Annotated in this window: 54 protein-coding genes (1 of these 54 running past the window's edge); 36 read left to right on the top strand and 18 right to left on the bottom strand. The window is 37.8% G+C overall.

Features of this window, described 5'->3' with window-relative positions:
- Positions 1–245, bottom strand: the beginning of a protein-coding gene (locus KKC46_06890) for a response regulator transcription factor (protein MBU1053540.1). It extends 493 nt beyond the left edge of the window; 245 of the gene's 738 nt are visible here — the first part of the coding sequence; its start codon is at positions 243–245; its stop codon lies beyond the left edge, outside the window.
- A 374-nt stretch (positions 246–619) separates the two neighbouring features.
- Between KKC46_06890 and KKC46_06885 the strand changes: the two genes are divergently transcribed.
- From KKC46_06885 to KKC46_06835, 11 genes are all read left to right on the top strand, one after another.
- Complete coding sequence (locus tag KKC46_06885; protein MBU1053539.1) at positions 620–2143, top strand: efflux transporter outer membrane subunit; 1524 nt, start codon at positions 620–622, stop codon at positions 2141–2143.
- The gene (locus KKC46_06880; protein ID MBU1053538.1) at positions 2140–3465 is read left to right on the top strand and encodes an efflux RND transporter periplasmic adaptor subunit; all 1326 of its coding nucleotides are present in this window, start codon (positions 2140–2142) and stop codon (positions 3463–3465) included. Before KKC46_06885 ends, KKC46_06880 begins: the two co-directional genes overlap by 4 nt.
- A 2-nt stretch (positions 3466–3467) precedes the next feature.
- Positions 3468–4190, top strand: coding sequence for an ABC transporter ATP-binding protein (locus tag KKC46_06875; GenBank protein ID MBU1053537.1), 723 nt, complete (start codon positions 3468–3470; stop codon positions 4188–4190).
- Positions 4190–5401: an ABC transporter permease gene (locus tag KKC46_06870; protein MBU1053536.1), complete on the top strand. Its 1212-nt coding sequence runs from the start codon at positions 4190–4192 to the stop codon at positions 5399–5401. Before KKC46_06875 ends, KKC46_06870 begins: the two co-directional genes overlap by 1 nt.
- A gap of 45 nt (positions 5402–5446) precedes the next feature.
- Positions 5447–5998, top strand: a complete 552-nt coding sequence (locus KKC46_06865; protein ID MBU1053535.1) for a hypothetical protein — start codon at positions 5447–5449, stop codon at positions 5996–5998.
- Positions 5999–6107: 109 nt separating this feature from the next.
- Positions 6108–6308 (top strand): transposase, encoded by a 201-nt coding sequence (locus tag KKC46_06860; protein MBU1053534.1) that lies wholly within the window; start codon positions 6108–6110, stop codon positions 6306–6308.
- Positions 6309–6790: 482 nt separating this feature from the next.
- Positions 6791–6991, top strand: coding sequence for a transposase (locus KKC46_06855; GenBank protein ID MBU1053533.1), 201 nt, complete (start codon positions 6791–6793; stop codon positions 6989–6991).
- A 603-nt stretch (positions 6992–7594) separates the two neighbouring features.
- Positions 7595–8089 carry a hypothetical protein gene (locus KKC46_06850; protein MBU1053532.1) on the top strand — a complete coding sequence of 165 codons (495 nt, stop codon included), beginning with the start codon at positions 7595–7597 and terminating at the stop codon, positions 8087–8089.
- Between the two features lie 159 nt (positions 8090–8248).
- Entirely contained in the window at positions 8249–9802 is a 1554-nt protein-coding gene (locus KKC46_06845) for a PAS domain S-box protein (GenBank protein ID MBU1053531.1), read from the top strand.
- A gap of 251 nt (positions 9803–10053) precedes the next feature.
- Entirely contained in the window at positions 10054–10869 is an 816-nt protein-coding gene (locus KKC46_06840) for a CbbQ/NirQ/NorQ/GpvN family protein (GenBank protein ID MBU1053530.1), read from the top strand.
- Positions 10870–10957: 88 nt separating this feature from the next.
- Positions 10958–11311: a hypothetical protein gene (locus KKC46_06835; protein MBU1053529.1), complete on the top strand. Its 354-nt coding sequence runs from the start codon at positions 10958–10960 to the stop codon at positions 11309–11311.
- 32 nt (positions 11312–11343) lie between these two features.
- Here the strand turns inward: KKC46_06835 and KKC46_06830 are convergent, their stop codons facing one another.
- Positions 11344–12084 carry a hypothetical protein gene (locus tag KKC46_06830; protein MBU1053528.1) on the bottom strand — a complete coding sequence of 247 codons (741 nt, stop codon included), beginning with the start codon at positions 12082–12084 and terminating at the stop codon, positions 11344–11346.
- A gap of 494 nt (positions 12085–12578) precedes the next feature.
- Between KKC46_06830 and KKC46_06825 the strand changes: the two genes are divergently transcribed.
- The gene (locus KKC46_06825) at positions 12579–13391 is read left to right on the top strand and encodes a putative molybdenum carrier protein (protein MBU1053527.1); all 813 of its coding nucleotides are present in this window, start codon (positions 12579–12581) and stop codon (positions 13389–13391) included.
- Between the two features lie 204 nt (positions 13392–13595).
- Here the strand turns inward: KKC46_06825 and KKC46_06820 are convergent, their stop codons facing one another.
- The 3 genes from KKC46_06820 to KKC46_06810 form a co-directional block, all read right to left on the bottom strand.
- Entirely contained in the window at positions 13596–13883 is a 288-nt protein-coding gene (locus KKC46_06820) for a 4Fe-4S binding protein (protein MBU1053526.1), read from the bottom strand.
- 16 nt (positions 13884–13899) lie between these two features.
- Positions 13900–14865 (bottom strand): acetyl-CoA synthase subunit gamma, encoded by a 966-nt coding sequence (locus KKC46_06815; protein MBU1053525.1) that lies wholly within the window; start codon positions 14863–14865, stop codon positions 13900–13902.
- Positions 14866–15130: 265 nt separating this feature from the next.
- The gene (locus KKC46_06810) at positions 15131–15727 is read right to left on the bottom strand and encodes a lipid-binding SYLF domain-containing protein (GenBank protein ID MBU1053524.1); all 597 of its coding nucleotides are present in this window, start codon (positions 15725–15727) and stop codon (positions 15131–15133) included.
- A 308-nt stretch (positions 15728–16035) separates the two neighbouring features.
- Here KKC46_06810 and KKC46_06805 point away from each other — a divergent pair, with 308 nt between their 5' ends.
- Positions 16036–16566: a MaoC family dehydratase N-terminal domain-containing protein gene (locus tag KKC46_06805; protein MBU1053523.1), complete on the top strand. Its 531-nt coding sequence runs from the start codon at positions 16036–16038 to the stop codon at positions 16564–16566.
- A gap of 156 nt (positions 16567–16722) precedes the next feature.
- Here the strand turns inward: KKC46_06805 and KKC46_06800 are convergent, their stop codons facing one another.
- Positions 16723–17190, bottom strand: a complete 468-nt coding sequence (locus tag KKC46_06800) for a superoxide dismutase, Ni (GenBank protein ID MBU1053522.1) — start codon at positions 17188–17190, stop codon at positions 16723–16725.
- A gap of 338 nt (positions 17191–17528) precedes the next feature.
- Between KKC46_06800 and KKC46_06795 the strand changes: the two genes are divergently transcribed.
- The 8 genes from KKC46_06795 (at position 17529) to KKC46_06760 (ending at position 23545) form a co-directional block, all read left to right on the top strand.
- On the top strand, positions 17529–18215 hold the full coding sequence (locus tag KKC46_06795; GenBank protein ID MBU1053521.1) for a cobalamin biosynthesis protein CbiA: 687 nt from the start codon (positions 17529–17531) through the stop codon (positions 18213–18215).
- Positions 18216–18335: 120 nt separating this feature from the next.
- Positions 18336–18554 (top strand): 4Fe-4S binding protein, encoded by a 219-nt coding sequence (locus tag KKC46_06790; GenBank protein MBU1053520.1) that lies wholly within the window; start codon positions 18336–18338, stop codon positions 18552–18554.
- 51 nt (positions 18555–18605) lie between these two features.
- A complete protein-coding gene (vorB, locus tag KKC46_06785) occupies positions 18606–19673 on the top strand; it encodes a 3-methyl-2-oxobutanoate dehydrogenase subunit VorB (protein MBU1053519.1) in 1068 nt (355 codons plus the stop codon).
- Between the two features lie 18 nt (positions 19674–19691).
- Positions 19692–20456 (top strand): 2-oxoglutarate oxidoreductase, encoded by a 765-nt coding sequence (locus KKC46_06780; GenBank protein ID MBU1053518.1) that lies wholly within the window; start codon positions 19692–19694, stop codon positions 20454–20456.
- The gene (locus KKC46_06775) at positions 20446–20985 is read left to right on the top strand and encodes a 2-oxoacid:acceptor oxidoreductase family protein (protein ID MBU1053517.1); all 540 of its coding nucleotides are present in this window, start codon (positions 20446–20448) and stop codon (positions 20983–20985) included. The genes KKC46_06780 and KKC46_06775 overlap by 11 nt, the downstream gene beginning before the upstream one ends.
- A 34-nt stretch (positions 20986–21019) precedes the next feature.
- The gene (locus tag KKC46_06770) at positions 21020–22105 is read left to right on the top strand and encodes a histidinol-phosphate transaminase (protein MBU1053516.1); all 1086 of its coding nucleotides are present in this window, start codon (positions 21020–21022) and stop codon (positions 22103–22105) included.
- Positions 22105–22809 (top strand): (d)CMP kinase, encoded by a 705-nt coding sequence (gene cmk, locus KKC46_06765; GenBank protein MBU1053515.1) that lies wholly within the window; start codon positions 22105–22107, stop codon positions 22807–22809. The genes KKC46_06770 and cmk overlap by 1 nt, the downstream gene beginning before the upstream one ends.
- A 19-nt stretch (positions 22810–22828) precedes the next feature.
- Entirely contained in the window at positions 22829–23545 is a 717-nt protein-coding gene (locus KKC46_06760) for a GAF and ANTAR domain-containing protein (GenBank protein MBU1053514.1), read from the top strand.
- Between the two features lie 14 nt (positions 23546–23559).
- On the opposite strand, the gene KKC46_06755 is transcribed toward KKC46_06760, so the two are convergent.
- Positions 23560–23832 carry a hypothetical protein gene (locus KKC46_06755; protein MBU1053513.1) on the bottom strand — a complete coding sequence of 91 codons (273 nt, stop codon included), beginning with the start codon at positions 23830–23832 and terminating at the stop codon, positions 23560–23562.
- Between the two features lie 481 nt (positions 23833–24313).
- On the opposite strand from KKC46_06755, the gene KKC46_06750 reads away from it, so the two are divergent.
- The 5 genes from KKC46_06750 (at position 24314) to KKC46_06730 (ending at position 32389) form a co-directional block, all read left to right on the top strand.
- Positions 24314–26935, top strand: coding sequence for a 1-acyl-sn-glycerol-3-phosphate acyltransferase (locus KKC46_06750; GenBank protein ID MBU1053512.1), 2622 nt, complete (start codon positions 24314–24316; stop codon positions 26933–26935).
- A 22-nt stretch (positions 26936–26957) separates the two neighbouring features.
- Complete coding sequence (locus KKC46_06745; protein ID MBU1053511.1) at positions 26958–28661, top strand: phosphotransferase; 1704 nt, start codon at positions 26958–26960, stop codon at positions 28659–28661.
- An 87-nt stretch (positions 28662–28748) separates the two neighbouring features.
- The gene (gene dapB, locus KKC46_06740) at positions 28749–29585 is read left to right on the top strand and encodes a dihydrodipicolinate reductase (protein MBU1053510.1); all 837 of its coding nucleotides are present in this window, start codon (positions 28749–28751) and stop codon (positions 29583–29585) included.
- Between the two features lie 113 nt (positions 29586–29698).
- Entirely contained in the window at positions 29699–31981 is a 2283-nt protein-coding gene (locus KKC46_06735) for a tetratricopeptide repeat protein (protein MBU1053509.1), read from the top strand.
- Positions 31982–32026: 45 nt separating this feature from the next.
- On the top strand, positions 32027–32389 hold the full coding sequence (locus KKC46_06730; protein ID MBU1053508.1) for a VanZ family protein: 363 nt from the start codon (positions 32027–32029) through the stop codon (positions 32387–32389).
- A gap of 23 nt (positions 32390–32412) precedes the next feature.
- Here the strand turns inward: KKC46_06730 and KKC46_06725 are convergent, their stop codons facing one another.
- A complete protein-coding gene (locus tag KKC46_06725; GenBank protein ID MBU1053507.1) occupies positions 32413–33732 on the bottom strand; it encodes a diguanylate cyclase in 1320 nt (439 codons plus the stop codon).
- Positions 33733–33924: 192 nt separating this feature from the next.
- Between KKC46_06725 and KKC46_06720 the strand changes: the two genes are divergently transcribed.
- On the top strand, positions 33925–35076 hold the full coding sequence (locus KKC46_06720) for a VanZ family protein (GenBank protein ID MBU1053506.1): 1152 nt from the start codon (positions 33925–33927) through the stop codon (positions 35074–35076).
- Positions 35077–35102: 26 nt separating this feature from the next.
- On the opposite strand, the gene KKC46_06715 is transcribed toward KKC46_06720, so the two are convergent.
- Positions 35103–36068 (bottom strand): D-alanyl-D-alanine carboxypeptidase, encoded by a 966-nt coding sequence (locus KKC46_06715; GenBank protein MBU1053505.1) that lies wholly within the window; start codon positions 36066–36068, stop codon positions 35103–35105.
- A gap of 370 nt (positions 36069–36438) precedes the next feature.
- Here KKC46_06715 and KKC46_06710 point away from each other — a divergent pair, with 370 nt between their 5' ends.
- The 3 genes from KKC46_06710 to acnA all read left to right on the top strand — a co-directional run bounded on the left by KKC46_06710 (position 36439) and on the right by acnA (position 42191).
- Entirely contained in the window at positions 36439–37011 is a 573-nt protein-coding gene (locus KKC46_06710) for an aminodeoxychorismate/anthranilate synthase component II (protein MBU1053504.1), read from the top strand.
- Between the two features lie 12 nt (positions 37012–37023).
- Positions 37024–39249 (top strand): aminodeoxychorismate synthase component I, encoded by a 2226-nt coding sequence (gene pabB / locus KKC46_06705; protein MBU1053503.1) that lies wholly within the window; start codon positions 37024–37026, stop codon positions 39247–39249.
- A 260-nt stretch (positions 39250–39509) separates the two neighbouring features.
- Positions 39510–42191: an aconitate hydratase AcnA gene (gene acnA / locus KKC46_06700; GenBank protein MBU1053502.1), complete on the top strand. Its 2682-nt coding sequence runs from the start codon at positions 39510–39512 to the stop codon at positions 42189–42191.
- On the opposite strand, the gene KKC46_06695 is transcribed toward acnA, so the two are convergent.
- The 3 genes from KKC46_06695 to KKC46_06685 all read right to left on the bottom strand — a co-directional run bounded on the left by KKC46_06695 (position 42186) and on the right by KKC46_06685 (position 44426).
- Positions 42186–43094 carry a TIGR01777 family oxidoreductase gene (locus KKC46_06695; protein MBU1053501.1) on the bottom strand — a complete coding sequence of 303 codons (909 nt, stop codon included), beginning with the start codon at positions 43092–43094 and terminating at the stop codon, positions 42186–42188. The two genes, acnA and KKC46_06695, sit on opposite strands and share 6 nt — an antisense overlap.
- 224 nt (positions 43095–43318) lie before the next feature.
- Positions 43319–43645 (bottom strand): IscA/HesB family protein, encoded by a 327-nt coding sequence (locus tag KKC46_06690; protein ID MBU1053500.1) that lies wholly within the window; start codon positions 43643–43645, stop codon positions 43319–43321.
- 253 nt (positions 43646–43898) lie between these two features.
- Positions 43899–44426 (bottom strand): O-acetyl-ADP-ribose deacetylase, encoded by a 528-nt coding sequence (locus KKC46_06685; protein ID MBU1053499.1) that lies wholly within the window; start codon positions 44424–44426, stop codon positions 43899–43901.
- Positions 44427–44769: 343 nt separating this feature from the next.
- On the opposite strand from KKC46_06685, the gene KKC46_06680 reads away from it, so the two are divergent.
- Positions 44770–46080, top strand: a complete 1311-nt coding sequence (locus tag KKC46_06680; GenBank protein ID MBU1053498.1) for a (Fe-S)-binding protein — start codon at positions 44770–44772, stop codon at positions 46078–46080.
- 100 nt (positions 46081–46180) lie between these two features.
- Here the strand turns inward: KKC46_06680 and KKC46_06675 are convergent, their stop codons facing one another.
- On the bottom strand, positions 46181–46519 hold the full coding sequence (locus KKC46_06675) for a type II toxin-antitoxin system PemK/MazF family toxin (protein MBU1053497.1): 339 nt from the start codon (positions 46517–46519) through the stop codon (positions 46181–46183).
- Positions 46520–47063: 544 nt separating this feature from the next.
- Here KKC46_06675 and KKC46_06670 point away from each other — a divergent pair.
- The gene (locus KKC46_06670) at positions 47064–47444 is read left to right on the top strand and encodes a hypothetical protein (GenBank protein MBU1053496.1); all 381 of its coding nucleotides are present in this window, start codon (positions 47064–47066) and stop codon (positions 47442–47444) included.
- A gap of 7 nt (positions 47445–47451) precedes the next feature.
- Here the strand turns inward: KKC46_06670 and KKC46_06665 are convergent, their stop codons facing one another.
- On the bottom strand, positions 47452–49197 hold the full coding sequence (locus KKC46_06665; GenBank protein ID MBU1053495.1) for a hypothetical protein: 1746 nt from the start codon (positions 49195–49197) through the stop codon (positions 47452–47454).
- Positions 49198–49441: 244 nt separating this feature from the next.
- On the opposite strand from KKC46_06665, the gene KKC46_06660 reads away from it, so the two are divergent.
- Entirely contained in the window at positions 49442–50713 is a 1272-nt protein-coding gene (locus KKC46_06660) for an AmpG family muropeptide MFS transporter (GenBank protein ID MBU1053494.1), read from the top strand.
- 14 nt (positions 50714–50727) lie between these two features.
- Here the strand turns inward: KKC46_06660 and KKC46_06655 are convergent, their stop codons facing one another.
- The 4 genes from KKC46_06655 to KKC46_06640 form a co-directional block, all read right to left on the bottom strand.
- A complete protein-coding gene (locus tag KKC46_06655) occupies positions 50728–52698 on the bottom strand; it encodes a phosphoenolpyruvate carboxykinase (GTP) (protein MBU1053493.1) in 1971 nt (656 codons plus the stop codon).
- Between the two features lie 9 nt (positions 52699–52707).
- A complete protein-coding gene (locus KKC46_06650) occupies positions 52708–53385 on the bottom strand; it encodes an XTP/dITP diphosphatase (GenBank protein MBU1053492.1) in 678 nt (225 codons plus the stop codon).
- A gap of 130 nt (positions 53386–53515) precedes the next feature.
- Positions 53516–54352 (bottom strand): 50S ribosomal protein L11 methyltransferase, encoded by an 837-nt coding sequence (locus tag KKC46_06645; GenBank protein MBU1053491.1) that lies wholly within the window; start codon positions 54350–54352, stop codon positions 53516–53518.
- A gap of 33 nt (positions 54353–54385) precedes the next feature.
- Complete coding sequence (locus KKC46_06640; GenBank protein MBU1053490.1) at positions 54386–55699, bottom strand: integron integrase; 1314 nt, start codon at positions 55697–55699, stop codon at positions 54386–54388.
- 209 nt (positions 55700–55908) lie between these two features.
- Between KKC46_06640 and KKC46_06635 the strand changes: the two genes are divergently transcribed.
- The 3 genes from KKC46_06635 to KKC46_06625 all read left to right on the top strand — a co-directional run bounded on the left by KKC46_06635 (position 55909) and on the right by KKC46_06625 (position 57405).
- On the top strand, positions 55909–56361 hold the full coding sequence (locus KKC46_06635; protein MBU1053489.1) for a DUF3795 domain-containing protein: 453 nt from the start codon (positions 55909–55911) through the stop codon (positions 56359–56361).
- 128 nt (positions 56362–56489) lie between these two features.
- The gene (locus KKC46_06630; protein ID MBU1053488.1) at positions 56490–56651 is read left to right on the top strand and encodes a hypothetical protein; all 162 of its coding nucleotides are present in this window, start codon (positions 56490–56492) and stop codon (positions 56649–56651) included.
- A 232-nt stretch (positions 56652–56883) separates the two neighbouring features.
- Positions 56884–57405 carry a DUF2947 domain-containing protein gene (locus KKC46_06625; protein MBU1053487.1) on the top strand — a complete coding sequence of 174 codons (522 nt, stop codon included), beginning with the start codon at positions 56884–56886 and terminating at the stop codon, positions 57403–57405.
- Positions 57406–57671: the final 266 nt, after the last annotated feature.

Genomic DNA, 57671 nt, shown 5'->3' with positions numbered 1-57671 from the left:
GGTATATCGGATTCCTTCCGCAGTTTTTTTAATACTTCAAAACCGTCCATCTCCGGCATCATGACATCAAGAATCACTACGTGAAAATTACCGGTCAGGGCTTTTGTCAATCCCTCCGTTCCGGTATGTGCCAAAGATAAATCATAGCCCATAGGTTCCAGATAGTCTTTGACCAGCCGGCACAATTTTTTGTCGTCATCTACAATCAGGATCTTAAGCCTGAATGGTAAATTGCCTGAAAGCATCATAATTTTCTCGCAGCAAAACAAATCGGATTTTATTGTTTCCCCAATGTAAAACGATCAGTTTAAATTTAATATAAGTATGATTCATATCATGGAAGCAAGCTGATTTACAAAATCTTTACAATTTCATGTCAAATTAAAATAATTCCTTTACATTTTATGTTTATTTTAAATCAAAAGGATAAATACCGGAAAACCCTAAATCATAAACCAAAACAAGGAGATGTAAAATGAGTTTAAAAAGGATAGCATTTGTCTGGAAATGGAAAAGGCCCCCATCACATGGAACCTTTCATGGAAGAAGACGGTGGTGGTAATTAGCTGAACATGAACAAACAACGGCAATAATATTTATTACGGTTTACCTTTACTTAATGATCAAAACTACCAAAAATAAAAACAAAACTTTTAACAGGATAAAAATCAGCAGGACAAGAGATTATTTGTTTTCCGGGTTTTTTGAGTTGCTATTGGTGCTGTTTATGCTGACAGATCTTTTTGGGTGTGCATCCGTGGGCCCTGATTATGTTCGGCAAGAGTTGGAAGTATCCGGCAAGTGGCATACGGATCTTAAAAACGGCCTTACTGCTAAAAAGGCAGACACCCGGACACTGGCTGAGTGGTGGAATACTTTTAATGATCCTGTCCTTTCGGATCTGATTTTATGCGCAGTCAAGGGCAATCTTGATCTAAAGGAAGCACGGGCAAGGGTGCGCGAAGCGCGTGCCAACAGGGGTATAAGCCGGTCAGCCCTCTTTCCTGTCATTAATTCTTCTGGCAAAGCAACCAAAACCCGCAGCAGCGGAAACAGCGGCTCGGGCACCGAGGGCGAACTTTATGCTCTGGGTTTCGATGCCGGCTGGGAGTTGGATGTCTTTGGCGGTGTCAGGCGTTCAATTGAGGTTGCCGAAGCTGAGCTGCAATCCACCGATGCGGATTTGCGCAATGTTATCATTTCTTTACTGGCTGAAGTTGCTCTTAACTATGTAGATGCCCGCAGCTACCAGACCCGAATGGTGCTAACGGATTCCAACATCAAAACCCAGGAAGAAACTTACAAATTGGTTCAATTACGATTTCAGGCAGGCCTAAGCGATGACCTGGAGCTGCAACAGGCTTGGTACAATCTGGCTAACACCCGTTCTCAGATGCCCACCCTGCGAACAGGTTTCAGGGAGGCAAATAATCGTTTGGCCGTCTTACTGGGTGAACAACCCGGAGCAGTACTTAAGCAACTTGAAGTTACAAAGCCGATTCCGGTTGTGCCGCTTGAAGTGGCTGTAAGCATACCGGCAGATGCTTTACGCCACAGACCGGACGTGTATCAGGCAGAGCGCAACTTAGCTGCGCAGACAGCTAAAATCGGCGTAGCCACGGCAGAGCTTTATCCAAAACTCAGCTTGGCCGGCTCGATCGGCCTTGATGCCTTATCTACCGGAAACCTATTTTCAAAAGGCAGTAGAACTTACAGCATCGGTCCTGAAGTTACCTGGACAATTTTTGATGCCGGTGCTATCCGCCGGAACATAGATATTCAGTCGGCGCTTCAGGAGCAAAAATTATTTCAGTACGAATCTGTGATTCTCACAGCTCTGGAAGAAGTGGAAAATGCCCTTGTTGCGTTTGACCAGGAGCAAGTGTCAAGAGAGTCATTAAAAGAAGCTGCTCAAGCTGCACGAGAGGCTGCCCATCTATCACAGGTCAAGTTCAATGCCGGATTGATGGGGTTTAGCGATGTATTGGAAACTCAGCGTTCCCTGCTTTCTTTTGAGGATCAGTTGGCACAAAGCGAGAATGCCGTTGCCTCCGATTTAATACGTTTATATAAAGCCCTCGGAGGTGGGTGGACATCAAACGCTCTTGGCATTACCAAAGAAGATAAGAAAGAACCGGAATGAAAAAAAAAGAAAACACAGATGCCCAACATAATGATGATATTTCCAAACTTTTGGGGATGGACTCTCCTAAGAAGAGTGCCGGACGATTGAAACGCAGGATTATCCTGATACTTGCAGTACTGTTAATAGCTTTTGTTACGTTCAAATGGAGTAAAAATAATGGATCTCAAAATGTATCCTATAAAACGCAAACAGTACAACGCGGAGATATTACCATTACCGTCAATGCCACCGGGACTCTTGAACCGACCAACCAGGTTGATGTGGGCAGCGAGTTATCCGGGATTATCAAGACCGTTGCGGTCGATTATAATGATCGGGTCAAAGTAGGCCAGGCACTGGCACGGCTTGATACTGCCAAGCTTGAAGCTGCGGTTTTGCAATACAAAGCAGCCCTTGAATCTGCAAATGCAAAGGTAATGCAGGCAAAAGCGACTGTCACTGAAACCGGCAGCAAACTCTCGCAACTTCAAAGAGCATGGCAATTGAGCAATAAAAAGGTGCCTTCACAGTCTGATCTTGATGCCGGAGAGGCAGCATTCGAGCGTGCCAAGGCAGATGAAGCAAGTGCCAGGGCAGCGGTTTCCCAGGCAAGGGCAACGCTTGAAGCCAATCAAACAGACTTATCAAAAGCGGTTATCCGCTCTCCGATCAACGGTATAGTTCTCACTCGTAGTGTGGATCCGGGTCAGACCGTTGCAGCATCACTTCAGGCCCCGGTGCTTTTCACTCTGGCCGAGGACTTGACTCAAATGGAATTACATGTGGATGTTGATGAAGCCGATGTGAGCCAGGTGAAAAAAGGTCAGGGTGCCACGTTTACTGTGGATGCTTACCCGGACCAAACTTTTCCGGCCCTTATCAGTCAGGTTCGTTATGGTGCTACGACCACAGATGGCGTAGTAACCTATGAGACTGTACTGAAGGTGGATAACTCCGAAATATTACTACGGCCCGGTATGACGGCTACTGCGGATATAACTGTCAAGAAGATCGAAAATGCGATTCTGTTGCCGAATGCGGCTTTGCGTTTTACTCCGCCGGTAACGGAATCTGAAAACAGTGAAGATGAATTATCCGGCTCGGGAGGGATTGTCAGCAAGCTGCTTCCAAGACCGCCACACCCGAAATCATCATCGAATCAGATCGCAAGTCAAAAATCCAACAGGAAAGAGCAAAAAGTCTGGATGATAAATGACAGCCGTCTTGTTTCCGTTTCCGTCACAATCGGCGCAACCGATGGAACCATGACGCAGGTGGTATCAGGTGATCTTGAACCGGGAACGGTGCTTGTTGTTGATACAATAAATATAAGTAAATGATTATGGAAAATTCCAACCCGAAAAGCAGTGAGTCCATGATCGAATTGCAGGCAGTATCCAAGGTATATGGAACAGGCAGTGCCGCAATGTATGCCTTAAGGGGTATTTCTCTGCGAATTGATTCAGGAGAGTTTGTAGCTGTGATGGGGCCAAGCGGGTCAGGTAAATCCACCTGTATGAATATATTGGGCTGTCTGGATCTTCCGAGTGCCGGTACTTATTGTTTTAAAGGCATTAAGGTTGAAAAGCTGACCCGTGATCAGCGTGCTGTACTGCGTCGCAGTTATCTGGGATTTGTATTTCAGGGTTTTAATCTTTTAAATCGCACATCGGCCAGGGAAAATGTGGAATTGCCGCTGATCTATCGTGGTATCCCGGTTTCCGTTCGGCGGATGCAAGCATTGGAAGCGCTTGATGCCGTGGGGCTTAAGGGATGGGAATTGCATACTCCGGCTGAGCTGTCCGGAGGGCAACAACAGCGTGTTGCCATTGCCCGCGCAATTGTTACAAAGCCGCAGATATTACTTGCAGATGAGCCGACAGGGAATCTGGATTCGGCTCGCAGCAGAGAAGTTATGGAGCTTCTGACACGCTTTAACCGTGAAAGAGGTATTACCATTATCATGGTAACCCATGAAACGGATATGGCAAGATATGCCGGACGTCAGGTTCATTTTATTGACGGATATATCGACAATGGTCATCAGCAGGGAGAAGAAGCTTAATGTTTTGGGAAACATTTTTTCTGGCATTGAGAGAAATCCGTCGAAATGTTCTGCGCTCATCGCTTACTATCCTTGGTATTGTTATCGGTGTTGCGGCTGTTATCACCATGGTGACCTTAGGAAACGGGGCAACCGCGCAGGTAACCGCCAATATTTCGAGCCTTGGCAGCAATCTGTTGCAGGTAAGACCGGGTCAGGGCCAGCGTGGGCCCGGCGGCACACGATCAACAGCAAAGAATCTGGAAGTTGACGATGCCGAAGTCATCAGCCGTGAGATTTCAGGACTGGCTGCGGTGGCTCCCGTTGGATCACAGGGGGCGCAGGCAATTTACAGTAATTTAAACTGGTCAACCACGATTAACGGCAGTACCAATGCATATCTTCAGGTCAGGAACTGGCGGCTTAAAAAGGGGCGCGAATTTACCGACGGCGAGTTGCGCAGCGGTCGTGCTGTGTGCATCCTTGGAGATACAGTTCGTGAAAAACTCTTCGGCGGTCAAAATTCTCTGGGTGAAGCCATTCGCATGGGAAAATTGACCTGCCGGGTTATTGGAGTGCTTGAAACCAAAGGTCAGTCAAGCTTTGGTTCGGACGAAGACGATCTGGTAATTATTCCGTTACGAACACTTCAGCGACGGATGGCCGGGAATAAAGATATCCAGCAAATTTTAATCTCAGCAAAAAACGGTGTTTCTACTACCAAAGTTAAAGAAGACATCGAGAGGCTGATGCGGGAACGTCGGCGTATAGCGACAGGCAAGGATGATGATTTTCATGTCATGGATATGCAGGAAATTGTCACTATGCTGACAGGCACTACGCAAGTGCTTACAGCATTGTTGGGGGCTGTTGCTGCAGTAAGTCTTTTGGTTGGTGGCATCGGCATCATGAATATCATGCTGGTATCGGTTACCGAACGTACACGTGAAATCGGCACCCGGTTAGCCATTGGTGCTTTGGAACAGGAGGTGCTCATGCAGTTTCTGGTTGAGGCTGTTGTACTTTCCTGTTTTGGCGGAATTACAGGAATCATATTTGGCCTGATCACTGCTCAAATCGGTGCCAGGGTTCTGGGTGTTCCATTTATATTCAATCCCGGCATTGTGTTTCTGGCCTTTTTGTTTTCGGCTGCCGTAGGGATTGTTTTTGGATATTTCCCGGCCCGCAAGGCCGCTCAAATGGATCCAATCGAGGCCTTGCGATACGAATGATGATGCCTGGGGTACAAAAACATAATTATAAGAAAGGAAATCACAATGAATGAAAGAATCAAATCTGCAACCTGTATTTGTAAAAATAGTATTTTAAATCAACTGCCGAAAATGATACTTATTTTTCTGCTCATCTTTCTGTCGGCGTGTTCACATGACAGGATGGGGGAGAGAGGAGGGCCTCCTCCTGATGGGGAAATGATCATGCCGCAGTATACACCGGAAGAACTTATTTCTTCTATGACGGATAGACTCGGCCTGAGTGATGAGCAGCAAGAAAAGGTTCGTCCTATAATGGAAGAGTACTGCAAAAAGCAGAAGGCAATTATTGAAAAGTATAAATGGAAAAACAGAGAAAACTGCTGTATGAAATGTGAATTGCAACGCCTTGGTGATTCAACCGGGGAGCAACTCGCCGCGTTTCTGCCGGAAGAACAGATGATGAAATTTCGGGAAATGATGGTTAAACTGCTGCCTATATCGACGAATGACGAGAGACCTAAAATGGATGAAAAAAGACCAGGCGGCAGAGGAGGTATGGGCGGAGGCATGGGTGGTAGAGGCGGTATGGGTGGGGGTATGCCTCCGGGAATGTAACCCAACAATAAAATATAAGTGGTCATGATTTTAAACCTGAATATTGTAACTCAAATTATACTGAAGTACGCTATGAGATAGAAATGTTTATAGAGGAAGGTCTTTTCTGATGAATAAGCGCAAAACATATACCGGAGACTTTAAGGCTAAAGTTGTACTGGAATTAATTAATAACAAAAAAAATCTTAAAGAATTGGCAGTGCGATATGAACTGCATCCAAATCAAATAAAAAATTGGAAATCTTTATTTCTGAAAGAAGCAGTGAATGTATTTGACGATAAAAGACGAATAAGAAGAGCGGATGGATAATAGCAGAGTTCTCAATTTTATAAGAATATTTTTTTTTAAGTTACTGTTGATAACGGTTTTTAAGATAAATTATGAAAATTAGTATCAGATACCACTTGTTTCTGTCTATTCAGTATATGGAATCGGCTACAAATTTGAAGTATTATAAATATAAAGGCAATTCCTGACAAATCATTATGGAATACCTGTCCCGTTCCAGGCTGATTTATCAGGATTCTTCCGAAGCACGATGCAAGCAATAAGCATTAGAATTAAAATTAGCCTGATATTTCCTTATTTCTTCCATATTTTTAATGTAATAAACTTCCAATTCATTTACTTGTTTATATAGATCGCTATGAAGAGAAAAACATTCACTACATGGAACATTTTTCCTTATAGCGTACTTCGTAAACAAGTCTGTAACTCTCTTTTTTAAAATAATTATCTTATGTTTAAGTTACGTTATGAAATATATATATTTCTACAGGAAAGTTTATTTAATGAATAATCGCAAAACATATACCGGTGACTTTAAGGCTAAAGTGGTTTTAGAATTAATTAATAATAAGAAGAGCCTAAACGACTTGGCTACACAATACGCACTGCATCCCAATCAGATCAAAAACTGGAAATCATTATTCTTAAAAAAAGCTGTGAATATATTTGATGATAAGAGACGGGCAAGAAGGCCGGATAAATAGTTGCAAGTCCGTAATTTGAATTTTTACAATCCTGGTAATTTTTAAAAACAAAAAACCGTCTTTTTGCAAAAGCGTAAAAGGGTTTTTCATATTAAGCCGTTTGAAGTAAACTCAACTTATTTTATTCCGAACCGGGGCATATCGGCTCTCTGCCGGTTGTTTTTGCATATCCGTAAATGTATTCCATTTGAAATGTCATATACTAAAGAGCCAGGTTCAAAACATCCCATTTTGGCCGATCTTAAGCGTTGGGCTCAAATTTCGCACGAAGTGAAGCTTTAGCGCTATCCTCGAAATACTAAATGTATTCCTGTGGTTGAAATTTTCGCCCGCCTTGAGCTTGACCAAACTGAAACGTTTTGAAAGTGGCTCTAAAGAAGAAGTTATATTTTTTTATTCCGCTGCCGAAATTGGTTGTTAAAAGTAACTTATAGAAACCGATATGTTTTAACATGGCCTTATTATTGCTATATCCCCTTTTATGGGTCCAATAATCTATTATTTAAAAGGGGGTGAGTAATAATTTTAATTGTTGAAATAAAGGATTAGGCAATTGGAACAGGAATATTTTTAAAGTATTAATCTAAAAAAAGGAGGTAAAATATGTCAAGTAGTATAAGCGGCATAGACAATTACAGCTATGTGTCTCAGTTTAATGCACAAGCCATGCAGCAGCGTAATGATGACCTGTTTAGCAAGATAGACAGCAATAGTGATTCCGGGATCGATAAGACCGAATTTTCGGACTTTGCCAAGAAGCTTTCGGAGAGCACTGGAAATTCTTTCAATGTCGATGATGTTTTTTCCACATACGATGTTGACAGTGACGGAACATTGAGCAGTGATGAGCTTGGAACTTTTATGAAAGATAATCCACCTCCACCCCCGCCTGCGCAAATGCAAAATGCCATGTCAGCATATGGATCGGATCAGAGCAGCGATCAGATGTCAATATTGATGGATTTTATTAAAAATCTTTCAACAAATGATGGATCGGCATCAGCAAGTGACACAGGTTCGTTAAGTGCGTATCTGTCAAAGCTGGTTGAAAATGTTAACAGCGGGGTAAGTAGTTCGCTTCTTGATGTAACAACATAGAAATCTGAATTATTTGAAGGCAAAGAACCTCATTAAATATAAAATGGGGTTCTTATCTTAAAACCTTTTCTGCTTATCGATTAAAACAATAATAATCATATAAGTTGGCCTGAATAATGCATATAAAAGCTTTATGCAACTATAAACGAACAGGATTTTATGAGCCTACTAGCGAACCACCTTGCAACTGATAATACAAAAATCTCTTTTGATGCACCGGAAGCTATCTATCGTTTTCTTGTGGAAAATTCTCAGGCAGCATTTTATGTTATCCAGGATGGGCTGTTTACTTTTGTAAATAAAAGTTTTTGTGAGCTATCGGGTTATACTTATGATGAGATTATAGACCGGATGGGTCCGACAGATCTGGTGCATCCAAGAGAGCACAAAATCGTTTTGAAAACACTTGAAAAATATCTGAATGAAGAAAAATATAATTGTGAACAAACACTTGATATTATAAGAAAAGACGGTCAGATTATAAGGGTGCAAATTGCAGTAAACTTTTCCATCAACAATGAAAAACCCATGGTTTCAGGTTCAATCATTGATATTTCGAAAGAAAATGATCTTGAATCCCAGCTTCTTCAGGCTCAAAAAATGGAAGCTATAGGAAATCTTGCAGGCGGAATTGCACATGACTTCAACAATATTATTACAATACTGGCAGGTTATGGCAATCTTCTTCAATTGAATATAGATAAATCTGATCCATCAAGACATTATGTGGATCAAATACTACTTGCTTCTCAAAAGGCGGCAAGCTTGACTCAAAAGCTTTTAACGTTCAGCAGACAGCAACCTATTGCCTTAAAACCATTAAACATTAATACTATAATAAATGAAACTAAAAATCTTTTAGAACGCCTCATAACCGAAGATATCAGGTTAACAACTGATCTTTCACCTGAAGACGTTATTATTATGGCAGATCCCACTCAAATTGATCAAATACTCTTTAATCTTATAGTCAATGCAAAAGACGCAATGCCGTCAGGAGGGGATTTGAAGTTATCAACCAGAACTGGTGAACTGGACGAAGAATTTGTAAAAACGCACGGATTTGGCAAACCGGGAAGATATGCAGTTATTGAGGTATCTGATACCGGAACTGGTATAAATAAAGACACTATTGAAAAGATATATAATCCCTTTTTTACCACTAAAGAAGTAGGCAAAGGAACCGGGCTTGGTCTGTCCACTGTTTATGGGATACTTAAACAGCATAAAGGATATATTACTGTCTTCAGTAAACCTGATCAGGGTGCAACCTTTAGTGTATATTTTCCTATAGTCAAAAGTATGACACATGCAATGTTGCCATCGGATATTAGACAGATAAGATCCGGAAAAGAGGTAATTTTAGTCGCTGAAGATGATGATGATGTAAGATATTTTATCATCGATATTCTTAACAGATTTGGCTATAAAGCCATTGGGGCAAAAGACGGAACGGATGCCATCAGCAAGTACCGTGAGAACAAAGATATTTCACTTATAGTTATGGATTCGATAATGCCCCGAAAAAATGGTAAAGAAGTTTGCGATTGTATAAAACAGATACAACCAGATATAAAAATACTGTTTATGAGCGGATATTCTTCTGATATATTAGCCGATAAGGGGCTTTTAGAGCATGAAGTTGAATATATTGAAAAGCCTATATATTATGAAGACTTTATACAAAAAGTAAGAAGTATCCTCGATAAATAGAATAAAATCATACACTGATTTGAGTGTCATCAAAAGCAAAAGCCTTCCTGTCATATTTCTATAAAACATCCGATTTGTATGTTGTAAATTCTGCAATTAAATAATAGATATAAAAAATATCAAGGCATGGCAAAGGAGTCATATGTTCCATACTTAAATGTCTGTTTTTTGACGCCTGCAATTTATTTATATATTGTCAAACCCTTGACAGTTAGAAAATAAAAATATCCCTTTTCAGGAGAAAGTACTTGATGAAAGATAATAACGGATGGGAAGGAGATTCTAATCTAATAGAAAAAGAACCTTATTATATTCCTTGCAAGAATGAAATTGATTTATTTGAGCGGGCCTATGCTACAAAGCTCCCTGTTATGCTGAAAGGTCCTACGGGATGCGGTAAAACAAGGTTTGTCGAATATATGGCGTATCGTTTAAAACGGCCTCTTATAACTGTTGCCTGCCATGAAGACCTTTTTGCAACAGACCTTGTGGGCCGTTTTTTGCTGAAAAATGATGAAACAGTCTGGATGGACGGCCCCTTAACAAAAGCAGTTCGTATGGGAGCAATTTGTTATCTGGATGAAATTGTTGAAGCCAGAAAAGATTCAACTGTTGTTATTCATCCTCTTACTGATTATCGCAGAACTCTTGGAATCGATAAAACAGGAGAAGTAATTGTTGCGCATCCTGATTTCATGCTGGTTGTTTCATATAATCCGGGCTATCAGTCTGTATTAAAAGATATGAAACAAAGCACACGGCAAAGGTTTATAGCGATGGCGTTCGATTATCCGGAAGCTGACAAAGAAGCAAAGATTGTATCTCATGAAGGTGGAGTATCAGATGATATGGCATTAAAGCTTGTCTTTCTTGCCGGTAAAATCAGGACTATGCGTGAGCACGGGTTAACAGAAGGAGCCAGCACCCGACTTTTAATTTATGCGGCAAAGCTTATAAGCTCTGATATTCCGGTTAAAGAAGCCTGTATGTCTGCAATATGTCTTCCGCTTACAGATGATGAAAAGCTTATTGACACTTTAAGCGATTTGATAAGTGATGTTTTTTAATAAATCTCAGTTAAAAATCCTGATAAAAGATAATACGAAAGTGAGTCTACCTTTTTAATTTACAATAAGAGAAATAATTATACATTATATGAATAGAGATGATATTCAGGAACTAAAAGCCGGGCGGACTTTAAATATTTTTGTAGCTGAAAAGATAATGAAAAATAAAGTAGTGCCTGATCCGATCATGGGCGATACTGAGATATTTATTACTGAAACCGGCGAATCCGTGTTTGGCAAGTTAACACAATATTCACAGGATCTTTCAAAGGCGCAGCTGGTTATTTCAAAAATAGCCGGCATGGGATATGCCGAAGCCGGATTATGGGAAAATGAAAAGCGTCCTGAAGTAATTTGCCGGGCAGCTCTTTTGACACTTTTTGATAAAAAAAGTAAAAAGAAGAGGGCTATACAAAAATCAAAATTTACCATCATTAAATAAAATTACCCTCTTACTTAAAAAGCATACTCCTCCTATAAGAAAAATCTTATTGCCGCATAAACCAGGCCTGTTGAAGTTATCAAACCAAGACCAATGACTATGAGGGCAGCCAAAGTCAGCTCCTTAAATTTCTTTTTGAATGCTTCACGATCATTGAGTCTGGGAAATTCAGACTCAGGCACAGCAACACCGAGAAAGTCACAAAGTGGCTTCCAGCCTTGATCAACTGAAAACAGAAGAAGCCGGTCTTCCGGAACACTTGCTTTTACATGGTCAATATGCTGGTGATAGTGGGCAATGGCCTTATCACGATTATTCATGATTCCCTTATGTGAGCGTTGCCAGACAAGCTTTCTAATCATACTGCCAAGCTTGCGCGCGTGAGGAGTGGCAAATTCAAGTACTTTGAACTGCCACATATATACCATCGGATAGATGGTGTTCATGGAGCTTTCATACCATGCCTGGGCACCACCTGGGTGAACAGTAAGCAATACTTTGGCATCAGGGTAGGCAGCCATCAGTTCACGCCACACACAACACGCCGGGTTATCTATCGCGGCTGTATATTTTGAAAATATTTGTTCCCAATCCTGCTGTGTTCCGGGTTCAGCATTTGCTACCTTAAACCAAAAATCCACATGTGATTTATTTTCCTTTTTCTCCAGTACTTCGTACATATGATAACAAGGAAAACCAAGCTGATTAAGCGCTGAATAAATGGATAATGTGCCGGTACGCCCAAATCCTGCGCCAATAATTTGAAGGGCCATGCTTATTATATCCTTTCGAGCCAGTTTCAAAACGCCCCATTTTGGCCGATCTTAAGCGTTGGGCTCAAATTTCAATCCTCGAAATACTAAATGTATTCCTGTGGTTGAAATTTTCGCCCGCCCTGAGCTTGACCAAACTGAAACGTTTTGAAAGTGGCTCTTTCATTTTCAAACCGGTAAAGAGCGCATTTCCCGTTTGAATGCAGCGGGAAGATTCAAACTGAATTTTTAATTAATAATACAGGTAATATTACCGGTGCAAGGACAAAATCTAATAAATGCGGTTATCCTGAGGATATGCATAATTCAAATTGACATTTTTTTATAAAATCATAATATATTTATAAGAATATCAGCACTGAACCTACCAGGAAATGTGCGCGCTGTTGCGAGACCTTTGAAAAATGTTTAATTTATTTATTCTTAAAAATCGGTGAGAGATGCTCTGATGAAAAGATATATAACTACTACTACATTGAATAGTTAAGGAAGAAATGCTTAATAAAATCATATCAGGAGGACAAACAGGTGTTGAAAGGGCTGCACTGGATGTTGCCATAAAGCTTGATTTAGCGCATGGTGGGTGGATTTCTAATGAAGACGGGCCTATTTCAGAAAAATATAAATTAAAAGAAACGGAAAGTCCCGGTTTTAAAATATACACGGAACAAAACGTAATTGACTCGGACGGAATTTTGATAATCTCTCATGGCAAGCTTACCGACGATTTTCAATTAACACAAAAATACGCAAAAGACCAAAAAAAGTCTTGTTTGCATATGGACCTTAATAAAATTAATTCATTTAAAGCAGCAAATGATATTAATATTTGGGTGCAAAACAATGATATTGAGGTCTTGAATGTAACAGGGCCAAGTGCAAACAAAGATCCTGCAATTTATATGATTGTTTCGGACATTTTGGAAGCAGCCATCTATTTAAACATCATGAATACAAACATGTTTGATAATGCTCAGAAAAAACCCGGGAAAAGTGATGGAACAGATTGGATTGGTTTACCGAAAACAGTTGAAGAAGTACTTGATACTTTGATTTCAATAATGCCTTTAAAAGATAAGATAACACTTGCGAATATGACTGATGAGGAATTGGGCAGCTTAAACTCTACACTGGGTTTATTTTTACGAAATAACTATAGATTATGGGGAGCAAATACAGAACTATTGGAATCATGCCGAATTATTTCCGGTGAAAAAAATATTGATACTTACAAAGCTTCATCAGTTATTATTTTTGAATTATGGAAAATATTGCAAAAAACCCATAAGCTTAGAGTAATCAAATGATTATTGGAATATCTGTGATAACCGGAGCGAGTGAAACCTTGATACCGGATTTATATCGTGTTGAAGGGTTTCAGTAATTACAAGTGTTAAAAGCGGCCCTGGAGCAAAACCTGCTGATAATCCCATCACTGACCCGATTGTAAAAAAAATATCATTTCAATTTTAAAAAAGTTTTGTAGTAGTAGTTTGTGCTGCTCATATGTATCAGCAGCACTTATTACGTACACAAAAAATATTTTGTTCATTAATCCATTCTTTAATTATTCCATTTGCGCAACCGACACCGGCATCAACAAAAAGAGCAGTCGAAGGACAATTCCTGGCGCAGGCACCACACTCTATGCAGGCATCGAAACAGGTGATCATAGCTTTTCCTTCTTCTAATGAAAACACCTGGTGTGGACAGACTTCCAAACATCTGCCGCAACCAATACATTTGTTTGTATCAAGCTTAAGTGTTGACACATTACTCAGATAGCTAAAACCTTTCACAGATCCTCCGGATTTTTCACAGAAATTTTCCCGAAAATACAAAGAATACACTCAGTATAACTGCAATTGCCATAGCAGGTACTGCGAACCGTATCTCCTTTTTTACACCCGAACGTGAAGTAAAGGGAGTGCATCCGGTAAAATTCAGCGTGTAAAAGGCGCTTACAGCAGGGATAGCCAGAAAAGCAGCAGCAATGATTAATACATTCCAGTCTTGTCCGTCGGCAAGAAAATAAAAGGCAGCAATCCATGCTAATCCTGTTAGAAATCCCTTGAAGGCAAAGCTCTTTCCGGGAAGCCATGGAAGAAGCAGAGGCGCAACCGCGATACCGGAAAACACAGCGCCAAGATATGCGTAAACTGCCATGAGACCACAGTGAATCCCATTCAACACTGTTGCTATAATAAACAGTGTCGTCACTGCAATGACAGTTACTTTCATTTCCAGTAACAATTCAACAGGGATGAGTACTGCTCGCTCCCGGAACGTGAATGTTTGTTTCTGCATTTGAGCGGTAGTTTTCATGTTGTTTTCCAGATATTGCACAATATCTCCGGCCCGTATTGCCGCATATCTGATGTTAAAGCCGGTTTGCCTTTTTACTTCGTGAGCCGCTACTCCCGGCGCACCCAAAATCGGTAGAATAAGACGGCGGTGAGATACAATTCTGGCCAGATTGGATAAAGCTATACGCTGCACCAGTTCTTGTGTGCTGAAAGATCCTTTTCCGGCAGCACACCAAACATTGATGCCATAGGTTTCAAGGACGAGAAGCCAGACATTATATCCTGTCAGAACACTGCGGACGATGTCATAGGTCATTTTATAGTTAGCGGTTACTATTACCGGATCATCTTCTGTCGGTGTTCCGATTGCATAAAGGCCGGGTGGTACCATATAATTCATACGACCAACACCCCAGCGGGCTTTCCAGGTGCCGAGATGATCGGCAAAGGTAAGCTTTGTGGAAACTTGAGGCACATATCCAGCTCCTGTAGATAGCCATTTGATAAAACCGGGAACTTTCTCGTTTATTTCTCCGCCACCGGCAGAGGTTGGCGGCCCTCAGCAGGTAGGTTTATCGACTGAAGCCCCTTTGGTTGATTCAATTACCGGTGTCAGCTTAAACTGTGTATTATCATGATTTTGCAGAGAAAATCTGTTATTTTTTTCAAGAGGCATACTTAAATCCAATATTTCTTTTATATCTTATTCCCATAACACAGTTTTGAATGAACACTTGCTATTATTTACCCCAAACTGGTGTAAAATTAAACTTTTGTCCGCCAATGGTTGCTTCATACATTAATCCACCTTTGGCGTGAACGAATACAGCCATACCCTTTATATATTTGGTTTTTGCCTGTACTCCGTTACGCGGACCTGCACTTGCGCCGATAGATGCACCCTGGGAACCTGTTTGCATTTGAGCTCCTGCGGTTACGGCAACGGCTGATGCCTGGGCATTTAAGGCAAACTCACCGCTGGTAAATTCATCGTAAGCCCGTTTATCCTGGAAAAATATTATTTCACTAAAAGCCTGGCCACCGGCCTGCCAGCCTACCGACATTTTTACCAGGGATGCTGCTCCGGTTACTTTACCGCCTTTATATACCTTCCCATTGCCGTAAGCCCCGCCCACAAAAAAACCACCTTTTCCGATTACCGGAAAAACGGCATAGCCATATGCACTTTTGAAAAACGGTTGAACTGCTTTGGATTTTTTGAATAATTTGATCGTGCCTGAATAGTTTTCGGCATGCGCAAAACCATTAAAATTCAATGCAAAAATAGCCACGATAATTAAAACACAAAATTTAATATTTCTCCCTTTTTCCTTCATTTTGCTCTCCTTTTCTATGCTGAGCCAAAACCGGCCTGTTTGCTCAAAAATTAACAAGCAGACCTCTGATTTTACTGTTTCAGCCAAATAGATGTTGTGTCCATAGGTTAAACTTTCTATTGCTGAGAAATAGAATGAATAGTAAGAATTATTTTTATAATCAAATATAAGGGATTCGATTGAAAATATCAAGGCGGCTGGTAGTTCTTTATTTATAATGAGGATAAAGCAGAAATAATCAGTTTCGGATAAGTCAGAAGTAAAGACTTTTACATTTTAAAATATTTAGATGGGTAGAGATAATATTTATGATGGTAAAATATTATGAAGATTTCACTATAGGTGTTGAAGAGGCTGTTGGAAGTCATGTTGTGGATAAACAGGAAATTATTGATTACGCAATAAAATGGGACCCGCAGCCGATTCACATTGATGAAGAAAAAGCAAAAAATTCGGATTTTAAAGGTCTTATTGCAGCCGGATCTCATATCTTTGCGATTTCAATTTTAATCATAAACCGTTGGGAATACAAAGTTAAGGCAATTGCCATGCTTGGTATGGATGAAGTAAAGTTTAAACGTGCCGTGTGTCCCGGAGATGTGCTTTCATTAACACATAAATGTATTTATAAACGGGAATCGGAAAATCAAAAGGATCGTGGAATTATAAAAAACAGGATAATCATTAAAAATCAAAGGAATGAAATTGTGCTTACGTATATTGACATTATGCTTATAGCAAAGAGTAATAGAAATGAGCCAGTTTCAAAACGCCCCATTTCGGCCGATCTTAAGCGTTGGGCTCAAATTTCGCAGGAAGTGACACGTAGTGAAGCATAAGCGCTAACCTTTAGTGCTATCCTCGAAATACATAATGTATTCCTGTTGTTGAAATTTTCTCCCGCCTTGAGCTTGACCAAACTGAAACGTTTTTATACTGGCTCTATGATAAAAGCTCTATATTTTATAATCCATCCGGCATGTTATGCTTATACGTTAATTATGCGTGTGTTCAGGATAGTAAGATAAGAGAGCTTGGATGCTTTCCCTTAAGGCTTTTGCATATTTGACATCAGCATTTTGTTTAGCTTTCATTGCAGCAATGATTACCGTATGATGTTTTATTAAACGTTCGGAATAATCTTTTTGATCCGGCTTAATCCTTTGGGTTAAAAAGTAATCACTGATTGTAGAGATGATGTTTTGGGCGTGTTTTTCCTTGTTCATTACCCAGCGAACCAATTGGTTTTGAGATTGCGCATCAGGTTTTCCTGCCAATTCAGCAATTAATTTGGCTGATTTCTCTATGGTATCGGTATCTTCAAGCATCGATTGAACCCTGGCATAATCATTGTAAATTCCACATGGAATCTGACAGTGAGCATACCCTGTTTGGGGTACAATCATACTATAACTGACTGTAATAAAGGTGATTAACAACATTACTTTTTTAAAGGTTTTCATCATCGAATCCTCCGTTGTTTGATTTGAAATAGGGGAATTGACCATAACATTCATAAAACACATAATAATATTTTTACACCGGTATTTATATAAAATCAATTAAGTTCTAAGAAAAAGACAGTTTATAAGCTTATGAGTTTAAAGGCTTGTAAAAGAACAAATTAAATCCAAATGTGGTTACCCTGCCGGTATTTTGAAAATTGCTTGACATAAATATAATTAAAAAATATTTAATAAGTTTACGTTTTAAATATTTGGAAAACTAAACATATAATAGTTTGATTTAAAATAGATTATTATTTTGGTCACCCTTGGTTTTTTTACGGCATTTGGTGAATATGGATATTTTGCTTGAGGGAATTGTTGTAATAGTTGGAAATTACGGTAGCGGTAAAACCGAAATTTCAGTAAATTATGCAGTTGAGAGAAAACTTGCCGGGGTGGATGTAAGCATTGCGGATCTTGATCTTATAAATCCTTATTTTAGAACGCGTGAGGCAAGAAAGCAGCTTATTAAGCTTGGTATAGAAGTTGTTTTGCCACCGGAAAAATATCTTCATGCCGATCTTGCCATATTAGATCCGGCTGTTTCAGGACTAATAAGAAATCCGCGACAGCTTACGATATTGGATGTTGGTGGAGATAAGCCAGGGGGCAGGGTGCTTGCTGCTCTTGGAGATGCTTTTAAAGGCAGGAAATATCGCCTTTTGCAGGTTATAAATCCTTACAGGCCTTTTACCGATACCTTAAAAGGTTGTATTAAAGCAAAAGAAGGGATAGAAAATGTTTCCGGGATGCGCATTAGCGGTATCATAGGCAATGCAAATCTTATTAATGAGACCGGCACTGATACAATATATGAGGGTTATGAATTTGTTTCCATAGTTGCAGATAATACCGGCCTGCCGCTGGAATTTATAACAATTCCTTCTTCGCTTTCCGGCAAAGTGGATATGAAACAATTTTTGTGCCCTGTTTTGACATTAAAAAGGCAGCTTGTTCCGCCCTGGATAAAACCAGAATAAAAACCCGGTTAAAACCGGGTTAAAATCTGGACAAAACTAATTCGCTGTAAATTTGGGGATTCAGTCTGCTTTTAAATTATTTTCTAAAAAAGATGGCTTTTAGTTAGTTAGGGAGTTTAAATGGCTTACAAACATTATATAGATTTAAACATATGCAAGGGATGCGGTTTGTGTGTGGATGTGTGTCCTAAAAAAATTCTTGAAATATCAACAGATGTGAATGAAAAAGGTTATTTTTCAGCTTACCAGGCACGCCATGAGAACTGCGTTTTCTGTTCAACATGTTGTATTATGTGTCCGGATGCAGCCATTAGCATAACGGAAGTAAAGGATGAATAACGGAAACTTCTGATGATAATAATATAGTTTGAAACAAACGGGAGAAAGAACATGGGAAAGATTTTGATGAAGGGAAATGAAGCAATAGGTGAAGCGGCAATCAGAGCAGGTTGCTTGAACTACTTTGCCTATCCCATTACTCCTCAGTCTGAAGTTTCGGAGTACCTTTCATATCGCATGCCTGAAGTTGGTGGCGTATTTTTACAAGGTGAGAGTGAAGTCGCAGTAGGATATATGGTTTTTGGCGCATCTGCTTGCGGCGAAAGGGTATTTACAACTTCATCAAGTCCTGGAATTAGCCTTATGAGCGAAGCGATAAGCTATATTGCAGGCGCCCAGTGCCCTGCGGTATTTGTAAATATCATGAGAGGAGGCCCAGGATTGGGTGGAATTCTTCCATCTCAAGCCGATTACTTTCAGGCAACAAAAGGCGGCGGTCATGGGGATTATAGATTACTTGTTATGGCGCCAGCAAGTGTTCAGGAAGCGGTCGAGATGGTTATGATGGCTTTTCCTCTTGCGGAGAAATACCGAAATCCTGTTATGATTGTAGGTGATGGTCTTATCGGGCAGATGATGGAACCAGTGGAATTTCCCGAACACTTAAAATCAGAACCTACCAATAAAGATTCCTGGGCCACAAACGGGATGGATACAAGAAAGAGTACAAAGAAAAATATTGTAAAGTCCCTTTTTCTTGATCCGGTTGTGCTCAATAATAATAATCTGACCCTTAAAGAAAAGTATAACCGCATGAAACGCGAAGACGTCATGTGGGAATCATACAATACAGATAATGATTACAGGTTGCTTATAGTAAGTTATGGAACAATGAGCAGGGTCTGTAAAACGGCTGTTGATAATATGAAGGAAGAAGGAATCGAGATCGGTTTGATAAGACCCAAAACATTGTTTCCTTTTCCTGAAAAAGCCGTTTTGGAAGCGGCATCTAAAAACAGCTGTAAAATGGCGTTAAGCATTGAGATGAGTATGGGGCAGATGGTTGAAGATGTTGAAAGATGTGTTCAAGGGAAGTGCCCTGTTAAATGGTATGGGAGTTGTGGCGGTGATGTGCCTACGCCTGAAGAAATAATGGATGCGGTAAAGTCGTATCTTTAAAGGAGTAGTAAATAACTAATGGGAAAAACATTTAAAAAACCGGATTGCCTTGCAGATCAGGTTACTCATTATTGTCCGGGCTGCACTCATGGTGTTGCTCACAGGCTTGTAGCGGAAGTAATTGACGAGCTTGGCATAGCTGGAAAAACGGTAGGTATTGCGCCTGTTGGTTGTGCGGTAATGGCTTATAATTATTTTACGTTTGATTTTCAGGAAGCAGCACATGGGCGTGCTCCGGCAATGGCGACCGGGATAAAAAGGGTACGTCCTGATCTTGTGGTTTTTACTTATCAGGGTGATGGCGATCTTGCGAGTATTGGTATGGGTGAAATCATTCATGCTGCAAACAGGGGGGAGAAGTTTACTACTATATTCATAAACAATGCAGTTTACGGGATGACCGGTGGGCAGATGGCTCCCACAACCATGCCTGGTCAGCGTACAACTACTTCACCTTTTGGCCGCAATATTGAAGATGTTGGGATGCCGATTAAAGTTGCCGAATTGCTTTCGGCCCTTCAGACTCCTGCATATATTGCAAGAGAATCGGTTATAAAGCCAAAGTATATTGTAAAAGCCAAAAAAGCTATTAAAACGGCTTTTATGTACCAGCTTGAGCGCAGGTGTTTTAGCTTTGTTGAACTTATCAGCACATGTCCTACAAACTGGGGACTTACACCTGTTGATGCAGTAAAATGGGCTGAGGAAGAACTTCTTCCCTATTATCCTATAGGAGAATATAAAACCCCGCTGCAGGCAAAAGGAGGAGATAATGCAACGTGAAGTAATGTTTGCCGGTTTCGGGGGGCAGGGGATTCTTTTTAGCGCAAAAATTCTGGCAGAAGCTGCTTTGGAAGAGGGCCATGAGGTTGTCTGGATTCCATCATATGGTCCTGAAATGAGAGGTGGTACTGCATATTGCATGGTTGTGATAAGTGATAGGCCGATTGCTTCTCCTATTGTGTCGAATCCTTTGCATTTAGTGGCAATGAACCGGCCTTCGCTTGAAAAATTTGCACCCGCTGTTAAACCGGGCGGAGTGATTATGATAAACAGTTCGCTTATACAAATTGATTCGGGTCGTAAAGATATAGATGAAATCAAGGTTTCAGTATCAGAGATTGCAAAAGATATTGGAAGTATGAAAGCTTCAAATATTGTTGCTTTAGGAGCGTTTGTCGCCCGCAGCAAGATGGTGGATTTTGAGATATTAAAAAAATGTGTCAAAGCTGAATTTGCAAGTAAAGAAAAACTGATACCCCTTAATATGCAGGCCCTTGAAAGCGGCAGGTTGGCGGCTTTGAACCAGTAATTTCCCCCTGGGGAGATTAATAGGAATATTCGATATGAAACTTAAAGCTCCTGAACATATACTTTCCATAAAACCTTATGTTCCGGGAAAGCCCATTGAAGAGCTTGAAAGAGAGTATGGGATATCAGGTTCCATAAAGCTGGCATCAAACGAAAATCCTCTTGGGCCTTCTCCAATGGCTCTTAGTGCTATTGAGAAAGTACTGTCAGGGTTAAACCGGTATCCGGACGGAAGTGGTTGTGAACTTGTGAACAAGCTTTCAAAGCATCTTGAGGTTTCATCTAATAAAATTGTTTTAGGAAACGGCTCCGATGAAATAATAGAAATGCTTACAACCGCGTTTCTAATGCCGGAAGATGAAGTGATAATACCAAAGCCTTCTTTTCTGATGTATGAGATATCGGCTAAGAGTGCTGGCGCAAAGCTTTTGTTTATTCCTTTAAAATCTCTTTCAATCGATCTTGATGCAATTGCAGAAGCGATTACGGACAAAACCCGCTTGATATTTTTGTGTAATCCTAATAATCCAACCGGGACGGTTATTTCAAAAAAGAACTTTGAAAAATTTATCAGAAAAGTTCCGGGTAATGTAATTGTTGTTATGGATGAAGCGTATATAGAATTTATCCGTGACAAAGATTGTGTGCGAGGTTTGGATTATATCGGTTCGGAATTTAATATAGTGACACTTCGTACTTTTTCAAAAATATACGGACTGGCGGGCTTAAGGATAGGTTATGGTGTTATGCCCGAATATATAGCTGGCATTTTAAACAGGATCAGACCCCCTTTTAATGCCAGTTCTCTTGCTCAGGCAGGAGCTGCTGCGGCACTTGGAGACGTGGAGTTTTTTAATAAAACAATAAAGCTCGTTCATGATGAGCTTGAATTTATGTATGATGCTTTAAATAAAATCGGAATCAGTTTTTATCCAACACAGTCGAACTTTTTTTTAATTGATGTTAAAAAGAGCGCAGATGATGTTTTTGAAAGCATGCTAAGACTTGGAGTAATTGTAAGGTCGATGACTTCCTATGGATATCCCGAATACATTAGGGTCAGCATCGGGTTGCATGAAGAAAATATACGTTTTTTAAATGCCCTCAAAAAGGTGCTGTAATGAATAACAATGCCGATACTGTCGCAAAACTTCTTCTCATAACCATAGACGGCCCTGCCGGTGCCGGCAAAACTACGGTGAGTAAGATACTGGCTGAACGCCTCGGGTATAAATATATTGATACAGGTGCTCTTTACAGGGGTGTTGCCTATGAAGCGAAAAAACATAATATCAGCCCTGATGATGATTTAAAGCTTGAAAAGCTTTGTGCGACTCTTAATCTTGAGTTTATAAGAAATGATAAAGGGCTTCGCCTTTTATCCAATCATACTGACATATCAGATGAAATCCGAACGCCTGAGATGTCTATGCTTGCTTCTGCGGTTTCAGCAAGAATGGTAGTAAGAAAATATCTTCTTTTCCTGCAAAAAGAACTTGGTAAAGAAAAGGGGGCTGTTTTTGAAGGACGCGATATGGGCACTGTTGTTTTTCCCTTGGCCGATGTAAAATTCTATCTTGATGCTTCCGTTAAAACAAGAGCTCTCAGGAGATATATGGAATTATCCGGAACAAAAGACTCTATCACATTAGAGGAAATTGAAAGCGATATAAAGCTTCGTGATGAAAACGACAAAAACAGGAAACTCGCTCCTTTAAAACCGGCCGAAGATGCTATTATACTAGATTCAACCGATCTTGATATTGAAGCGGTTGTGAATAAGATGCTTTCTTGCGTTAATAATCCCGGTTGCCCGGATAGATAGTTTATGTAAATTAAATACTATGGAAATTGCTTCTCCCGAAACCCACGATAAATATATAAAGGCTCTTATGGATATAAGCAGAGTAATCACATCTGACTTATATCTTGAAGATATTCTAAAGCTTATAGTAATGGTAACTGCCAAGGTAACAGGCGTTGAAATATGTTCTCTCTGGCTTATAGATGAAAACGAATCTCCTCCTAAAATCCGTCTTAAAGCAACACAGGCACTGGACCCTTACTATGTCAAAGATCGCTCATTAAACATGAACGAAGGTGTGGTAGGTTTTGTAGCAACAAACAAAAAACCGCTGATAATTGAAGATGTGCTAAAAGAACCCAATTTCAAGGAAAAGGAAATGGCAAAGAAGTTGGGTCTTGTTTCCATGGTCGGTGTTCCCCTTGAGGTTAAAGAAGAAAATATCATAGGTGTTTTAAACTGTTTTACATCTGTTTCCAGAAAGTTTTCTGAAATAGAAGTCAATCTTATACGAACAGTTGCTAACCAGGCTGCAGTTGCGATAATGAATACAGAATTGATGGTTAAAACAAAAGTTATTCAGGAAGAGCTTGAAACCAGAAAACTTATTGAAAAAGCTAAAGAAATTCTTATGCTCCGTCGGAATAAAAGCGGCGATGAAGCATATCGTTGGATACGAAAACGAAGTATGGATACGAGAAAATCAATAAGGAGTGTGGCTGAAGCCATATTACTTTCCGAAGAACTTGAACCGTAACTAAAGATTATACTTTACCCCTTTTTTAGCGATTCAATCTCTTTTTTAAGTTCGTCAACTTCATATTTATATTTTTCTACTTCTTCAGATACGGCATCAGAGACGACAGTTTCCTTGCTCCATATTTCTTTCAATTTATCAAATCCAAGATAAATAATAAATGCACCGCTTATGAGAAGCAAGCAAGGGATAGTGCCGGATAGAATCATAAGAAACTCTTTCCACCAAAGTATAAGCAAAACTAAACCTATTATTGATATTGTAGCACCAACTATTAAAATTACCATATTCAACCACCATCCTGCATTAAATAATCGTTCATTTTGTGAATTTATGAATTCATCGTAAACTTATTGTAAGTTTAATAAAAATACAAATACTAAATCAAGCAGTTTTAATGAATTTACTTAAATAATATATCTTGCTGTTATAATATGATTATATAACATATTAAATTTATAGCTTAATAGCTAAGTTTTAAAATAGCGGTGCCAATTTTTTTATAGGTATGGTTTGGCCAACTATGATTGTAATATCAATTAAAATATTGCAAAAAAAACGAGTTTTGATAATCTACAGGCATTTGTCTGTTAATAAGTGGCTCTGAAGAACTTTTTTTATAATATTCATCAAAGATTGACTTTCCCATAAAAAGTCATAATATGAGCGGCAAAATAAAAAGACCTTTATATGCAAGGCGCACTAATATCTATCAATGCAACTAAATAGAGATTATTTGTGAAGCCTTCGGGATTGATATACTCTGGCATGAATAAATTTAAAGAAAAAGTACGAAAGTGGATTAACGGTATTCTTCTTGATACTCATAATTATTATTCGTGTTATTTGCCGGAAAATATAAATTTCTTTTTATCTCATTTTCTCAAATTGTTTTTTTCCGGTATAAAAATAGATTCCGATCAGCTTAATATCTTTAAACAACTTCCTGGAAATGCAATTGTTATTTATGCATCAAAATTTAAAAGTAATTTTGAATTTTTATTTGCTTATGCATGCTATAAGGAAATGGGGCTTCCTTTTCCCGAAATCGGTTTTGACTACAATGCATCTATATGGCAACAAACATCCAGAAAATTAAGGATGATAGTATCCTGTTTGGATTATTATTTTCAAAACAAATCATTTCCCGATCCTTATAAAAACGGATATATTAAAGAAGAGCTCTTAAAGGGTAAATCAGCTTTTCTGTCACTAGTTAAAGATAAACCGTTTTACAAACGCTTTGCTAAGGATAAAACCGATCCTATAGCGTATCTTCTCGAATTGCAGAAAACAACCGAACGGCCCATATATATAATTCCGCAAATCATGTCATTTGGGAAAAGCCCCATTCGAACAACCAATCCATTGACTGATATTGTATTTGGTACTGCTTATAAAGCCGGACGGATTAGAAAAATTGTAACACTTTTTAAGTATCCTGAAAAAATAATTGTTGAATTATCCGAGCCTATAAATTTGAAACAATTTATGGAATCAAAGGATAAAGAAGTATATGGAATACAATATCTGTCACTGCTTTTAAGGCGGAATTTACTTCTTCAGCTAAATCGTCATCGCCAAACCATTATTGGGCCTGCGCTTAAGTCACCAGCGGAGTTAAAAGAAAGTATTCTGGCAAGTCCTAGATTTACGGTATTTCTTGAAACATATTCAAAGTCCAGAAAAACAACCATTGACGAAGTGCGGAAGGAAGTTGAAAAATATCTCGATGAAATTGCTGCAAAGTATAATAATTCAGTCATAAGGGTTATAGCGGCGTTAGTGGGATGGATAGTAAATACCATGTTTGATGGTTATACCATTAACACGGATGGATTAAATAAAGTAAAGAATATGTCCTTGAAAGGCCCCCTGATATTAATTCCATGCCATAAAAGCCATATTGATTATCTTATACTTTCATATTTGCTTTATAATAATAATATGCCAAGTCCCCATATAGCCGCGGGGAAAAATCTTTCTTTCTGGCCTATGGGACCTTTGTTCAGAGCGAGTGGCGCTTTTTTCATCAGGCGCACTTTAGGAGGTGCTGCTCTTTATTTGAGAGTTTTTTCCGAATATATATATAAGCTCCTTGAAGAAGGTTTTAATATCGAATTTTTTATAGAAGGAGGAAGGAGCAGAACCGGAAAACTTATCCTGCCTAAGCTTGGCTTTCTTTCTATTTTATTAGAAGCTTATAAAAAGGGAGCGTGCAAGGATTTGATATTTGTGCCCATATTTATAGGCTATGACAGAGTTATCGAAGAAGGTTCTTATCTTGATGAGCTTGAAGGCGGGCAAAAAGAGCCGGAAAATTTATTCCAGTTAATAAAGGCCGGAAAATTACTGAAGAAAAAGTACGGGAAGATATATATTCAATTTAATGAATCGATTTCACTTAATGAATTTCTTGCAGATAGAGATATTCCTCTAAAAAGTATGACATCTAAAGAGCAGAATGCTTTTTGCCGGAATCTTGGATATAGAATGATAAATGCTATCAATGATGCTTCTGTTGTTACGCCCTTCTCTCTTACCGCAAGCGCTATTTTAAACTGTACAAAAAATAGATTTACCTATGAAAATATCCTTTCCGATATAGAAACGTATATTAAATATTTATCTTATCAGGAAACAAAGATTTCGGATACTCTGATTTCCGATTATAAACGAGCCATAGAACTGGTTTTTGAATCATATATCCAGAGAAAATTTATTGAACCGGTTTACCATGGAAAAACGAGCGATCCTCAATCATCTGAATTTTTTGTTAACATAAATAAGCGTCCTGCAATTGAATATTACAAAAACAACAGCATTTCGCATTTTATTCCGGCGGCTATTTCAGCTATTGAAATTCTAAAAATAGAATCATTTCAGTTCCAAGCTTCCGATCTTCACGCCGGATATGCTTTTTTGCAAAACTTTTTTAAATATGAATTTGCATATGATGTTGATAAAACTACAGAGTATTTTGTCCGTAAAAGTATAAAGGTATTTATAGATAATGCCGTACTTGTACCTCATGAAAAGCTTCCCGATACTTATAATATTACATCAGCCGGGTTAAAAACGCTGAATATGTTTTCTAATTTTTTAAAGCCCTACTTTGAATCATATCTCGTTGTGATAAAATTTTTAGGAGCAACTCCTAAAAAAGGGCTTGATGCAAAAGAGCGCATAAAAAAAATCCAAATCTTAGGAAGCCGTATGTATAAAAAAAATGAGATCAAACAAATTGAGGCCATGTCTAAAGTAAACTATACCAATGCGTTGGATTTTTTTGGGAATAAGGGGATAAAAGATTCTTCAAATCCTGATAAAATAAAATATTATGAAGATATTATTAATAAATACCTTAGTTTGTTGCGATATGCCGGATAATGGAAATATAATTATTTAAAACATGAAAGCTCTCATTTTAGCAGCCGGCCTCGGAACAAGGCTACTTCCTTATACCGAACATACTCCTAAACCGCTATTCCCGGTTGGAGGCCGCCCACTGATTGATATAATCATAAGAAAGCTGGAGGCTGCAGGATGTGAGGCAATCATAATAAACATTCACCATCTTTATCAGAAAATAGACGATTTTATATCTTCACAGAAATATTTGATACCGGTATTTACACGCTATGAGCCGTTAATATTAGGAACGGGCGGGGCAATAAAAAATGTTGCGGATTTTTTGGATAATAAACCGTTTATTGTAATAAACAGCGATATACTTACAGATATAAACCTGCAAGAAGTATATAGTTTCCATCTTGAACACAATGGTTGTGTTACTCTTGTATTAATTGATTTTGAAAAGTTCAATAATGTTTTTGTCAGTCAAGATAATCTTGTTCTTGGTTTTGAACAGCAACAACGAGAGAATTCACTACAGCCGGTTTGCGGGCAGGACTATAATACAAGGCTTGCTTTTACAGGTATACAGGTTATAGATCCTGAAATAATAGATTTAATACCTGAGAATAAATTTTCCCACAGCATTGATGTTTATAGACAAATAATAGCTGATGGCAAACAAATTCATGCCTATATACCTGATAAACTGTGCTGGAATGATCTTGGAACACCTGAAGCCTACAAAGAGGCTGTTATAGAAGAAACTGCTCCAAAAGCTTTCAAGGTTGCATTTGGTGATTACAGGAAGCAGGAAATCAAGACGATTAATCTTGCGGGTGATGGGTCCGATAGAAAATGGTTTCGTCTGATCTCCGGACAGTATTCTCTTATCATGGCAGATCACGGTATAAGAAGAGAAATTTCAAATACGGAGGTTGACTCTTTTATACAAATCGGCAACCATCTTAACAGCAAAGGTTTGCCGCTTCCAAGGATATATCTTCATGATGCCTTTTCAGGGCTTGTTTTTGTAGAAGATCTGGGAGATGTAAATTTGCAGGCAGTTATAATAAATGCCACTAGTCAAAGCGAGATCATAAACTGGTATAGAAGTATCATTGATCAACTTATCGAGCTTTCTATTTCGGGTGGTTTTGATTTTGATACTTCCTGGACATATCAAACTTCCAATTATAGCATTGAACTTATAATGCAAAAAGAGTGCGGATATTTTACTGATGCTTTTTTAAAAGGTTATTTGAATTTAAATATCGACTTTGATAAGTTAGAAAATGAATTTATGAAAATAGCCTTCCGGGCCCTCGACAATCAATTCGAAGGATTTATGCACAGGGATATGCAGTCTCGAAATATTATGATTAAAGATGGCAGTATTTATTTTATAGACTTTCAGGGTGGTCGCATAGGTCCTCTTCAGTATGATCTTGCATCATTAATAAATGATCCCTATGTTGCCCTGCCTTATAAAATTCGTATGGAGCTTATTGAATACTGCATGACAAAGCTTTTAAGAATTGCCGGAATAAATGAAAACAAATTTTATAATTGCTATAAGTACTGCTCTATAACACGAAATCTACAGATTCTTGGTGCTTTTGGATTTCTTAGTAAAGTTAAGAAAAAAACATTTTTTGAAAAATACATTCCTGCTGCATTGAGTGGGCTTAAAGAAAATTTTAAATTACTTGACGGAAAAGAATTCCCCGGTATAAAGTACCTAATTGACAATATATTATAAGCAAAAATAATGAAGGGTTTGTTAATACCCGTTATCTGTATGAGGGCGAATAATCCCAGGCCCTAGTTAAGGAGGCTATAGGAATTTATGGATCAAGTAAAAGTTATGGTAAATGGAATGCCGGGAAATATGGCTTCAAATATTGCAAAGCATGTATTAAATGATGACAGATTTCAACTTATTCCATTATCTCTTACCGGGCCTGAAATTATTGAAAAAGAATATGATATTGCTTCCGTTCGCATCCGCCTTATTCATCCGGGTGAAAGAGTTGATGCCATAAAGGAATTAAAGACAAAAGAAAATAATTTTATAAGTGTGGACTATACCCATCCTTTAGCAGCAAATAGCAATGCAGAATTTTTCTGTAATAATTTACTTCCTTTTGTAATGGGAACAACAGGCGGTGAAAGAGGAAAGCTTGAAGATGCTGTTTTGTCATCAGGAATTTGTGCAGTAATTGCACCTAACATGGCAAAACAGATAGTCGGTTTTCAGGCAATGATGGAATATGGCGCAGAAACATTTCCCGATTTGTTTAAGGGATATACTCTTACACTCAAAGAGAGTCATCAAAAAGGTAAAGCTGATACAAGTGGTACTGCAAAAGCAATGATCGGATATTTTAATAAGCTTGGAATACCTTTTACTGATGAGCAGGTAATCAAAGAAAGAGACCCTGAAAATCAAAAGAACATGTGGGGTGTACCTGAAGAATTTATCAAGGGGCATGGTTGGCATACTTATACAATTGCTTCCGGGGATAAAACCGTCAAATTTGAGTTTACACATAATGTAAACGGCCGTGATGTATATGTAGCAGGCACTCTTGATGCAATACTTTATTTGAACAGCAGAATAAATGAAGGCGCAAAAGGAAAAGTGTTTTCAATGATTGATGTTTTAAAAGGAACCGGCGTTTGAATCTTTAAGTTTTATTTGCTTAATGCCATAGGGTATCTGTTTATTATGTTTTATTTAAACATAGATCTTTAATCCTGTTCCTTGAACCATTAAAAAATATGAGGAGACGGAAAATGCAATATTGTAAAAAGCGCTTGTGGCTTATTATTTCTTTATTTCTTGTTGGTTCTTTTTTGTTAATCAGTCCAGGCTGCTCGAATGAGGCAAAAAAAGCAAGACACTTTACTAAAGCTGAAAAATATTATTCTGAAAACAAATTTCGTGAAGCGATCCTGGAATATAGAAATGTTGTGAAGCTTGATCCTAAGGATTCAAAGGCTCATTATAAACTTGGTGTGGCTTATATGAAGACAAAATTATTCAAAGAAGCCTATGCTGAATTTATGAAAACTGTAGAGCTTGATCCTGATATGATAGATGCACATAACCAGCTTGGTACAATATACCTTCTATCAGGAAAACCTGAAAAAGCAAAAGAACATGTGGATATTGTTCTTTCAAAAGATCCGAATAATTCTTTAGCGCACATGCTTTTCAGCGGCTTGTATATTTTCGAAAAAAATCTTGATGCTGCGATTGCCGAAGCAAAAAAAGCTGCAGAAGGGAAAATGAAAATTGAAGCCTATCTGCATCTTGCCAATCTTTATATTATGAAAAAAGATCTTCCCAAAGCAGAAGAAATGTTGATTTCTGCAGTAAAATTAAATGAAAAGAGCATAGTGGCACGTTTTGCTCTTGCAAATTTTTATTTGCGTTCCGGTAATAAGGATAAAGCAGAGCGTGAATATATGGATGCAGTTAAAGTGGCTCCTGAGGATACGAGAGTTTATGTGGCATTGGGGAATTTCTATTTTGTTACAAAAAGGCCTGAGGATGCAGAAAAGCAGTTTTTAAAAACTATGGAATTATCACCGAAAGATATCCCTGTGCAAATGCGCCTTGGAGAGCTTTATCTTGCATGGGGCAAAAAAGAAAAGGCAGAAGCTGCCTTTAAAGAAGCTGTTAAGATAAATCCCGAAAACATTAAAGTTTTAGCACAGCTGGCAAGTTTTTACATAGATAATAAAAAGTATGATGAAGGCTTGAAGGAAACAGAAAAAATTATAAAAATTAATCCTAAAAGCTATGAGGGGCTTCTCTTAAAGGGGAGACTCTATCTGGTCAGGAATAAATTTACCGAAGCGCAAAGTTTCTTCCAGTCATATTTGAAAGACAATCCAAAAGTTCCTTTAGGTTATTATCTTCTTGGCATGGCTCATTACGGAAACAAAGAAATACAGCAGGCAAAATCAGCTCTTGCAGAAGCAATTAAACTAAATCCAAAATGGCCTGAACCAAAATTTCTTCTTGCAAATATATATATGAGAGAAGGAGCTTATAATGAGGCGGTTAATGAAGCAAAGGAAGTATTGAACCAAAATCCCAGAAATCCCCAATCTTATCTGATTATGGGTAATTCATACCTTATGCAGAAAAATATTCCCGAAGCTTCAAAGACTTTTGAAGAACTGATCAAAATTGCGCCTAACAACCCTGTCGCATATACTCAGACGGGTCGTTTATTACTAATACAAAAGAAAGAAAAAGAGGCTATTGAAAATTTTGAAAAAGCTTTGAAACTGCAACCAAATTACATTGATCCTTTAAGATTTATTGTCGCTGTTCTGATTATAAATAAGGATTATGATAAGGGTTTTGCAAGAGTTGAGGAGCAAATTAAAATTTCTCCTAAGAATCCTTTTTTTTATAATATTCTTGCCAGCCTTTATGAAGTTGTTCAAGATCTGGCAAATGCGGAAAATAATCTAAAGAAATCCATAGAGATTAGCCCTGAAATACCGGCTTTGCATATGGCGCTTGGCAATTTTTATTTGCGCCATAAAACAATGGATAAGGCAAAGAGTTCTTATAAGGAGACAATAAAAAAGGCTCCTGATTCTCTCAATGCCCATATGGCTTTAGGGATGATTTATGAAAATGAGAAGAAATATGATGAAGCTAAAGATCACTATCAAAAGGTATTAAACATCAATCCCGACTTTCCGCCAGCTTTAAACAATCTGGCCTATATTTATGCAGAAAAGGGAGGTAATATTGACGAGGCGCTAAACCTTGCACAAAAGGCCAAAGAACTGGTTCCTGATGATCCTCATATTTCCGATACGCTTGGATGGATTTATTACAAAAAAAATATTTTCAGCAGAGCCGTTTCATACCTTAAAGATGCAAATGAAAATATTGCCGATCAGCCCCTTGTGAAATACCATCTTGGAATGGCCTACTATAAAAACGGCAATCTTGATCTTGCAAAAATTGAGCTTAAGAAAGCCCTGGAGCTTGACCCTGAATTTGAAGGTTCCGGTGAAGCTTCTGCAACACTTAAAACGATAAAATAGTTTCATAAATTGATAGGGCAAAAGGGTATAGCAAACAGGTTTCTCATGGAGGATAAATTCCGGGCCGGATTGATTTCAGTAATATGGATAAGTTCTATTGGAATAGTTATTTACTTTTCGCTTATGCCTAGTGTGAAATTTCCGGTTGATTTCTGGCAGGTGGACAAACTTTACCATTTTTTTTCATACAGCTGGTTGTCCGTTTTGCCCATGATTGCCTATTCAAACAGAAAGTTTGCCTTAACGGCTTCTTTTAGCATGATTCTTTTGGGAGTATTGATAGAAATCGGCCAGCTTTATGTTCCGGGAAGAACTTTCTCTGCGGCGGATATTGTAATGAATACTATAGGTGTTTATTTCGGGATTTATGGCTGGGGTTATTTAAGGCGCTTTATTAGTTTTGTATAATATAGCGCCTAATGCCATATGTTTTAAGCAATAGCGGCTTCAGCCTCTTTCAATACATTAATTAATGAACGGCCTTTTTGCCTGACAGTAGCGGCTCCAAAAGAGAGATTTAACGGTACTTTGTGATGTTTGTTATTTGATTCAAGGGTTTTTCCAAGCCTTAGTATGGCCTCTTCTCCTATTGATTTGTCTGCAGTTGGCAGAAGAATTGCGAATTTATCTCCGCTGATTCTGGCAGTTACATCTTCTGTGCGAAATATTTTCAGGATCTTGGCTGTTCTTCGCAAGAGTTCGTTTCCTGCTGCTATTCCCTCATGAATATTGATTTTTTGAAGGTTGTCTATTTTAACAGTAATAACGCTTATTGGAAATTGCCTACCGTTTTCAAGCCGGTACAATTCTTCTTCAAAATAGGTGCGGTTGTATAAACCGGTAAGAACATCATGGAAACTAAGATACCAGAGCTTTTCTTCCGTTTCCCGTAGTTCGCTTATATCAATGGCAATACAGATAAGACCGATGATTTTTCCTTTTTCATCTACATAAGGTATGCGATCGTTCTGAATCCATCTTCTTCCGCGAATTGATGGCAAAACCTCAATAAATCCGCGCTTTGGATTGCCGGTATTTAATACTGCATTATTTGTTTCATAGAAATGAGAGAGCTGTTCTGTAGGCAGATTGGGGAAAATATCGGTCAATGTCTTGCCAATGATACTTTCCATAGGAAAACCAATGGATTTGCAAAAAGCTTTATTTGCCTGTATAAAACGATGATTTGTATCCATATAGTATATGCTTGTTGGTATAGAATTTAAGACTATCTGCAGATCGCTTCGGTTTCGTTGCAGTTCCTCGTCAATCCTTTTGCGCACACTAATATTGCGTAGCATTCCATGAATGGCAACTCCCCATTTGTAAGGGATGAGCAGAATGAAGGTTTCGCATTCTATTCTTGATCCATCATTCTTCATCGCGGTAAATTCAAACTGTTGAGTCATAAATTCGCCGCTGGAGCTTAATTTATATTTGTTAGTAACAAGTTTTCGGCTTTCCGGAGCCACCAGTTTCATAGGATCAAATTCCGGGCTGCATACTTCATCAGGTGTTACGTCAAAGAGTTTTGCGAATTGATTGTTTACGAATTCGTACTTTCTATCAAAAATGACATAGATAGCCTCATCCATATGTTCAACCTGCGGGAAGTATCGGCCTATTTTTTCACCAAATTCTTTTTTTGACTGCCCCGAGGCTTTTTCAAGTGCTTCAAGTTCTAAAACCCGTTCCTTTAAACTGTCCAATTCTTCAATAAGCTGTTTTTTAGTTTTGCGCATAGAATTCATATGTTTTGCTCCGTGCATTGATGTTTTTGAATAACATATGGGAATAACAGATGTTTAAAACGTTTTTAACGTATTGGTATTGTAATTATTTGTCAAGCAATTATTTCTCTGGTAAGGGAAAGAATACTTATGAAATTGATAGATTCATGAGTTGATAAGTAGATAATAGAAAGATATCAGGTGCAAGAATATATGAAATCAATTTTATTATATATCAGCAAAATTAACAATATTGACACCATTCTTTTAAAAATATTCTGTTTTGCTGTTGTTATTGCCATAATATTAGCAGGACTTTGGCCATTTAACTTTTTCCCAAAAAACAAAGTCAAATGGTTGCAAAATAATAATGGAGTATCATTTAGTGGCCAGGGTTTGATTATAAGCCATGACCGCTTGCAGAAGTCTAATGAATCGCTTTTTTCCGACAGAGCAATAAGTGTGGAACTATGGGTTAAACCACTAAACGAACCGGGAAATCTTCCGCCTATTTTTAATCTTTACGATGGTAAATTACCTGGAGTAATTACTGTAGGGCAATGGAGGTCGCATCTGATTGTAAGATGCCGTACTAATGACCCGGCTCTGTTTAAGCGCAGGGAACCTTATAGGGAAAGAGGCTTAAACAATGCTCTATTAAAAAACCGGGATGTTTTTATTACAATAGTATCAGATAAAAAAGAATCCGCTGTTTATTTAAATGGCATGCATGCAAAGTCTTATTCCGGTTTTCCTATGCTTTCAGAATATGGTGATGAGCCTTTATGCATTATAATCGGCAATTCACCAACAGGACACAGTTTCTGGAAAGGTGAATTTATGGGCCTTGCCATATATAATAAATCTTTAGCACCGGAGCAGATTTCTGCAAATTATCAATCGTGGATTGATGGTGATTATGCATTGCTGAAACAAAATGCCGGACTTGTCTGTTTATATCCGTTTGATGAGAGAAAAGAAAGTACTATCCATAATTATGCGGATTCAGGTTATCCTCTTATAATCCCTGAAATATTTAAACCGGTTCAAAGAGTATTTTTAGAGCCAGTGAGATCTCAAGATGTATGGAAATTTTCTTATATCAAGGATGTGGCAATAAATCTTATTGGTTTTATCCCATTTGGATTTTTTGTATCAGCTTTTTTGGCAAAGAAAAATAAATTTGGATTTAATGCGATCTGTGTTGTCGTTGTTATTGCCGGTTTTTCACTCAGTATGTCAATTGAACTAATCCAGGCATATCTTCCAACAAGATTTTCCCAGCTTTCAGATCTTGTATTAAATACATCGGGAACGACAATAGGTGTTTTTGTTCTTAATTTGATACAGAGGTTAAAGAAATAGCTGTTCTTCGCTCAATTCAAAACTAATCATAATCTTTTACCTCTTTTAAGCGATGGTTTGTTTAAGAAGGATTTTGTTTGTGTGCAATAAACAACATGGTTCTTATCATTTTCTTTTACCTCAAACCCCTTGTTGATAATTGTTTCCGAATGTTTCCAGAGAGTCTTTCTGCTCGAACTTCCGAGAAGTGCAACTATTATCGTATTATTTTCCCTCTCCGCAGCTCCCACAAAACAGTGGCCTGCCCTTCGTGTATATCCTGTTTTTCCTCCTATCATATCTCCATCAGACCATAATAGCTTATTTGTATTTTTTAAATGCATCGATGTGCCGTTAAGAGTTGAAATTTCAGTAAAACGTGTGCCTATAATCTCTCTTAATTTTGGATAGTTGAGTGCATATTTCATTATTTTTGACAGATCTGAAGCGGTTATGTATTGTCCTGGGCCAGGAAGACCGTTTGGATTAATAAATCTGGTGTTATTTGCTCCTATTTCAGCGGCCTTTATATTCATCAGCTTGACAAACCCGGATACAGATCCTGAGATTCCTTCTGCAAGGGCAACAGCAGCATCGTTTGATGAGCTAATCAATGCTGCATAAAGAAGCTTTTCCACAGTTACCCTGTCTCCTGTTTTAAAACCCGCTTTATGGGGCGATACGTTTGAAGCTTTCTTGCTCACAGTGATAACATTATTTAGGTCGGCATTTTCAATGGATACAATAGCAGTCATCAGTTTTGCAGTGCTTGCAGGAAGACACCTGAGATCAGGATTTTTAGCATAAAGTATCTTCCCTGATGATACATCCATAGCCACGGCAGCCCTGGTTTTTGCAGTTATATTGGATTTGTTTTTATAGTTGGTTTTATTACGAGGCTTTGGCAAGTTGTCTGAAGCTAAAACTAAATCCGAATTAAATAAAAAGGATATAAAAATAAAAAGATAGATCAGGGTAGGGTAGTATTGCTTTTTACAGATAGAGTTTATCAACGCATATTCCCTTTGGTTTCAGCCCAGTTAATAACACTTTTTCTATATACGGTACTACATAAAATATTTTGCTAAATTCTTTACAGATTATTTGCATTATTTTGTTCTCCCTTAAATATAGTGCAATTTACCTTCAAATATAAAATAAACAATTGTATCTCTATAAATTATTAAGTGTTATGCGTCAAGCAATTATATTTTAATTGCAAATTATTATATAAGTATTCTTTGTCGAAATGTTTGCGCAAATTATTATTTAATAATCAGTAAAAAAAAATTGCCTTTAATTGATTTTTAATATTTGATGGACATATTAAACATTTTTAATACTTAAACTTTTATATTTTTTGGTTTTATCAGGAATTTCAATTTGAAAAAGCTCTTAATAATAGATAATTATGATTCATTTACATTTAATCTTGCTCAGATGTTTATGCACTATGATCTTTTAATAGATGTTTGCAGAAATGATATGATTACTATCAGGCAAATTAAGGTGATGAACCCGGACTATATTTTAATTAGTCCGGGCCCGAAAGATCCTGCAAATGCGGGTATATCTACACTCATTATAAAAACTTTTTATAAAGAAACTCCAATTCTTGGTGTTTGCCTTGGAATGCAATGCATCAACGAGGTTTTTGGGGGTATTACGGTTAGAGCTTTTCAGCCTATGCATGGAAAAACATCTATTATTGAACATAATGAAAGTGGAATTTTCAAAGGAATGCCGTCTCCTTTCAGGGCAGCGCGATATCATTCGCTTATGGTTAAATTAAACGGTAGCATGCTTGATGTTACAGCCAAAACCCATGATGAAACTATCATGGGACTTTCTCATAATGTTTATCCGCTTCATGGTGTTCAATTCCATCCGGAAAGTTTTTTAACTGAGAACGGGCGAATCCTGGTGGATAATTTTTTAAAAATTAATAAGCCTTAAGATCTGAATATTATGTCAGCAAGAAAGGACTTTGAGATAAAATTAAATAATAATTACAGGCAAAAAATTGAATTGGATGAACCGTTTAAAGATTTTGCCTCAAGGTTTGCCCATCTTGAAGGAACTGTTGTTTTGATGAGTGGCGGAGACTATGATTGTGCCAGATATCATGTAATGGGTATACTTCCCTGGCTGACTGTTTCAGGTTATAATCAAAATCTTTCCGTAACTACTGTTGAAGGAACCATTCAATATGATTTAAACCCTTTCGATGTGCTTCGTTTTATATTAGACAAATATAAAATAGATGTTACAGTAAAAGATATCCCTTTCATATCCGGACTTATGGGGTATTTATCCTATGATCTTAAAGACTCGCTTGAAAAATTACCCAGAACAAGTATCAATGATATACAAATGCCGGATGTTTTGTTTTATGCTCATTCAATAGTATTTGTTCATGACAAATCAACAAATGAAACGGATCTGATTGTTTCTGAACAAAACAAAGATAAAGACAATGCCCTAAAGTCATTTATGCAAATATTTGAAGGCGGAGTTTTAAGAAAGCATAATGCAATATATGCCGGAAATTTAACATCTTGTTTCAGTAAAGATTTATATGTTGAAGCAGTAAATAAAATAAAAGAATATATCAAAGCAGGTGATGTTTATCAGGTCAACCTTTCGCAGCGTTTTATAGCCGATTTTACAGGAGACGCTTTTGCTCTTTTTGCGATGCTTTATGAAAAAAATCCCGCCCCATTTTTTTCATTTATTAATGGAGGAAAAAATCTTCAGATCATTTCTACTTCTCCAGAACGTTTTATACTGCAACAGGAAACTCAGGTTGAAACAAGACCGATAAAAGGAACAAGACCAAGAGGAATAACCATCGCAGAAGATGAAAAGCTAAAAAGCGAACTTTTAAAAAGCAGTAAAGATGATGCTGAATTATCAATGATAGTTGATCTTCTTCGAAATGATCTGGGTAAAGTTTGCAGGGCCGGATCAGTTGAAGTATCAGAGCACAAAAGAATAGAAGCATACCAGAATGTATACCATCTTGTATCTGTTGTTGAAGGAATACTGAAAGATGACAAGGATCAGGTGGATTTGATAAAAGCGGTTTTTCCCGGAGGCTCAATTACAGGGTGTCCTAAGATAAGAGCAATGGAAATAATAGATGAACTTGAACCATGCCGCCGGCATATCTATACAGGAGCTATCGGATATATAAGTTTCCATGACACGATGGATTTATCGATAGCAATCCGTACTATCAGTATTTTAAGCGGCAAGATCGTTTATTCCGTAGGCGGAGGGATAGTATTGGATTCGAATCCGCAGGATGAATTTGATGAAACATTGCATAAAGGCCGTACTATAATGGATGCATTTAAAAGCACAAAAGAAACTTCAAACATAAATTCAGTCATATGGCATAACGGCATGTTAAAGTCTTCTGATGATGCAAATGTTTCTGCATGCGGCGAAGGCTTTATGTATGGATACGGTTTTTTTGAAACAATACGAATAAATAAAGGCAACCCAGCTTTTCTTGATGAACATATTTTAAGGTTTAATGATGCATGGAAATATTTTTTCAAAGATACGGCTCCTGATTTAACATGGGAAGATATAATCAGACAGGTAATTACTGAAAACGGACTATCAAATAAAACGGCTTCCATCAAGATTATTGCAGCTAAAGGCGGAGGGGGCTGTTTAATAACAAATTATGATCTGCTGGTTATAGCAAAAGATTATCCGGGAAGAATTCAGCTGAAAACCAATAAAGGCTTATATCTTGCTTTTTATGACGAACCAAGGCAGAGTCCTCTTGCTTCCTATAAGACCCTGAATTATTTATACTATTATCTTGCAGGTCAATGGGCGAAAGAAAATGGTGCTGATGAAGCACTGATAGTAAATCCGGATGGAAGTTTATCGGAAACAAATACGGCAAATATTATGGTTGTTTATGGTAAAAAAATTATAAGACCGTTATCGCCTCATGTACTACCCGGTATAATGAGCAAAGCAGTCAGAAAGTTGCTTTTGGAATGGGGTTATGAATTTGAGGATAAATTAATTTTTTCCAATGAATTGTTTTCTGCTGATGGTGTGATTCTCACAAATTCTCTTATGGGAGCTGTGCCGGCTATCGGGTTAGATGGCATAAATATTAATAGCTCTTTTGATCTTTGTGAAAAAATCAATAAGATACTTCTATGATTATATATACAATCGAAACATCTATAAAAGACTTGCTGATCAAGGATTCAAGGGGTCAAGGGTTCCAGGAGCCAAGTGTAATGTTGATAAATTATAAAGTAGTATTATAGGTTTGGTAAAAGTTTTGAGTTCTTTAAAGAATGCCCAATTTTGATTAAGTTCAAAGAGGGAGAGGATTATAACTCAAAGGGGAAAATTGCCATCGCTTGAACCCTCGAACCCTTGAATCCTTTTATATCTGACATTTTTTAGGAGTAAATATGACAGGCAGTAAAAACAGTTTTGACACAAAAGAAATACTTAAGATAGGCAGCAAGAATTATACATATTTCAGCTTGAATAAACTTGCCGATGCAGGCTTTAAAGATATATCAAAACTGCCTGTTTGCATTAAAATACTTCTGGAAAATCTTATCAGAAACGAAGATGGGGTTTTATTTACAGATAAAGATATAAATAATCTGGCTTTATGGAATATAGAAAAAGAAAGTATTGAAATACCTTTTATGCCTGCCAGATTGCTTATGCAGGACTTTACAGGGGTTCCGGCAATAGTTGATTTGGCTGCAATGCGCGATGCTGCAAATCGTCTTTACAAAGATCCTATGAAAATCAATCCTTGTGTACCTTCAGAGCTGGTCATCGATCATTCTGTTCAGGTAGATTCTTTCGGCAAAACTACTTCTCTTGAAGAAAATATTAATAATGAGTTTAAACGCAATTCCGAACGTTATACTTTTTTAAAATGGGGGCAGAAGAATTTTGATAATTTTAAAGTAGTGCCTCCTGCTACCGGTATATGCCATCAGGTTAACCTTGAATACCTTGCAAGAGTAGTTTTCATAAAAGAGTTTTCAAATACCAACACTGTTTTTCCTGATAGTGTGTTTGGCTTTGATTCACATACAACAATGATAAATGGAATTGGAGTGCTTGGTTGGGGTGTGGGCGGAATAGAGGCTGAAGCTGTTATGCTTGGAAATCCATATTATCTTCTTACTCCCCAGGTGCTTGGTTTTAAGCTTACAGGAAAACTTTCAGATCGTACAACTGCAACAGATCTTGTTTTACATATTACCGAGCTTTTAAGAAAAAAAGGTGTTGTAGGAAAATTTGTTGAATTTTACGGGCCCGGAGTTTCAAACATAAGCTTGGAGGATCGTGCGACCATTGCAAACATGGCCCCTGAATACGGAGCTACAATGGGGTTTTTCCCGGTGGATGATATTACATTAAAATACCTTAGATTAACCGGCCGCTCTGACCATATCATATCTTTGATAGAAACATATACTAAAGAACAGGGCCTTTTCAGACAAGATGACAAAAGTAATATCATCTATCATGATACTGTTGAATTTGATATGAGTAAGGTTCAACCTTGTATTGCCGGGCCTAAAAAGCCTCAGGAACGCATACCGCTTTTTCAGGTTAAAGAAGTATTTAAAGAATTAATACAAAAAGATAATAACAGAAAAGAAAAACCTGAAAATATAAAGATAGATGATGTTTCGGCCAATCTTGATCATGGTTCAATTGTTATAGCTGCTATAACAAGTTGTACAAATACTTCCAATCCTTCAGCTCTGATAGGTGCGGGGCTTCTTGCAAAAAAAGCACTCTCACTGGGGCTTATGGTTAAACCATGGGTAAAAACCAGTCTTGCGCCCGGTTCCAAAGTAGTTGCCGCTTACCTTGAAAAATCAGGGTTGTTGTCATATCTTGAAGAGCTTAAATTTAATATTGTTGCTTACGGATGCACCACTTGTATAGGAAACAGCGGCCCACTTCATGATTCTGTTGTAAAAGCAATATCTGCGAAAAATCTTGTGGTGGCTTCAGTATTAAGCGGGAACCGAAATTTTGAGGGAAGAATTTCTCCACTCATACGTGCTAACTTTCTTGCTTCGCCTGCGCTTGTCGTAGCTTATGCGATAGCCGGCAAAATTGATATTAATTTTGAAACCGAGCCAATAGGGACAAACAATGAAGGCAAGTCTGTTTTTCTTCAAGATATATGGCCATCAGCAAAAGAAATCAGTCAAATAGTAGAAACTCTTTTAACTCCGGATATGTTTATTAAAGAATATTCCACTATATTTGAGGGATCAAAACAATGGCAATTGCTATCGGTTCCTGAAGGGTCAATTTTTAAATGGGAGCCTGATTCAATATACATTAAAAATCCGCCTTTTTTTACCGATATAACCAAAACAACACCGGAGCTTCAAGATATCAAAAAAGCAAGAGTGCTTGCTCTTTTAGGTGATTCGGTAACAACCGATCATATATCACCTGCCGGCTCAATTCCTGTTGAAAGTCCGGCCGGAAAATATCTTATAAGTAAAAAAATACCTCCGGATGAATTTAACTCCTTTGGATCATATCGCGGCAATCATGAAATAATGATGCGCGGCACATTCGGTAATATTCGTTTAAAAAATAAACTTGCCCCCGAAACGACCGGTGGGTGGACAACCATACTTCCTGAAGAAAAAACTGCAACTATTTATGATGCAGCGATGGCGTATAAAAAATCGGGTATTCCACTTATAGTAATAGCAGGCAGGGAGTATGGAACCGGAAGTTCGCGTGATTGGGCTGCCAAAGGAACTTTTCTTTTGGGAGTTAAAGCCGTGATAGCCCAAAGCTTTGAAAGAATTCACCGAAGCAATCTTGTATGCATGGGGGTACTTCCTTTACAATTTGATGAAGGAATAAATTATGAAGTGCTGGAACTGGATGGAACTGAACTATACGATATCGAAGGAATTGAAACAGATTTTTATCCTAAAAAAATGCTTAAAATATCAGCCTGCCGGAAAGATAAAAGCAAAATTGAGTTTAATGTTACTGCAAGAATCGATTCAAAATCAGAGTTAAACTATTTTATTCACGGTGGGATACTTTCCTATGTGTTAAGGAATATATCTAAGTTATGAACCTTTTTCTATAATATTTTTCAGCGCGCTTTTTATATCAGGATATTTAAACTTGAAACCATATTGTAGAAGCTTTTCAGGAGTTACTCGCTGACTGGCCAGAATGGATGATCCGAATTCTCCCAGAAACAGTTTTATGAAAAAAGCCGGAGCAGGCATGATAGCCGGTCTGTGAAGAATTCCGGCAATGGTTTTAACAAGTTCAATGTTTCTTATAGGTTCCGGGGAAGTGAAATTTAATGCTCCGCTTACAGATTCGTTTTCAAAAATAAAAAGCATAGCCGAGATAAGGTCTTCGATATGAATCCATGGAAACCACTGCTGTCCGTTTCCAAGAGGGCCTCCGACAAAAAAACGTATCGGCGGTATCATTTGTTTTAAAGCTCCGCCGCCTTTTCCTAAAACAATGCCGAATCGGGTTATGGTAACTCTTACCCCTTTCTTTTCAGCCTTGAACGCTTCATTTTCCCAATCTTTGCATACTTTAGCAAGAAAATCATTACCGGGAGACTCGTTTTCAGTCAAAATATCATCTTTCCTGTCGCCATAATAACCGGCAGCGGATGTACTGCAAAGAGTAATATTTTTATTTGAAGGAAGAGCTTCGACAAGATTACGTGTTGTAAGTATCCTGCTATCATAAATCGATTTTTTATAATCATCGTTCCAGCGGCTGAAAATCGATCTTCCTGCAAGATTTATAACAGCATCAATATTGTTTAATTCCTCTTGCCAGGAGCCTTTTTGGGTTGTATCTGCCAGGACATATTTTAAATTTGGATGTTTTAATGCATTGCCTGGCGGAGGTCCGCCAATAGATATAACATGATAACCTTTTTTGATAAAGGTATCGGAAAGATATGATCCTACAAAACCTGTTCCACCGGTAATTAATATCTTCATATCTAATATTTCCACCTCCGATAAAAGCAAATTTATATCGAGAATAGCGAATATGAAATAGCAAAAATCGATGAGTGTTAAACGCTATTATCCAAAAAAGTAAAATTTGTATTGAGCGCACAATAAAAAATGTGGAAAATTGAAGCTGAAATGATTATAAAAACAGGGCAACACAAAAATATCATCTGATGTTACCCTGTTAATATATATAAACTATGAGTATATTATGATTCGGTGCTGCAAGAACCACCTGTGCCGCAACTTGAGCATGCAGAAGGAGCACCCATATCGAATCCCGATGTAATTTTAAAACCGATTTGGCCATAATCTACTTTAACCGGTTTTGCTTTCTCCAAAAATTCCTGATTAATTATATACTTAAATCCGTCAACTTCATATATTTTGTCAGATTCATTAGGCTCATCCAGAGCCAATGCCAGAGACGGCCCGCCTCAGCCACCTTGATTTAAAAAAATCCTGATCGGTGAAGCTTCTTTCCCTTCAAAATATTCGGCTATCTGTTTGCTAGCCATTGGTGTTACTTCAACCATGTTAACCCTCCTTCTGCTAAATATGCATATTAACCTTTAATCGGTTTTTTTAAGGTATATCGGCAATCATTTTTTGCCTTTCCTATGATTTCTAAACTAATTACTGAAATAGTGTTTGTCAATATTATTCAGGATTCAAAATAGATTATCTCTATGTGAATTTGCTATCCTATCTCATACATATTACAAGCAAATGGAAGGTAAACTTTGTTTTGAAAAATTTATGATCAAAATATAAACATGTTTGTCAAATTCAGGAAATTACTTTTAGGTATTTATGATAAATATCAAGATGCTTGGATGAAAAAAGAATAAAAATAACCTTTGATAAAGAGCTTTCCTGGCTTTCTAAAAAACTGCAAGTAGTGTCTATGGCAATCTTACAGGCATCTTTAATAGGATAGCCGTAAACCCCGCAGCTGATTGCAGGAAATGCGATAGAGTTTAATTTTTTTTCTAAGGCAAGTTGCAGGCTGTTTGTATAGCATTGAGCCAAAAGGCTGCTGTCAGCAGGTTTCCCGCTGTACACAGGACCAACAGTATGAATTACATATGAAGCCGGCAGGTTATATCCTTTTGTTATTTTTGCTTCTCCTGTATCGCATCCTCCCAGTGTTTTGCATTCTTCCAGAAGCATAGGGCCTGCAGCACGATGTATTGCGCCGTCAACTCCTCCTCCGCCGAGAAGAGAGCGGTTTGCGGCATTAACAATGGCATCAACATGGAGTTTTGTTATATCTTCCTGTTTAATTTCAATTTTACCAAGGACTTGTTTTTTCATGAAGTACCGCCTTAATATTAAATTTGCTCTAAAGATTAAAGCAAGACAAATTAAAAGTTGTGTAATAATAAGTAAAATCTTAATATCGATTGCAACCGGTATTAACCGGTGCAAAATCGTTAAATATTCAACTACCTTAAAAAAGGTTACTGAATGATAAATGTATTGTCAAGAAGAATTATGCTATAAATCAGCTGAAAAATCGGGATGTTGAAACAAGCTTTTTCCTGGTTAACAAACTGTTTTGTGACTTTATATTAGGCCTTCTTTATTTTAGAAGCATTGATAAATTTATTATTACAATTATTATTGGTTAGGCAGTGAATATGGGGAGAAAATAAATATGTCCGATATGATAAGGCTTGCACGGCTTATGGAAGAACTTGACAAGATGCTTGCCGTTTGCATGAGATGTGGTACGTGTCAGGCTGTGTGTCCCCTTTTTTCGGTAACAAGAAAAGAATCGGATGTTGCGCGAGGAAAGCTTGCCATTTTAAACGGGCTTTTGAATAATATGTTTGAAAATCCCGATGGGGTATTTGAGCATTTAAATAGATGCCTTTTGTGCGGATCATGTGCTGCAAACTGCCCAAGCGGGGTAAAGGTTCTTGATATTTTCATTAAAGCAAGGGCTATTCTAACCGCTTTTATGGGATTATCAACAGGTAAAAAACTTATTTTAAGAAAGATGCTGTCAAATCCGAAAACGTTTGACAGACTTCTTGAGTTTGGAACAAAATTTCAGGGATTTTTCACAAAAACCGCAAGCGATATTGTTGGAACATCATGTTCCCGGGTTTCTTCACCTGCTCTTAAACAGCGGCATTTTGTGCCGCTTGCCCCGGTTCCTTTTCACCGGAGTACACCTTCTGTAAATACTTTTCCCGGAAGATCGGGAATGAAAATCGCATATTTTACGGGGTGCTTAATAGATAAATTTTTCCCGAATGTGGCACAAGCTGCAATGGATGTTTTTTCTTTTCATGAAGTCGGGGTTTTTATGCCTCAAGGGCAGGGATGCTGCGGTATTCCGGCGATATCTGCGGGAGATACCAAGTCGTTTGAAAAACTTCTCCTTTACAATATCAATCAATTTGAGCCTTTTGATTTTGATTATCTTATTACTTCATGTGCAACATGTACTGCAACTATTAAAAATATCTGGCCTCTTATGGCACGAGAGAGTCTGGGGAATGATATAATAAAAAAAGTTGAGATAATTTCTAAAAAAGTACTTGATATAAACCAGTTTATAGTTTCAAAGATAGGAATTAAAAAAGAAAAATATGAAAATGCCGGAGACAGTAAAATCATTACTTATCACGATCCCTGCCATCTTAAAAAATCTCTTGGAGTATTTGAAGAGCCAAGAAAAGTTATAAAAGCAAACAGCCATTATACTTTTAAAGAAATGCCTGAAGCAGACTGGTGCTGCGGAATGGGAGGAAGCTTTAATATAGAGCATTATGATATTTCAACTGTAATAGGGGAGAGGAAACGCAATAACATTAAGGCATCCGGATGTTCGATAGTTGCAACATCCTGCCCTGCCTGCATGATTCAGATATCCGATATGCTCTCAAAATCAAAAGACAGAATCGAAGTAAAACATACTATAGAAGTATATGCCGAAATACTGAAAGGGCATTTTTGAAGCCAAATGGATTTGTAAAAGCTTTAATTGAAATTTAGCGAAATAAATTACTTCTCCATTCAGTTGGCAATTTCAAATTGCTATCACCTGCATGCTATGGTTAAGCACCAATTATTTCATTCAAGCCTTCAATTATGAGAGTCAATTCTTCATCAGATGCTTTGGCTATTTTACGGCCTATGTGTTTTACGGACAATGTACGAATCTGGCTAATCTTTACCCATGATTGTTTTGGGAGTTTTAGTTCGGAAAGCTCCAAAGTAAGCGGAAACCCAGCTTTTTGAGGTTGGCTTGAGATCGCAACGGCTATTACCGTGCCGGATCGCTCATTGAAAACGTTTTGGCTTAAAATGAGAACAGGGCGTAAACCGCCCTTCTCACTACCAATGACCGGATTTAAATCCGCCCAATAGATATTACCTCTTAATATTCCGGCCATATTTCCATCTCCGCTTTTCTTATTAGGGGATGAGATAAACTAAATAAATTTATCTCATCCCTCTTTTAATAATCGCTTAAATGCAATAAAATCTGATGTTTTTTGCACGAAGTATGAATATGATTAAAAAAGAAGCAACACCGAAAAAGAGCATAAAATCAAAACGATTTAGGGCTGGTTGGGATAATGATTATCTTATGAAAGTCCTGGCAGGTTGATTTCTAAATGCGGTTACCCTGTATTTGAATGAAAATATCCGATATACTGCTTTCAGGAAGCAACTTCCTGGTTACATAGTATTGCATAGCCTTTAGCGCTGTATCTTCAAACTACATCTATTTAACCCATTGGGTAAAAATAAATTTCTAGCCTATAACACTTTCTTTGCTCCTATATTATCTTGATCAACTTTCCTGCACATCCGTATGAGCAGTAATTTTATAAATATAGTGGCAATAAATCTTGTAAAATAGCGGCACTTAAATTATAAAAATAGCGGGATAAATAAAATGATTTCAAACACATTATATGGTTCAGGAATAATATGAATTACGATGAGTTGTTTGAAAAGTATAATCTTTTATTAAACGAAAAGAATCGTTTAACAGAAGAAAACAGCAGATTAAAAGCACAGCTCGGGATAACCGATTTCGAGCACGCTAAAGAAAATATTACAAAATATGTCTTAAAAGAAAATACCATACCCGACGACAAATCACATGACGAAACCTCATTCTTTAATATAAACAATACATCTGATTCCATTTCAAAAATAAAATTATTTATGTCGCTTTTTAAAGGGCGCAACGATGTTTATGCAACACGGTGGGAGAACAAAAAGAAAGCAACATCGGGATATTCACCGGTTTGCCTGAATCAATGGCAGGCAGGGTTATGCGGCAAGCCAAAAAGTTTCATACGATAAATTGAGGTTACTTCTTCTTTTGCACAAGAAAAAGATTGATATACCTTGTATCAAGATCGGAAATTGCAACTCTTCCATATTCATTTTCAATTTCATTAAAAATACTTTCGAAAACCCTACCTAACTGTTCAGTAATCTCAATTTCTTTAAGACCTGTCCTTTTGGAAATCCAGCTTAAAAATGATTCTTTGACTAAAATATCTATTTTGCGGTTTTTTCCTTTTCCTTTCCAGAGAGTTTTATAAAAGCGTTTGAATTCATCAAGAAATATTGGTAACGGCTCTTCAGGCAGGCCGAGGCTATTTCTTGCAAAAAGAGTAAGAATGAGTTTTTTATAGTTCAAGTTACTGCTTTTTATCTGTTTGATATCGACATTTATTAAAGAAAGAAGATCATCGAAAGAAATTGCTTCTTCCAGTATTTTACGACTTTCAATAATATCTGAAGCAGAAAGAAATTCCCGGAATATATAACTGCCTTTTTGTTTTTCATAATAGAGAGGTTTTTTGATTAATAGTCCGCCCAATACTCCCATCCATTCCTCATCCCAGAAATGTAAGCCAAGCCCTTGTTTGGTAAACCATGCTTTGTTCAGCCATTTTTTTGCGCGTTCTTTAAGTCCCAACGCAAGGCTAAAACCGGTTCTGAAAATGCGCTCAAGCTGATACTCACTTATAATGGCTGTAGCGTTAACAGTATCCGGCTTTTGATTTTCAGTTATCAAGCATTCGATTCCAATGCTTAAATATCCACATGCCTTTTTGACAATATCTTTTAGTTCATCTTTGTTTTTAATTGCTTTTTGATCTGCAGAGATAATCTGGTTACAAAGGGTGGCAAATTCTGCCTGAAGCTTTATGAGTGTTTCATTTATATCAATTCTTTTGAGCGCCATCGAAAACAGATTGTCATCTTTTAACATTTTTATGGGATAAAGGGGCAGGGGTAGCAAAGGTATGTTTTTGTTACTTCTTTTAAGAGCTTTTTTTCTGCCTGTAATAGTTTCCGGTTTTAAAGAAGAGTAAATCCCTGCAGCTTCATCAAAAGGCAGAAAGCCCTTTTCTGAAAGTCTTACATTTTTTAAACGGTAAAATTCTTCTTCCATCTCAGCCGGAAGCACGGCCATTGTTTCTAGTAGTATATTCTGGTATTTTATATGATCGTATTCTGCAATTTTTTCCAGCATATTTGAGATAAAGTCTTTTTTATGTTCTTTATAGGTTTCTTCTTCCGGTTCAATATCCGGATCATATGGTTTATCTTCGTAATTATCGATAACCTTAAAATAAAAAATATCGTCTATTGTCATAAAATCATTGCCAAGCTCTGATGGGTCCTGATCATGTTCCCTTACAGCGACTCTTATGTTTTTATAGAGATAAAATTCTACAAGATCTGTTTTCTTCTCAACTACCCATTTGGCAAAGCGTGCCGAATCAACCTGAAAGAGAATATCAAACCACCTTGTTAAAGAATTTGTTTCAATCCTGTCTTTTTTCCAGAGTTCAATATCAAGTATATATTCCCATTGTTTGTCGGAAGCTAAATTAAGCAGCTCAAAAGCATCATAAATACCTATATCGTTAATAAGAAAATAAAAATCTTCTTCCGAAAAGGAATGTACAAGAGCTGCCGGATGCTTTGCTTCCAAAATACTGTCTATGGCCTTTTCGGGAGGCATTGTTATAATCTCTTTTTTTTGAAAATTGAGATCGGCTGCCCGTTTGTCTGCTATGCTATATTCATTATTCATGACTTTTTATGATTCCGTGGAATGACTTTTAAAAGAAAATTAAACATATATATATGCTACATTATAACCATAACGCTGTTTGCTTAACAAGCGGTTTTATAATTGCAGAAAAATATAAAATATAATAAGGTCATTCAAAACGCTTTCCCGACAGTAAAATATCTTACACATGCTTCTTGCACCGCGATTCTTATGCCATAAAGTAATTGCAGATTGCAAAACCAACAATTGGAAAAGACCATTAATGATAAATAGCAGTTTCTGGAAATCTGTTTTTAACAGAAGAATGTTCATTTGTATCTTTACCGGTTTTACTTCCGGTTTGCCTCTTTATATCCTGATTTCATTGATACCCGCCTGGTTAAGAACTGAAGGTGTCGATTTGTCTACTATCGGGCTGTTTTCAATTATCCAGTTCCCCTATACCTGGAAATTTGTCTGGTCCCCGTTTATGGATCGATACGTGCCGCCTTTTTTGGGCAGGCGGCGTGGCTGGCTACTTATAACGCAAGTTGCCCTGTTACTGGTTATTGTTTCATTCGGTATGTTTAATCCCAGGCAATCAATCTGGGTAATCGCGATCTTAAGTGCTACAGTCGCTTTCTTTAGTGCCAGTCAGGACATTGTTGTTGATGCTTACCGGCGGGAACTATTGCCCGACAATGAACTAGGGCTTGGTAACTCAATTCATGTTAATGCCTATCGAATATCAGGTTTGATTCCCGGATCACTATCTTTGATATTGGCGGATCATTTGCCCTGGGATACGGTATTTAAGATAACCGGATTGTTTATGATAGTTGGAATAGGCATGACACTGGCGATTAAAGAATCAAGCCTCAATGTGGCGCCGCGTACGCTAAAAGCTGCTATTGTGGAGCCGTTTAAGGAATTTATTGGCCGTAAAGGTATTGCCAGTGCACTATTGATAATGGCGTTTATGTTTCTTTATAAAATCGGTGATAATATGGCTACGGCATTAGCCACGCCTTTTTATCTCGATATGGGTTTTACCATGACTCAAATTGGATGGATTGCCAAAAATGCTGCATTGTGGCCGATGATTATCGGTGGCATGATAGGTGGTTTGCTGATGCTTAAAATCGGTATAAACCGCGCCCTTTGGTTATTTGGAATCGTGCAGCTGGTTACCATAATAGGTTTTGCAATTCTTTCACAGCTGGGTAATGACATAATTGCGCTGGCTGTTGTAATCAGTATGGAATATCTGGGTGTTGGTTTGGGCTCGGCTGCATTTACTGCCTTTATTGCGCGATCTACTCATCCAAAATATACTGCAACCCAATTTGCACTTTTTACAGCCTTTATGGCTGTACCCCGAACCTTTGCCAATGCATCCGTAGGTTTTATTGTAGATGCCGTTGGCTGGACTAAGTTCTTTATCTTCTGCACTATAATTGCTATCCCCGGCATGCTGTTATTATTTAAAGTAGCGCCATGGAATGAAAATCCGGAGGCTCTTGGTGCTCAGGACATCAAACCCAAACAGATATAAAGTTAGGCTGCCTTTCATTTTTCGCTAAGTTTAAGAAGATCGGCAGGAGTTACAATAGCACCGAATGCTTTTTTGAGATTAAGAAGTCCTTCCTTCTGCTCATTTAACACTTCAAATAATTTGTCCGGCACACCTGTTTCTTTTCCGTAAGCTTGGATTTGCAGATCAACTCTTGCAACAATATTGTCAATGTATAGAGAAAATTGCTTTATATAAAGCGATTCCGGATATTCTTTTTTTATAATTGTCCAAAATAAATTTTTAAGCTCATCATATTTGGGTATCCCGCCGATAGGCGTTTCTATTACACCGACTTCATCATAGGCTTTTCTCTCCAGCCATGACAGCCACACCTTTACATCACGTTTTTCACCCAAGAGTTTATCTGAAGTCCCGCCTCTGGCCTTGTCGGAAAGGAAATAATTCAGTCCTGCCATAACAGGCTTATAGTTTTCTGCTATTATTTTATTTCCAAAAAACCGGAATTGGGCATCCATATAATCGGCCATAGGCCCGGGTATAAAAGGTGCATTAGCCCAGGGAGCTCTGTTTACTCCTGTTGCACCAACTTCTGTAGAGGTTGCGGCAGATACTATTGATGCGCCTATTACTACGCCGTGATCTGAATTCTTTGCCACGCGGATAGGAGGCATTGTATCGCTGTCACGCCCGCTGTATGTGATTATTCTTGTAATAACGCCTTCAGGATCTTCGCTACTAGGTGAATAGTTTGCGATATCTTTTGATGTCAGAGTAACCCGTGCATTGGAGTGTGATATAGGGACAGGCTTCCCGCTTTTATCCGTCATGCCTTTTTTCCAGAAACCCTGAAAATTGAACCCTTTTTCAGGCGGTTCTTCTCCGTTTCCTGCCCAATGGGGAATTGCGTTATCGTCAACAAGAACATTAGACCATATGACTTCTGTTCCTTCTTTTCTCAAAAGATCCATCAACAACGGATCACCTTCCCAGTTCAGATTTTCAACAATGCCGAATATTCCACATTCCGGATTAACAGATCTTATGGTGCCGTTTTCGTCGATCCACATCTGGGCAAGATCGTCACCTATAAAATAGTGCCCTGCCATGGCCGTGGTTGTTTTTCCGCATCCGCTTGGAGCAGCTCCTGCAAACCAGGTTAAACGGCCCTGTGGTCCTTCAATACATGTTATGAACATATGCTCCGAAAGTTCATTCCCACGGTTTTTGTAAACAGCCTTATCAACGGAAAATCTATGGTTTCCTTTCTTCAACAAAAGGGTATTTCCGGCATAAGTACAATTAATGCTGTATGTTGTTTGATAACTTCTATCCATGTAAATACGAGCATCCGGAAGGTCTTCCGGCCTGTTTTGACCCTGACTGTGGAGATTAGTATAGAAATGTCCCAGCCTTTCCACTTCTTTATCAAAATGAAGATATGCATTTCTGTAAAGTATTTCGGCGCTGTGCATGACATAGGCGGAACTTGTAATCTCTATAGCCGGATTGGACATAGGAGATCCTAAAGGCCCACGCATATAAAATCCTATTAACATTACCTTGCCACGCATAATGCCGCTCATTTTGTTTTTAATATCATTAAGCGCATCGGTTCTTAATATTTTTTTTGCAAGGGAATTTACTTCTTCCCCCTCATTTACTATATAAAAAGTTCTATCTGTTATACGCCCTTGCTCTTCTTTTAAATCAAAATGTATAGTATGCCCCTTCAATGAAAGCTTTGCTTCTTCACGATTTATAAGGGCAAGCTCTCTTATATATTGATGGTCTTTTTCAGAACCGGTACATACGAAAACACTATTCGGCTGACACATTGCAATAGAATTTGCAATTTTTAAAAGCACGTCTTTTTGTTTTATTTTAAGGAGCTTTGAAAGATTATCACGATCAATTATTTTTTCAAAAATTTCACAAGCAGAATCAAAAGATTCTATCCCGCCTGTTTCGAGTATAATATCAGCCCCCTTATTTTTTAAAAGCATGTGAGTCTCCTATCGGATATCAATATCAATTTTTTCACATCCGGGCATAACCTTAAACTTATCCTGTTTAAGCAAATTCTGGTGTATCCATAAAAGCACTTTATCGAATTCGTTTTTCAGTTCGTTTAGTGCTTTTCCTCTATGGCTAACCGAGCTCTTTTCCTCCATACTCATTTCGGCAAAAGTTTTTTTAAAAGGAGGATAGTAAAATATGGGATCATAGCCAAATCCGTTCGTTCCGGAAGGTTCTTCTGTAATAATACCCTCGCAACGGCCCTCATATGTGAGGGCGCTACCAGTCGGCATGGCAATAGATATTACACACTCAAAAGCGGCATTTCTGTTTTTTTTCCCTTTCATTTCAGAAAGCAGCTTCAAGCATCGTTTTTCGTCGGTAGCATTTTCCCCACCATAGCGGGCGGAAAAAACACCGGGTGCTCCACAAAGAGCTTCAACTAAAAGACCTGAGTCATCTGCAAGAGCCGGCAACCCAAGTATTCTTGCTGCAAAACTTGCTTTTTTGTATGCATTTTCGTCAAAGGTTTTTCCATCTTCTTCAATGACAGGTATGGGACCAAAATCAGTAAGATTTTTAATTTTAACAGGATGATCTTTGAAGATATCTGCAATTTCTGCGGTTTTGCCGTTATTTCTGGTAGCTATAACGAGAGTAATTAAATTGTTCATAATGTATGTTTTAAATTTATAAATAAATGAATGAATCGATTATTTAAACTAAAAAAATATCTATAAATCATGGTTCGCTCTTTGTAAAGTGTTTTCATCTCTTTTGGATTCAAATAATTTCATTTGTGACTTATGCAATTTTTGATCTTTTAAATACCATAGCGCTCCAATCTTTTTCTCTATCTTCCCAGCAGTATGTAAAAAGATTATTTGTATATAATTTAGAAAGTTCATCACATTCGGAAACTTTTATGCCTGAAAATACGAGCATGGAATTTGTTCCGGTTAGTTTTGCTATTAACGGATGTAGACTTTTTAATGTGGGATAGCGCAGATTTGCTGTAATAATTGAAAAATGCCCGGTTATTTTTTCAACAGGCATATCCGATATTTCTATCCTGTTTACAAGTCCGTTAATTATTACATGTTCCCGTGCCTCATTTATTGCACATTTATCAATATCGATACCCAGGGCCTTCTGTACTCCAAGCAAAACACAGGCAATTGCGAGAATCCCGTTTCCCGTCCCAATATCAAGAGCTTTTGAATTAGTGTTGCTGTTACCAATAAGGCTGTTAAATTCAAAAGCATGCTCTATACCTTTTAGGGCAAGCCTTGTAGTAGGATGATCTCCACGTCCAAAAGATATTCCCGATTGCATTTTTATTACGATCTCATCAGCTTTTTTTGAGTATCTTAATTGATGAGGCACAAGGAAAATCCGTTTTGATATTTGTACGGGTTTTTCCAAAGATTTTTCCAGAAATGAACATCCATGTTTATATGAGTAGCAGATATCTCCTGATGCAACAAGTTCATCCACAGCTTTTTTAAAAGCATACCTTTCAATCTTACACTGCTTTTTTAATACCTTGTAAAGCATTCCAAAAGTCAGCGGTTCCAAAGAAGATAAAACTGTTTCATAAATATGTTTTTTTAGCTTATTAATATCCGTAATAAAGTCCATAACCGCTTCATTATATTAGTTTTTGAAACTGGCTCAAATCTTTTCAGACGATTCATCGGCAAACAGTGTATCCAAAGGACTTATAGGTACTTTGGACATATTTCGCAATACATGAGTATAGATCATTGTTGTTTCAACATTTTTGTGTCCTAAAAATTCCTGGACTTCTCTGATATTTACACCATTCATAAGTAAATGTGTTGCAAAACTATGGCGCAAGGTATGTACGGTGGCGTGTTTGGCAATACCAGCCTTTCTTACCGCAGAAGCAACGATTTTCTGAATGGAGCTGGGGCTTATATGATGTCGGCGAACCTTGCCGGAACGGGGGTCAACCGAAAGAGTCGCAGAAGGAAAAGCATACTGCCAGCGCCATTCTTTTGCTGCATTTTGATATTTTCTATCAAGGGCACCTGGCATATATACTTCACCAAAGCCTTTGCCTAAATCCTGCTCATGAATTTTTTCAACCGCGTCCAGATGCTTTTTTAGTTTACTTATAACAGCATTGGGAAGAACTGTTATTCTGTCCTTATCACCTTTTGACGCCCGGACAATAATAGATTTTGCTCCAAAATCAATATCTTTAACCCGCAATCTGACTAATTCCATCAGCCGCATTCCGGTACCATAGAGAAGATGCACAACAAGAGCATCCCTGTCATTTAATTGCTCAAGCAGACTGCGAACTTCATCCTGGGTTAATACAGCAGGAAGCTTCGGGCCTCTTTTGGCCCGTACCGTTTTACCCAAATCCTTCAAATCAATTTTGAGAACTTCCCGAAACAAAAACAATAGCGCATTGAAGGCTTGATTTTGAGTTGAAGACGATACTTGCTGCTTGATTGCCAGGTGACTGAGAAAACCTCTGACATCCTTTTCATCAGCTCCCTGATTTACCCAGTCTTTGTTTTTTACTTTGGTCAGGTAGGCATGAAAACGTTTGAACCAGTCTATATAAGTTCTTTCAGTGCTGTAGGCATAGTGCTTAATACGTAATATTTCGCGAATTTCTTTTATTATTTTTTGATCATCCGGAAATTTGTTTTCAGCCTCTGTGTCTGCATTTGGTGAAAGTATTGCAGTGCCACCGGATGTAGGCAGGAAATTATTAATGTAAAGTTTTATGGCATTTTCAGCCTGTGTGATTTGCCAATCCTGAAGTTCCCGGTCTTTTTTTAAAGCATCAAGAAATAATTGAACTCTTAAATCCAATGCTTTATCCTGCCGGGTATTGGAAAATTTTATAAACTTGTTAACCCAGTTAGCATAAAATGGAATTTGGTTTTCAGGAACCAGTTCATTGTCCAGGATATATTTTTGAAAATCAGGTAAAATATTATTCATTATTTTAATATAACAGCCTTGCTTTTGGATAATTCGTGATAACATGTATTACGTATAACATGATAATAAACACATTATACGTAACTCTTCAATAATAATTATTTGATTTTTTGCAAATAATATTTTATAGGAATTAGTGTTTAATAAAAAGTAACCCTTAAAACCTATAAATTACGTACTACGTATATAAATTGATATGCAAAAAGAAAATGAAAGATAAAGATCTTACAGGATATTGTGGCCTCTACTGTGGTGATTGCATTCGCTATAACTGCAGAGCATCGGAATTATCATCTGAGTTGCTAAGGGAATTTGAAAAACATCATTTCAATGAATACGCAAATGTTAAAAAAGTCCATAATAGCGCATTTGAAAACTTTGAAAAACTGACTGATTTGTTGAAAGCAATTTCTGAGATAAATTGTGAAACACCCTGTGGTTCTGGCGGAGATGGTTGCGGAGGGTCATGCATAATAATCAGTTGCGTTCATGAAAAGCAAATACAAGGGTGTTGGGAATGCGAAGAATTTGCAAATTGTGAAAAACTCAATTTCTTAAAACCGTTCCATGGTAACAGCATAGTTGAAAACTTACGTAGAATACAGAAATATGGAATTTCTGATTGGGCAAAACACAGAGAAAAGTGCTATCCGTGGGTATAGGACACAAAAACAGCATATCAAACGGGTCGAGCAGACTGGAATTCGTCACGTTTTTAAATGCTATTTGGGTGGCCAGTCTGCTCACCCTTACGTTACAAATTACTAATTCCTAATGAAAGGAAAAATCAATGACTGAACAAAAACATGGAAGAATTGAAAATCCAGTTCTTGAACAAAGTGCTCGACGTAAAAGAATAGATGCACGTCGCAAATATATTCAAGAACATAAAATATCAATTATACTTACAGTAATTGGCCTTATCATAGCCATTATAGCTTTATTAAAATAACGTTTTATAGGCTAAAGCACATATGGCCGCAAGCTGTAACACGTGCAGAACCACATCAATACACGGCCAGGGTAAAGAATAAAAACTATCTTTTAAAGTACTCATAACAAACCTCCTAAATATTTTTTATAACCAATCAATCAACCCAACACCGAGTAAGTAAGATTTTATCTCCATTAACGGTGGCGGTGTGGGTTATTTCCACCGTTGTGCATTTAGAATATGATATGAAATGATCCCTTTAAATTCTATATATTCAGATTTTGATCTAATTTGGCGGTTTTCTGATGCAGAGAAGTATGTTCAGCTTTCTGAAGCCGAATTTAGACGTTTTCACCCTATTCCTTCGGATGAAAGTATAAAGCTCTGGAATGAGTATGTTTACCCAAGCAATAATTCACGCGAACATCACCTTACTGAGCTTTATGTACAGAAAAATATAAAATGGCCAGACGGTCCTACTTTCAAGACAGACGATGACGTAGTAGAAAAGGAAATCGCTTCGTTACTTCGAAAGTCCTTTCCTTTACCCGACAACACAACAGTTTATTTCTTTTGGCACGCGGAAACATGTGTGAAGACCGATTGGGGCCTTTTTTTGAGTTATTGGGACGATTTTTGTTATCCTAGTGATGATAGCGATGTGATTGTAATTCCTGAATTTGATAAGGCTATCATTTATATAGAAGATAGATGGCACTTTTTACCAAAGGCACTTGGCAAAACTATTTTTCAGCATCAAGAAAATGTTTGATGCACAACAAATCAATTAACCCAACACCGAGTAAGTAAGGTTTTTTTATCCATTAACGGCGGCGGTGTGGGTTATTTCAAGCGTTCTGTGCATAAAAATGAAAAATAAAGTCCATCAAATATCGTCCCTATTATTTATTCTGTTGTTATTATTTTCATGCTCTCGAAGCTACAACGGCCAATATTTTTCGTTCCCGCCGGGCAGCAAACCACATGAAAATAATTGGACATATTTATGCAAAGTTATCAGTTGGGACCCTGTTGGCA

This window comes from Pseudomonadota bacterium (assembly GCA_018817425.1).
Lineage (GTDB): Bacteria > Desulfobacterota > Desulfobacteria > Desulfobacterales > RPRI01 > RPRI01.
Note: the sequence above shows the minus strand (reverse complement) of the source record. Positions and strands in the feature narration are given on the sequence as shown.

Excerpts from the sequence above, each read along its gene's own strand:
- KKC46_06780 (MBU1053518.1), top strand. The coding sequence starts at position 19,692 with ATGGGAAAAACATTTAAAAAACCGGATTGCCTTGCAGATCAGGTTACT.
- KKC46_06760 (MBU1053514.1), top strand. The coding sequence starts at position 22,829 with ATGGAAATTGCTTCTCCCGAAACCCACGATAAATATATAAAGGCTCTT.
- KKC46_06675 (MBU1053497.1), bottom strand. The coding sequence starts at position 46,519 with ATGGCCGGAATATTAAGAGGTAATATCTATTGGGCGGATTTAAATCCG.
- KKC46_06770 (MBU1053516.1), top strand. The coding sequence starts at position 21,020 with ATGAAACTTAAAGCTCCTGAACATATACTTTCCATAAAACCTTATGTT.
- KKC46_06660 (MBU1053494.1), top strand. The coding sequence starts at position 49,442 with ATGATAAATAGCAGTTTCTGGAAATCTGTTTTTAACAGAAGAATGTTC.
- KKC46_06745 (MBU1053511.1), top strand. The coding sequence starts at position 26,958 with ATGAAAGCTCTCATTTTAGCAGCCGGCCTCGGAACAAGGCTACTTCCT.
- KKC46_06775 (MBU1053517.1), top strand. The coding sequence starts at position 20,446 with ATGCAACGTGAAGTAATGTTTGCCGGTTTCGGGGGGCAGGGGATTCTT.
- KKC46_06635 (MBU1053489.1), top strand. The coding sequence starts at position 55,909 with ATGAAAGATAAAGATCTTACAGGATATTGTGGCCTCTACTGTGGTGAT.
- KKC46_06790 (MBU1053520.1), top strand. The coding sequence starts at position 18,336 with ATGGCTTACAAACATTATATAGATTTAAACATATGCAAGGGATGCGGT.
- KKC46_06795 (MBU1053521.1), top strand. The coding sequence starts at position 17,529 with ATGGATATTTTGCTTGAGGGAATTGTTGTAATAGTTGGAAATTACGGT.
- KKC46_06810 (MBU1053524.1), bottom strand. The coding sequence starts at position 15,727 with ATGAAGGAAAAAGGGAGAAATATTAAATTTTGTGTTTTAATTATCGTG.
- KKC46_06840 (MBU1053530.1), top strand. The coding sequence starts at position 10,054 with ATGAAAGATAATAACGGATGGGAAGGAGATTCTAATCTAATAGAAAAA.
- vorB (MBU1053519.1), top strand. The coding sequence starts at position 18,606 with ATGGGAAAGATTTTGATGAAGGGAAATGAAGCAATAGGTGAAGCGGCA.
- KKC46_06805 (MBU1053523.1), top strand. The coding sequence starts at position 16,036 with ATGATGGTAAAATATTATGAAGATTTCACTATAGGTGTTGAAGAGGCT.
- KKC46_06725 (MBU1053507.1), bottom strand. The coding sequence starts at position 33,732 with ATGAATTCTATGCGCAAAACTAAAAAACAGCTTATTGAAGAATTGGAC.
- KKC46_06665 (MBU1053495.1), bottom strand. The coding sequence starts at position 49,197 with ATGAATAATGAATATAGCATAGCAGACAAACGGGCAGCCGATCTCAAT.
- KKC46_06730 (MBU1053508.1), top strand. The coding sequence starts at position 32,027 with ATGGAGGATAAATTCCGGGCCGGATTGATTTCAGTAATATGGATAAGT.
- KKC46_06655 (MBU1053493.1), bottom strand. The coding sequence starts at position 52,698 with ATGCTTTTAAAAAATAAGGGGGCTGATATTATACTCGAAACAGGCGGG.
- KKC46_06865 (MBU1053535.1), top strand. The coding sequence starts at position 5,447 with ATGAATGAAAGAATCAAATCTGCAACCTGTATTTGTAAAAATAGTATT.
- KKC46_06625 (MBU1053487.1), top strand. The coding sequence starts at position 56,884 with ATGATCCCTTTAAATTCTATATATTCAGATTTTGATCTAATTTGGCGG.
- KKC46_06885 (MBU1053539.1), top strand. The coding sequence starts at position 620 with ATGATCAAAACTACCAAAAATAAAAACAAAACTTTTAACAGGATAAAA.
- KKC46_06875 (MBU1053537.1), top strand. The coding sequence starts at position 3,468 with ATGGAAAATTCCAACCCGAAAAGCAGTGAGTCCATGATCGAATTGCAG.
- KKC46_06630 (MBU1053488.1), top strand. The coding sequence starts at position 56,490 with ATGACTGAACAAAAACATGGAAGAATTGAAAATCCAGTTCTTGAACAA.
- KKC46_06720 (MBU1053506.1), top strand. The coding sequence starts at position 33,925 with ATGAAATCAATTTTATTATATATCAGCAAAATTAACAATATTGACACC.
- KKC46_06880 (MBU1053538.1), top strand. The coding sequence starts at position 2,140 with ATGAAAAAAAAAGAAAACACAGATGCCCAACATAATGATGATATTTCC.
- KKC46_06680 (MBU1053498.1), top strand. The coding sequence starts at position 44,770 with ATGTCCGATATGATAAGGCTTGCACGGCTTATGGAAGAACTTGACAAG.
- KKC46_06640 (MBU1053490.1), bottom strand. The coding sequence starts at position 55,699 with ATGAATAATATTTTACCTGATTTTCAAAAATATATCCTGGACAATGAA.
- acnA (MBU1053502.1), top strand. The coding sequence starts at position 39,510 with ATGACAGGCAGTAAAAACAGTTTTGACACAAAAGAAATACTTAAGATA.
- KKC46_06645 (MBU1053491.1), bottom strand. The coding sequence starts at position 54,352 with ATGGACTTTATTACGGATATTAATAAGCTAAAAAAACATATTTATGAA.
- KKC46_06695 (MBU1053501.1), bottom strand. The coding sequence starts at position 43,094 with ATGAAGATATTAATTACCGGTGGAACAGGTTTTGTAGGATCATATCTT.
- KKC46_06750 (MBU1053512.1), top strand. The coding sequence starts at position 24,314 with ATGAATAAATTTAAAGAAAAAGTACGAAAGTGGATTAACGGTATTCTT.
- KKC46_06830 (MBU1053528.1), bottom strand. The coding sequence starts at position 12,084 with ATGGCCCTTCAAATTATTGGCGCAGGATTTGGGCGTACCGGCACATTA.
- pabB (MBU1053503.1), top strand. The coding sequence starts at position 37,024 with ATGTCAGCAAGAAAGGACTTTGAGATAAAATTAAATAATAATTACAGG.
- KKC46_06835 (MBU1053529.1), top strand. The coding sequence starts at position 10,958 with ATGAATAGAGATGATATTCAGGAACTAAAAGCCGGGCGGACTTTAAAT.
- KKC46_06825 (MBU1053527.1), top strand. The coding sequence starts at position 12,579 with ATGCTTAATAAAATCATATCAGGAGGACAAACAGGTGTTGAAAGGGCT.
- cmk (MBU1053515.1), top strand. The coding sequence starts at position 22,105 with ATGAATAACAATGCCGATACTGTCGCAAAACTTCTTCTCATAACCATA.
- KKC46_06870 (MBU1053536.1), top strand. The coding sequence starts at position 4,190 with ATGTTTTGGGAAACATTTTTTCTGGCATTGAGAGAAATCCGTCGAAAT.
- KKC46_06650 (MBU1053492.1), bottom strand. The coding sequence starts at position 53,385 with ATGAACAATTTAATTACTCTCGTTATAGCTACCAGAAATAACGGCAAA.
- KKC46_06800 (MBU1053522.1), bottom strand. The coding sequence starts at position 17,190 with ATGAAAACCTTTAAAAAAGTAATGTTGTTAATCACCTTTATTACAGTC.
- KKC46_06735 (MBU1053509.1), top strand. The coding sequence starts at position 29,699 with ATGCAATATTGTAAAAAGCGCTTGTGGCTTATTATTTCTTTATTTCTT.
- dapB (MBU1053510.1), top strand. The coding sequence starts at position 28,749 with ATGGATCAAGTAAAAGTTATGGTAAATGGAATGCCGGGAAATATGGCT.
- KKC46_06670 (MBU1053496.1), top strand. The coding sequence starts at position 47,064 with ATGAATTACGATGAGTTGTTTGAAAAGTATAATCTTTTATTAAACGAA.
- KKC46_06685 (MBU1053499.1), bottom strand. The coding sequence starts at position 44,426 with ATGAAAAAACAAGTCCTTGGTAAAATTGAAATTAAACAGGAAGATATA.
- KKC46_06850 (MBU1053532.1), top strand. The coding sequence starts at position 7,595 with ATGTCAAGTAGTATAAGCGGCATAGACAATTACAGCTATGTGTCTCAG.
- KKC46_06855 (MBU1053533.1), top strand. The coding sequence starts at position 6,791 with ATGAATAATCGCAAAACATATACCGGTGACTTTAAGGCTAAAGTGGTT.
- KKC46_06845 (MBU1053531.1), top strand. The coding sequence starts at position 8,249 with ATGAGCCTACTAGCGAACCACCTTGCAACTGATAATACAAAAATCTCT.
- KKC46_06860 (MBU1053534.1), top strand. The coding sequence starts at position 6,108 with ATGAATAAGCGCAAAACATATACCGGAGACTTTAAGGCTAAAGTTGTA.
- KKC46_06755 (MBU1053513.1), bottom strand. The coding sequence starts at position 23,832 with ATGGTAATTTTAATAGTTGGTGCTACAATATCAATAATAGGTTTAGTT.